Below are 57671 nucleotides of genomic sequence, written 5' to 3' on the forward strand. Positions count from 1 at the left end.
ACCACTTTTGCTCCGGCCGCTTTTGCAAGATCAGGCATGATCTCAGGAACCGGGTTTGCCATGGCAAACAGGATAGCGTCAGGATTCATGGAAGCGACCATTTCTTCCGTAACGATTCCAGGGGCGGATACTCCTACGAAAATATCACTGCCCTTCATGCATCTGCCAAAGAACCGCGTGTTCCTTCCAGATTCGTCACATCCATCATCTTTTCCTGCATCCAGTTCAAGCCTTCCATGCCCTTTGCCAGGATTCCCACGCGGTCACACATGGTGACATGGGTAAAGCCATAGGTCAGAAGAAGTTTTGTAATGGCGATTCCTGCAGAGCCTGCGCCGTTTACAACGACCTTGCATTCCTCTTTTACCTTTCCGGTTACCTTTAAGGCGTTTATAATGCCTGCAAGAACTACTATGGCCGTTCCGTGCTGGTCGTCATGGAATACAGGGATATCAAGAAGCTCTTTTAACCGTTCTTCGATTTCAAAACAGCGGGGAGCGGAGATGTCCTCCAGATTGATCCCGCCGAAAGCAGGCGCAATATTTACCACGGTCCTTATGATCTCCTCGGTGTCCTGGGTATCCAGACAGATCGGGATGGCATTGATTCCCCCGAACTCCTTAAACAGCACTGCTTTTCCTTCCATGACCGGCATGGCGGCCAGGGGACCGATGTTGCCAAGTCCAAGAACTGCGCTTCCATCAGAAACAACAGCAATGGTGTTTGACTTGATGGTATATTTGTAGGCAGCCTCTGGATTTTCGGCAATAACCTTGCAGGGTTCCGCTACGCCTGGAGTGTAAGCAAGAGCCAGATCTTCCCTGCTTTTTACCTTTGCTTTGGAAGTTATTTCCAGTTTTCCCTTCCATTTTTCGTGCAGTGATAACGCTTTTTCATTGTTTGTCATGATCGTTCATCCCTTTTTCACAGTTTTTTATTTTATCATACCAATTTTAGGGTTTTAAATCAATAGAAAATATGTTAGAATACAGTTTATCTGGACTTGCAATGCAAGTGAAGATAAAATTGAATTAAAACAAGCTAATAAGATAAGGAAATTAACGATACAGGTGGTACTATGAGAGAACGGATCAACAGGCTGGCAAAGGGCATCATTGATTCAGAGATTCCAAAGATTAAGGTGACGCCGTGGGAAATTGATGATGTGGTCCGTTCAGGCGGAGCCACCAGGCGGGAACTTGTCGTTACCAGTGAGAATAATTTACATATAAAAGGACTTGCATATTCGTCTAACTTCCGTGTCAGACTCATAAGCGGAGCGTTTGGCGGAACATATAACCATCTGGTCTATGAGATAAACAGTAGTTACCTGGAAGATGGAGATGTGATTAAGGGCTCTTTTTATCTGGTTACCAATGGCGGCGAGAGAGAAGTCCCTTATTCTTTTTGCGTGGAACTGAGCACGTCAGGGAAAGCGCTGAGTGATTTAAAGACAGCAGAAGATTTTGCAGATACTGCAAAAAAAAGGATATGGACACAGCTCTTCGTTTGTTTGAGTACCGGGATTTTGCCACGGCTCCATTTATGCAGGACCTGCATGTAAGGGCGTCTACGACGGATTAAAAGGAAGGCCTGACAGAAGAAAGGAACTGGAAGAGTTTCTGACCGCTTTAAAGGTAAAAAAAGCCTGTCCAGCTATGGGCGGAAACCGGGGAGCGGAGATTTGGAGAACTGGAGGAAGTTGTAACAGACTGGGTGGTCATAAAGCGAAGCGGCTGGGGCTATGTGAACCTGGAAGTTACAACGGATTGTGATTTTATAGAGCTGCCAAAGAAAAACATCGGAGAACAGGATTTTGAAGGAGAGGAATGCAGGGCAGCCTTTCTGGTCAATCCGGAACGCATGCATCAGGGAGAGAATTCCGGAAGAATTCTCATTACCGGAATCGAAGAACGCTTTGTTATCCCCGTTATGGCGGTCAATAACCCTGGAGGAGGGGTATCCGCAGAAAACGCTTTTGCAAAAGAAGCCTTCAGCCGGTTTTTGCGGCTTCGCCTGGAAGAAGAATACGGGCAGAAGGACATAAATATTTTATATGATGAGATGGGAAAGGCCCTTGATGAGATAGAACTGATGAAGGGTGAAAGCAGTCTTCTTAAGCTGCTCCGTACGGAGATATTCCTTGGACAGGGAAATCCTTCCAAGGCGGCGCTGCTCCTTGACGAGTGCAGGGATGAAATCCTTAGGGAACGTCAGGAAAAAAGGGAGATTTACTGTTATTACCAGTACCTGCGTTTAAAGGTACAGCCGGATGAGTATCAAAAGGAATCCCTGATCCGCCTCATGAAAAAATATCTGGAAGAAGACAGACGGCTTTTCTGGCTTTTTTTGCTGCTTATGAAACTGGATGACAAGCTTTTTGAGAATCTTCCGGCCTTGCTGTCCATGATGAAAAAGCAGTTTCATATGGCGTCAGAAGCCCGTTTTTCTATGTATGGGGCTGCAGGGTGCTGAACCGTTCACCGGAGATCATAAGGGCCATAGGTCCTATGGAGCTTCAGATCCTTTCCCACTGCGCCGGAAAAGGGATTGTGGATCAAAAGCTGGCTGTTGCCGTATCCAGGCTTACCCTGGCGGAAAAGCATTTTAACAGGCTTCAATACCGGATGCTGGTTAAGCTTTATGAGGAGTATCCCATAAAAGAGGTGCTTGAGGCGATCTGCGCCCTGTTAATCAAAGGGGAATGCCGCATGGCAGAGGCCTTTGCCTGGTACGAGAAAGGGGTAAAGGCAGGAATCAGCCTGACCCGTCTGTATGAATATTATTTGTATGCTCTGCCGGGAAATTACTGTTATCTCCTTCCAAAGGAAGTGCTTCTTTATTTTTCCTATGGAGGAAATGAGCTGGATCTCCACAGCAGGGCTGTCCTTTATAAGAATGTCCTGGTTTATTTAGAACCCATCGACCCGCTGTATCAGGCCTATGAGCGGACCATCGAGAAGTTTGCTACGGAGCAGCTGTTTGAATCAAGGATCGATAAGCAGCTGGCCGGGATTTATGAGCGGATGATACTAAAGGATGTGATCGACCTTCCCATGGCAAAGGTGCTGCCCTCTATTCTCCGGTCCTACCGGGTGGAATGCAGCAATAAAAAGATGAAGTATGTCGTTGTCTGCTATGAGGAAATGACAGAGGAGGATGCATTCCTTCTTGATAATGGCGTTGCCTATGTGCCCTTGTTTTCGGAACACAGCATATTGCTTTTCCAGGATGCTTTTGGCAACCGGTATGCTACCATTCCCTATAAAAAGGAGCCGGTCATGGACCGCCCGGAGCTGGAAGAGCGCTGCTTTGAAGTGTATCCGGAGCATTCCATGCTCCGGCTTCGGGCATGTGAAAGGATTCTGGCTGACGGAGCCTCGGATTTGGAAGAAGTAAAGATCCTGGAAGGCACATTGGATGATAAGAAGCTGCGGCCTCTTTATCAAAAGCTGCTTCTTTCCAAGGTCATTGAGTTTTACAGCAGGCAGGCTTCTGACGGTCAGGAGGGAGAGGAAGGAGCCGGGTATCTGCTTAAGCTGGATAAAAAGGTTCTTTCCATGGAAGAGCGGATAAGCGTCTGCGATACGCTCATCCATAACAACCACATGGAAGAGGCGTTTTTAATGATCCGGGAATTCGGCAGCGAAGGAACCCGGACGGAGCGGCTTTACGAGCTGTGCACGAAAATGATACTTAAGAACCTGTTTGACGAGGATCCTTTGCTTTTGCATCTGGCTTACGATGTTTTCAAAGAAGGAAAAAGTGACGGCGTGATCCTTGACTACTTGTGCGAGCATTTTAACGGATTAACGGATCAGATGTATCAGGTGCTTATGAAGGGCGTTTCCGAGCATGTGGAGACATATGACCTGGAAGAGCGTCTGACTGCACAGATGATGTTTTCCGGATGCAGCTCAAAGCTTGACAAGGTGTTTGGCCTTTACCGGAACCGCAAGGAAACCGGTGATATGATCGTAAAGGCTTATTTTACCATAAAATGTACAGAATACTTTATGGAGGATAAGGAGCCGGAGGAAAAGGTTTTTGCATATCTGGAAGGAACGGTCCAGGCAGCTTCTGTAAAAGGCCGTCTGCCCACCATTTATTTGCTGGCCATAACAAAGTATTATTCTGAACTTCCTGCGCTTGATGAAGAGCAGCAGAAGCTGTGCCGGAATACGGTTTCCTTCCTTTTGGAAGAAGGTCTTGTGTTCCCGTATTTTAAGGCCCTGTCAAAATATGTTCCCATGCCGGAGGATATTATGGATAAAGCCATGGTCCAGTACTGCGGTGACCGGGATTCCAAGGTGGAATTGCAGGTCAGGATTCTTCCTGATGAAGAAGAATTCCACAGTGAGGATATTCCCCGGATGTACCAGGGGATTTTCGTCAAGCAGAAGATATTGTTTGAAGGCGAGATCATGGAATATCAGGTGAGAGAGCTGATAGAAGAAGCATGGGTCTTAAAAAAAAGAAGGCAGCGTCAGCTGCGACACAGGGGTCTCCCGGGAGGCTTCGGACAGCAGGTTTGCCTGCTTAAATGAAATGAGTCTGTCCTTAAGCTTAAAGGATGAAAACGGGCTCAAAAATCGGATGCAGGAGTATTTAAAGAAAAATGCTGCTGCGGAAGAATTATTTCCACTGATGTAAGATAAGGGGGCTGTCAATGGACGGACTGATAATAGGGCTTGACCTTTGCGATGCCTATACCCGCATATGCTGCCATGACAGGGAAAAATCATGGTGTTTTCCTACAGTGATCTGCAGGAAAAAGGATGAAGATGCCTGGTTTGTAGGAGAAGAGGCTTATGCTTATACTCTTGTAGGCGAGGGCATCATTGTAGACAAGCTGATAAAAATGGTTAGGAAAGAAGGAACCGCTACCCTGGGCGGAACCAAATATGAAGGTCTTGACCTTTTGAAAATGTTTTTAAAGAAAATATTAAAGCTTCCTATGGAAGAATTTTTCTGCGATGAGGTGAAACAGCTGGTGATCACCTTGCAGAAGGTGGACGCAAAGCTGATGGATGCCCTTATGTATTGCGCGGATTACCTGGAGATTCCCAGGGAACGGGTGCATATCATAAGCCATACGGAAAGCTTTGTATACTATGTCCTCAGCCAGAAAAAAAGAGGTTTGGAGCAATCAGGTAGGTGCATTTGACTTATCGGAAGACTCTTTTCACTATCATGAGCTCAAGGTACAGAGAGGCCTTCGGAAGATGGTGGTGATCGCGGAGGATGAGGCTTTGGAGGAAAGCTTTAATCTGGATATTTTAGATACGCCTTCCGGAGGAAAGCTGGCGGATAAGATTTTAAGCTCCTGCGCGGACAGGCTTCTCCAGAAGAAATTATTTTCATCTGTATTTCTGACGGGAAAGGCTTTGAGCGCCACGACTGGGCGGGAGATTCCATGAAGATACTCTGCTCCCGGAGGAAGGTATATATGGAGCCGGAGCTGTTTGCCAGGGGCGCGGCTTTTAAGGGAATGGATTACCTTCAGGAAAAGACCTCCTATCCCTTTACCTGCATCTGCGAAGGGCGGCTTCATTCCACCATTTCCATGAAGGTACTTCATAAGGAACGGGAAAGCCAGCTGGTTGTAGCTGCTGCCGGGGACAGCTGGTATGAGGCAAAGAGCAGCGTGGATTTAATTGTAGATCATCAGGATTATGTGGAATTTATGGTAACTCCCATGGATCCAAAGCAGAAACGGCTGGTAAAGATCCCGCTGGAAGGATTTCCGGACCGGAAGGACAAAAACCTGAGGATAGGGATCAGCTTTGGGTTTCTGGATGAAAAAAACCATGGCAGTAGTACTAAAGGACAAGGGCTTTGGTGAAATATTCCCGGCCACGGATGCGTGATAAGGCAAGAGGTTATGCTATGAGTCTGATTCTTTGCCGGCAGGAGCCGGTCAAACACCCCTTCTATTTTGAAGGCCTGGGAATCCGCCTGTTTTCCTCCCAGGAGCTGTGCTATGTGATTTATAATAATCCCCTTTTGGTCATGGACCAATTTGTATAATAGCCTGATCCAGTTTATCAGAGAGGATCTGGATATGGCCTTTCTGGCTGCCAAGCTGGAAAAATGGCGGGAAAGCGGAGAGGAACCGGATGAGCTTCTTGTGACGATCCTTCACGAATGTGATTACTATACTGCTTCTGAGGTCAGCCGGTTCCGGCAGAGTCTGACTGCATACCGCCGGATGCCTGCCCAGGAGTTTTTTAAAGACAAAGGCGGATTACCTGTTCGCCAGAAAGCAATATGGAAAAGCAATCGCAGAATACGGTCAGATCCTGGATCTTCCAAAAGGGAACCGGGGGGATGACGCCTTTCGGGCTAAAATTTATAATAATCTGGGAGCAGCCTATGCCAGACTGTTTATGACTGACAAAGCCTGCCAGGCCTACCAGAAATCCTTTGATCTGGTGAAAAATGCTGAGGTCTTAAAAAGAATATGTCATCTGGCCCAGTGGAATCCGGGTCTGGTGTTAAATGAACGGTTCCAGGCTCTCATTACAGATGAAATGAGGCAGGAATGCGAAGAAGAAAAGGAAAAGGCAGAAGCGCTGGCAGCTGAGGCAGACAGCTTAAAAGAGCTTGAACAGCTGTTTCAAAAGGACCCGATCAAGCGTTTACAGGGAGCCGGGGAGCTTATCCAGAGATGGAAACAGGAATACCGGAATATTATGTCTTGACAAATCTGTAAAAAGCCACTATCATTACATGGTATAAGAAAACACCCTGCGGGTATAGCTTTATGCCCAAAGAGCATGGGCAATAATAAGGAAACACCCTGCGGGTATACCTCAATGCCCAAAGAGCATGGGCAATAATAAGGAAAAGGTAGAGAAGAAGAGGAGTACGCTTATAACCCTGAAAGAGAAAACCGTTCACCGGCTGAAAGACGGTTAAGGAAGTGTATGCGGAAGGTAGCTTCAGAACCGGAAGGCTGAAAATTAAGGATTCAGTAGGCTTTCACGCGTGGCTGCGTTACAGGCTATATGAGATATGGCAGAACCTGCCATATGAATAAAGGTGGTACCGCGTTGATTCGCCCTTTGCATCCCAAGGATGCAGAGGGCTTTTTTATGTCACAGGAAGGAGAATATGATGAAAGAATTAGAGAAGACTTATAATCCGGCAGGGATTGAAGGCAAGCTTTATGAGAAATGGCTGGATAAGAAGTATTTTCATGCAGAACCAAACAAGGATAAAAAGCCCTTTACCATTGTAATGCCGCCTCCCAATATTACGGGACAGCTTCACATGGGGCATGCCTTAGACAACACCATGCAGGATATTCTGATCCGCTATAAGAGGATGCAGGGCTACGAGGCCCTGTGGCAGCCGGGCACGGACCATGCAGCCATTGCGACGGAAGTAAAGGTCATTGAGAGCTTAAAGAAGCAGGGAATTGACAAAGAAGAACTGGGCAGGGAAGGCTTCCTGGAAAAATGCTGGGACTGGAGAAAGGATTATGGCGACAGGATCATCAACCAGCTTCATAAGATGGGATCCTCTGCCGACTGGGACAGAGAGCGTTTTACCATGGATGAAGGCTGTTCAGCGGCAGTACAGGAAGTTTTTATCCGGCTCTATGAAAAAGGTTATATTTATAAAGGTTCCCGTATCGTAAACTGGTGTCCGGTATGCCAGACTTCCATTTCTGATGCGGAAGTGGAGCATGAGGACCAGAATGGTTTCTTCTGGCACATCAATTATCCCATCGTAGGAGAGGAAGGCAGGTTTGTGGAGATTGCAACCACCAGGCCTGAAACCCTTCTTGGAGATACCGCGGTGGCAGTCAATCCGGAAGATGAGCGCTATCAGGACCTTATGGGCAAGATGTTAGAGCTTCCCCTTACAGGACGTGAAATACCGGTAGTAGCAGATTCCTACGTAGACAAGGAATTCGGTACCGGCTGTGTGAAGATCACCCCGGCCCACGACCCCAATGACTTTGAGGTGGGAAAGAGACACAGCCTTCCTGAAATCAACGTCATGAATGACGATGCCACCATCAACCTTCCCGGCAGCAAATACCATGGCATGGAGCGTTATGAGGCCAGAAAAGCCATTGTAAAAGACCTTGAAGAGCTGGGCCTTTTGGTAAAGGTGGCTCCCCATACCCATGCGGTAGGAACCCATGACCGCTGTAAAGCCACCGTAGAGCCTATGGTAAAGCAGCAGTGGTTTGTCAAGATGGAAGAGATGGCAAAGCCGGCAATCCGGGCGTTAAAAACAGGAGAACTGAAATTCGTTCCGGAAAGATTTGATAAGACATATCTTCACTGGCTTGAAAATATCCGTGACTGGTGTATTTCCCGACAGCTTTGGTGGGGACACCGCATTCCGGCATATTATTGTGACCAGTGTGGGGAGATTATCGTGTCAAAAGAAGCTCCCACAGTATGTCCCAAATGCGGCGGAGCCCATCTGACTCAGGATGAGGATACCCTCGACACCTGGTTTTCCTCTGCTCTCTGGCCTTTCTCTACCTTAGGCTGGCCGGAGGAAACAGAGGACTTAAAATACTTCTACCCAACCGATGTGCTGGTTACAGGCTACGACATTATTTTCTTCTGGGTAATCCGCATGGTATTTTCCGGTATCGAGCATACCGGAAAGCTTCCCTTCCACACGGTACTGATGCACGGCCTGGTAAGGGATTCCGAAGGCCGTAAAATGAGTAAATCCTTAGGAAACGGAATCGATCCTCTGGAGGTCATCGAAAAGTACGGTGCCGATGCCCTGCGTATGACCCTGATCACCGGCAATGCCCCTGGCAATGACATGCGTTTCTACTGGGAGCGTGTGGAAGCCAGCAGGAACTTTGCCAATAAGGTATGGAACGCTTCCCGTTTCATTATGATGAATATAGAGAAAGCGCCGGAGGCAAAGGCAGAGCTTTCAGAGCTTACCCTTGCGGATAAATGGATCCTGTCCAAGGTTAACTCTCTTGCAAAGGATGTAACAGAAAACCTGGATAAGTATGAACTGGGAATTGCACTTCAAAAGGTTTATGACTTTATCTGGGAGGAATTCTGCGACTGGTATATTGAAATGGTAAAGCCAAGGCTTTGGGAGACCCAGGATAAGACAAAGGCAGCGGCCATCTGGACCCTTAAAACCGTGCTTATTAACTCCTTAAAGCTTCTTCATCCTTATATGCCGTTCCTCACCGAGGAAATCTTCTGCAACCTTCAGGAGGAAGAGGAGTCCATCATGATTTCTAACTGGCCGGAGTATCAGAAAGACTGGAACTTTGAAACTGAGGAGCATGCGGTGGAGACCATTAAGGAGGCTGTAAGAGGAATCCGGAACGTACGGACTTCCATGAACGTTCCGCCAAGCAGGAAAGCCAAGGTTTATGTTGTTTCTGAGAATCAGGAGATTCTTGATATCTTTGAACGCAGCAAGGTATTTTTTTGCTACTCTGGGTTATGCAGGTGAAGTATATTTACAAAAGGATAAAAGTGGCATAGCTGACGATGCAGTATCAGCGGTCATTCATCAGGCTGTCATCTGCATGCCGTTTGCTGAACTGGTGGATATTGAAAAAGAAATAGAACGGTTAAAGAAGGAAGAAGAGCGCTTAAGCAAGGAGCTGGCCCGTGTCCGGGGCATGCTTAGCAACGAAAAGTTCGTAAGCAAGGCTCCGGCGGCCAAAATCGAAGAGGAAAAGGCAAAGCTTGAGAAATATGCTCAGATGATGGATCAGGTAAAGGAAAGGCTTTCCCAGCTCTCTTAAATCCCCCATCATGAAAAATCGACAATCTTAAATAGAATGTGAAAAACAGTCGAACATGGCAGAATATGCTGTGTCAGGCTGTTTTTGTTGCACAGCACGGGGAACGCCTCCTTTTCTATTTTTGTCCATTTGTCAGGAAGAGAGGAGGAAGGGACAAAAGGGGAACATGTGGTCTGTAAGAATCTGTCGGCAAATGCCGTGTCAGGATGGAAAAAGGCGATAAAAAAATTGGAATTATCCCCATGGTTTTGACAAATTCCGAATGGCTTACTGGCTATAATGTTCGTACAGGGCGGGAGGTGAAAGCGGCGACGGAAATAAACCTGTATATTGATGTGTTGTTCTTAACTAATTTTGCCATGGATTTTCTGGTATTATCCATTGTAAGACGGGGGATGAAATATCGTCTCATATGGTGGAGAATGATTCTTGGGGCTATTTTGGGGGCAGCCTGGGCTGTGTTTGCTGCCGCCTTTCCATTTTTACCCCTGTGGCTTGAGATGGTAATTACCTATCTGGTGGTGAGTACCCTGATGGTGATGACGGCTTTCGACGTAAAAAGACCAAAGGAAATAGGGAAAGCAGTAGGCGCACTTTATCTGGCTGCAGTTACAACGGCAGGCATTATGGATGCCCTATATCAACATACGAAGGCCGGCTATTATATAGAACAGATTCTTAGAGGAAATGGTCAGGAAGCCATGCCCTTTTACCGGTTGATTTTTTTAGCAGCGGGTACTTACTTTGGAATCCGCTGCCTTCTGCGACAGATTTCCGCCATGCTAAAGGGAAAGAACAATTTTTATGAAGTTACCATGCATTACAGAGGAAAGAAAAAGGTAGTAACGGCCCTGCTTGATACAGGAAACAGGCTGTATGAACCGGTGAGCCGCCGGGCCGTCCATGTTGTGACCTATGAGGCTGTCCGGGAGCTTTGCGAAAGCGTGTCGGAAGTCATCTACATTCCTTATGGAAGCGTAGGGAAAAGTGACGGCGTGCTGCCCGGAATCTTTTTAGACGAGATGGAGGTACGTCAAGGGGATGAAGTGAAGGTGATTGAGAGGCCGTTAGTGGCCGTGTGCAAAAAGCATTATCCAGAAGTGGAGAATATCAGATGCTTTTGCATGAAGAGTGAGTGAATGATGTAAAGGAGAGAGTATCGCATGATTATAAAAGTATCCGTACCAAACCGTTTTCAGTTTAAGGCAATTCCAACATTTAAAGCGTTGATGATGCCGTCACAGGGGGAGATCCATTACATAGGAGGAGCAGACATCCTTCCTCCGCCCTTGGACAATGAAAAAGAGGCGCAGATTATTGCACTCCTTGGCAGTGATGATGATCAGAGGGCAAAATCAGAATTGATTGAACATAATCTCCGTCTTGTAGTATACATAGCGAAGAAGTTTGATAACACCAGTGTTGGGGTGGAGGATTTAATTTCCATAGGTACCATTGGGCTCATTAAGGCCATCAATACCTTTAATCCCAATAAAAACATCAAGCTGGCCACCTATGCCTCCCGCTGCATTGAAAATGAAATACTTATGTACCTGCGCCGGAACAACAAGACCAAAATGGAGGTCTCTATTGATGAGCCTTTAAATGTGGACTGGGATGGCAACGAACTCCTTTTATCAGATATTCTCGGAACAGAGGAAGATGTCATTTATAAGGATTTGGAAACCGAGGTGGAACGGAACCTGCTTAATACCGCTATCAGCCGTTTAAGCCCAAGGGAGAGAAAAATCGTGGAACTGCGGTTTGGATTAACGGATGAGGAAGGAGAGGAAATGACCCAGAAGGAAGTGGCGGATTTATTGGGCATCTCCCAGTCCTATATATCCAGGCTGGAAAAAAAGATTATGAAGAGGTTAAAAAAAGAAATTGTACGGTTTGAGTAATGTTTATGGCTGAAAAAAGGGAAGGCTCCAGAGAGTCTTTCCTTTTTTGTAAAAAATGAAACTTTTTTTGAGTTATAATACGTCTAATAGATAGAACCCCAGAGAGGAGGAAGAAATGAAACAAAAGATTGAAGAAGAAGCAGAACGGATCCTTCTTAAAAATTATGAATCCTATTACCGGCTTGCGTACAGTTATGTAAAAAATGAGCAGGATGCTTTGGATATCGTTCAGGAGAGCGCATACCGGGTAATAAAGGAATGCAGGAAAATGAGAGAAGAAATCTATCTCTCGACCTGGATCCACCGGATTGTCATAAATGCCTCCATTGACTTTTTAAGGAAACAGAAAAAGGAAAGCGTGAGCTTTGATGAGGTGGAGATTCCCCATGAAGACAGCTATAAGGAGGATGATCCCCTGGAGCTTTTAAGTTCCTTAGAGGAAAAGGACCGTACAATCGTGATTTTAAAATATATGGAGGAATGGAAACTGGAAGAAATTGCTGAAATTCTGCAAATGAATGTGAGCACTGTCAAGGCAAGGCTCTACCGGGCATTAAAGAAGCTGAAGATTGTGCTGGAACCGGAGGTTACTTAGGATAGAAAGGAGCAGTTAATATGGAACACGATGATAAGGAAAAACTGATAAGGATGAAAGACAGATACCATAATATTCCTGTGCCGGAGGCTGCCCGTGCAGGTGTGGCGGCAGGAATTGAGAGAGCAAAAACAGAAAAGAGGAGAACGAAGATGATGAAGATGACAAAAAGAACAGGAATAACAGCGGCAGCTGCAATGGCAGCAATTGTAATTATGGCAAATGCCAGCCCGGTTACTGCAAATGCAATGGAAGAAATCCCGGTTTTAGGTGCAATCGCAAAGGTTGTCACATTCCGTACCTTTGAGGATGCCAATAACAATTATGAGGCTAAAATAGATATTCCAAAGGTTTCCATCAATGAAAAGGATAACTACAAAGTGAACCGTTCCATTGAAGATTATGCCAATCAGCTGATTGCACAATATGAAAAACAGGTGGCAGAAGACCAGGCAGGAGACGGCCACTATTCCGTAACCTCCAGCTATGATGTTGTGACAGACAACGATAAATACCTTTCCCTGCGGATCAATACAACGGTTGTGATGGCCAGCGGAGCGGAGTATGTGAAGATTTTTACCATTGATAAGGAAACGGGAAATGTGGTGTCTTTAAAGGAACTGATGAAGGATAAGGCCGACTATATTACTGCGATCAGTGATAACATCAAAAAAACAGATGGAAGAACAGATGGCCGCGGATGACTCCAAGATATACTTCTATAATACGGGTGATGATTACGTGGATGAATTCAAGCAGATCACCGGGGATGAAAGCTATTACTTTAATGAGAATGGAGAAATCGTAATTGTATTTGATGAATATGCAGTGGCGCCGGGATATATGGGCGCAGTGGAGTTCACCATACCAAAAGCCGTAACTGGATTTTAACCGAATCAAGCAGAAACGCAGAGGGTCTGACCCATTGGTCATTGCGAATATCCGCTTGCCTATCATGTGAAATAAGCCCGCCTTTTATGTGGAAAGGCGGGCTTATTCCTTTAGGAATGTCCTGGAAGGAAGACGTGGATTAACCGGGAGGTTTCTGAGAATCATTTTTATATTGCATTGAAAAGACTTTTTGTAAACAGTTGGTGAGATTTTAATAATTAAATCCGGCTGCTTATATGAAGTCTTTTTTTCATTGGTTTTTGTAACAGATTTTTATAAAGCTTTGAATATGGGTTTGATTATATAATCATAATACAGCTTATCAGAGCTTACAACGTAAGTGAAGATAAAAGGGTCGTTCTGTGCCCCGTCCATCCGATGATCGGAAGGGCTTTTGCTTCCGATCATATAAAATGATGGAACAGCACAAAAATGACTACAAGGGGATTGTAAGACAGATGATATTATAAAAAGTGTGTTTAGAAAAATGGTAAAGCATATTGAAATGGAAAATATGCACAAATAACGAGATTAAAAGTATATAAAATATACAAAAAAATTAAAACGAACATATAATATCAAAACGGTCATTTAACGCTCTTGAAAAACTTGTAATGTAATGATATTATCTAGTTGTAAAGAGAAAACGAACATAATCGATCATAAAACGATCATAAAAAGCAAGGGAGGATGTTTGGATGAGCAAAGTGGAAGAAATCACAAGGGAAAGCTGGATCATGAGTACGTTTCCTGAATGGGGAACCTGGCTGAATGAAGAGATTGAAAATGAGACAGTGGAACCTGGAACAGTGGCTATGTGGTGGCTGGGCTGTACAGGCATGTGGTTTAAGACACCGGGTGGCTGCAATATTACTGTGGATTTGTGGTGCGGCAACGGAAAGCGTACTCATGGCAACGGAAAAATGGCTGTGGGCCATCAGATGGCAAATATGTGCGGCGGAAGAAAGATGCAGCCTAATTTAAGGGCAGTTCCTTTTGTACTCGATCCGTTTGCCGTTAAACATGTAGACGCAGTACTTGCAACCCATTACCACCAGGATCATATGAGTGCGGAATATGCAGCCCATGTGATCCAAAGCAACATAACAACAGTGGATGAGAATGGAAAAGAAATACCGGTTCCTTTTATTGGTCCTAAGAAATCCGTTGAGCTGTGGCAGAAATGGGGTGTTCCGGCAGACCGCTGCATTACGGTAGTGCCTGGAGACAGCATCAGGATAAAGGACATTGAAATTGTGGCACTGGATTCCTTTGACAGGACCTGTCTTGTAACAACGGATTCCACCGGCGGACCGGGAGGAACTGACAGGAACGTGTCCTATGGATATGGATGAAAAGGCGGTAAATTATCTGATCAAAACTCCTGGCGGAAATATTTACCACAGCGGCGATTCCCATTACTCCATTTATTTTGCAAAGCATGGAAAGGATCATGACATTGATGTAGCTTTTGGTTCTTATGGAGAAAATCCGGTGGGAATGGCTGATAAGATGACTTCCTGCGATATCCTCCGCATGCTGAGGCTTTAAGATGTAAAGTAGTGATCCCTATCCACTATGATGTATGGACCAATTTTATGGCGGATGTAAATGAAATCAAAGTGCTCTATAACATGAAGAAGGACCGGTTGGGTTATAAATTCCACCCATTTTTCTGGGAAGTAGGAGGAAAATACGTTTATCCCAGGGACAAGGACAAGCTGGCTTATCATCATGAAAGAGGTTTCGAAGATTGCTTTGAAGCGCCTCAGAATATTCCGTTCCGCTCACTTTTGTAATCAGGAAAGGGGAGAAAACATGCTGAGAGATTTTGTGGAGAAGAAACATTATAAATTTGCCAGGGAAGCAAAGGATTGGGAGGATGCAGTCCGGATGAGCTGTGAATGCCTGGAGGAGGATGGGACGGTAGAAGGAAATTATAAAGAAGAAATCATTGCCTGTATTAAAAAATACGGCCCTTATATCATTATTTTACCGGACATAGCCATGCCCCATTCCCAGGAAGGAGCAGAAGGCGTACACAAGACCAGTATCGCCTTTATGAAGCTGGATAAGCCAGTCAGCTTTGACGCAGACGACCCGGAAAAGGATGCACAGCTGTTCTTTACGCTGGCCTCCTGCAATCCGGATCAGCATCTGGATAATATGACCCGGTTATCGGAGCTGCTTAGCAATGAGGAAGTACTTGCTGAACTGAAAAAAGCCAAAGATTCAGAGGATTTGCTGCGGATTCAGGAACGATATTTGGATTAAGGAAAAGGGGAGAATACAATGGATATTTTAATGAAGGTATGGACTTTTTTTTGCCACGAATGTATTACAGCAGCCGGCGTTTATGATTGGTCTCATCGTTATGATTGGCTACATCTTACTGAGAAAACCGTGGTATGATATACTTGCAGGAACTTTAAAAGCGATCGTGGGCTATTTGATCTTAATGGTTGGTTCCGGCGGACTGGTCAACAATTTCCGGCCGGTATTGGTAGGCTTAAAGGACAGGTTCCAGATGGATGCCATGGTAATTGACCCTTATTTTGGCCAGAATGCTGTAACAGCAGGCGTTGGGGAAGTGTTTGGAAAAGGCTTTGGCGATGCAATGATCCTGTTGTTCATTGCATTTATCGTCAACATTCTTCTTGTCCGTTTTTCAAAATACACCAAGCTTCGGGCGCTGTTTACCACCGGTAATGTTCAGGTCCAGCAGGCTGCCACAGCATACTGGCTGATCATGTTTGCCTGTCCCTTCCTGTTAAATGCAAGAGTTGCCATGCTTGTGGTAATGGCTCTTCTTTTAGGAGCTTACTGGGCAGTAGGTTCTAACCTGACAATCAAGCCATGCCAGGAGGTTACGGATGGAGCTGGTTTTTGTCTGGCTCATCAGCAGATGTTCGGCGTTGCAATCAGCTACTATCTTGCAGGCAGGCTGTTTGGAAAAGAAAACAAGAAAAACAGTGGGAAAGAAATTAAAAAGATTGAAGATATTGAACTGCCGGGCTTTATGTCCATCTTTAACGACAATATGGTATGTACTTCCATCTTAATGGTTATCTTTTTCGGAGCGATCCTCTGTATCCTTGGCAGGGATTACCTGATTGAAGGACAGTTTATGAAAGAGGGAGCCAGCATGTTTTTCTATGTCCTTCAAACCTGCTTATATTTTGCAGTGTACCTGGCAATTCTGCAGTTAGGTGTACGTACCTTTGTGGCGGAGCTGACAGCTTCTTTCCAGGGAATTGCAGACAGAATTCTTCCTGCTCTGTCCCGGGAGTGGACTGTGCCGTAATCTTTGGCTTTGGTGCGGCCAATGCCGTGACTCTGGGATTCTTAGCTGGTTTTGCCGGACAGATTCTGGCCATTGTGGCCCTGATTCTGTTAAAGAGTCCGGTGCTCGTAATATGCGGATTCGTTCCCGTATTCTTTGATAATGCTACCATCGGTGTTTTTGCAAATGAAAAGGGCGGATTTAAAGCTGCTCTGATCCTTCCCTTCGTATCCGGCTTATGCCAGGTATTCGGTTCTGCCTTAATTGCAGGCTGGGTAGGCATGGCAGCCTATGGCGGATACTTAGGAATGTGGGACTGGGCGGTCATATGGCCGGTATTTACCGTTATCATGAAATATTTAAGCTACATTGGTATTGGAATCGTACTGGTTGCACTGCTTGCTATTCCGCAGATCCAGTATTGGAAAGATAAAAAGGGTTATTTCCTTATGACAGAGGATTATGAAGCGTATAAAGAATTAAAAGCAGACAAGGAATAAATGTGATTAAGGAGGGTTATTGTCATGGCTGGTAAAAATTTAAGCTTTTTGGTATGTTGCGCAAATGGGGCAGGCTCAAGCCTGATGGCACAGATGACTTTAGAAAAGGTGCTGAAGAAATTTAATATCAAACCGTCAAAGGTTCATCATTGCGCCCTTTCAGAAGGAAAAGGGTCAGCACCCCAGTATGATGTGGTGCTTTGCGCACAGAACTTTAAGGATATGTTTGCAGATGCCGAGAAAAAAAGGCATTAAGGTCGTTGGGCTTAAGAATGTGATGTCTGCTCCTGAGATTGAAACCAAGTTAAAAGAGCAGGGAATCATTCAGGAAGGCTAATAAGTAATTTTCGTCTGCCGGAGGTTTTTATCCGGCAGACAGTATCTAATAAACTGTGGATCCAGGCAGTGATCAAATATTGATAAAAGTGCAGGTGAGCCGATGAAAAGAGAATATGCCCTTGTGGAGGAAAGAAGAGAGCGTATATTGGATATTGTAAGAAACAGTCCCAAGGTGTCTGTGAACAGCTTGGCAGAGCAATGCGGGATTTCTGTCATAACAGTTCGAAGAGATTTGCAGTATCTGGAAGACAGGAAGCTTTTAAAGCGCTGTCATGGCGGTGCCATTCCCATTGAAAAAGGCCCTGCGGAGGCAAATGAAATATTACTTTACAGACGGCTGATTGCCACCTATGCTGCAACGTTGGTAGAAGACAATGATACGCTGTTTATTAACACCAGCAGCACTGCCCTGCAGATACTGGAATATATCAAGAGCAGGAACGTCACAGTCATAACCAACAATGGAAAAGCGATTAGCAGTGAACATGGGCCCGGAGTAAATATCATTCTCACCGGCGGCGAGCTTCGCTATCCCAAAGAAGCTATGGTGGGGGATCTTACGGTAAGGAATCTTCAGAACATATATGCCAAAAAGGCATTTATGGGGTGTTCCGGCATTTCCGTTATGTCCGGAATGACCACTGAGATCATGAACGAGGTATGCTTAAACGAATTAATGATCGAACACACAAGGTCCGAGCTGTATATCCTGGCCGACCATACAAAAATAGGAAAGAACAGCAGCTTTTCAAGCTGCAGCATAGGTAAAGTTCAGCATTTGATTACTGATGAAAAGGCGCCTGAAGAGATTTTAAAAGAATTCAGGAAAGCTGGAGTGCAGATCCACCAGGTGAAAAAAGGAGGTTTTTAAATGAAAACCTATACCCTTGGGTTGTATGAAAAGTCAATGCCGGCTGAATTAAGCTGGAAAGAAAAGCTGGAAGCTGCAAAGAGCGCCGGTTTTGATTTCCTGGAAATGAGTATAGATGAAACAGAGGAAAAGCTGGGACGTCTTGAAATGACTTCACAGGAACGGCTGGAGCTGCTGGAACTGACAAAGGCCGCCGGCATTCCTATAGGTACCATGTGTTTAAGCGGACACCGGAAGTATCCCCTGGGAAGCCATGACCCGGCAATCAAGGAAAAAAGCATGGAAATCATGAGCAAGGCCATAGAACTGGCGTCGGATCTGGGGATCCGGATCATCCAGCTGGCCGGATATGATGTGTACTATGAAGAATCCGATGAAGAAACCAGGCGGTATTTTATCGACAACTTAAAAAAAGGCTGCTGAAATGGCCGCATCAGCCGGTGTGGTACTTGGATTTGAAACCATGGAGACCGGATTCATGAATACAGTGGAAAAAGCCATGGAATACGTGAAACAGGTTTCTTCTGTCTACTTAAATGTTTATCCTGATATAGGGAACATAACAAATGCTGCGTTTACCTATGGAACCGACGTATTGGAGGACTTAAAGCTTGGAAGCGGGCGCTGGCCGCCATGCATTTAAAAGAAACGAAACCAGGCATATTCCGTGAGGTTCCTTATGGAGAGGGCCATGTGGACTTTAAAAAAAAGCCATTGAGACAGCCTGGAAGCTTGGAGTAAGGAAATATGTGGCGGAATTCTGGTATACTGGAAACCCCTCCTGGAAGGAAGATCTGGTTACGGCAAATCTTAAAATGTCGGAAATATTGAGGGAACAGGAATGAAAGGGGTAAATCATAATGAAGATTGAAAAAAAGGTGATGGGGAATCTGACGAAGTGCTATTCCATAGCCCCGCTTCGTTACAAGGGAACCGATCACATCCTGGTTGCGGCGGAAAAAGTTGACCGCTGCCTGTTATTTGATACAGAAGGCAATTTAGAAGACACCATTTGGACAGAGCCTGGCGGAGTGATGACCATGGTTCAGGTTCCAGGTAGTGACGGACAATTTCTGGCAACTCAAAAATTCTATTCTCCCAATGATTCCAAAGAAGCAAAAATTGTCATAGTAACTCCTAATGAAGAGAAGGGCTGGGAGGTAAGGACTTTGGTGGACTTACCCTTTGTCCACAGGTTTCATATTGTGGAACGGAACGGCATCAACTATTTGATCGCATGTACCTTAAAATCAGGCCATGAGTTTAAAGATGACTGGTCTTCCCCGGGAAAGGTGTACGGAGCGGTTCTGCCTGAGGATTTAAGCGGATTTAACGAAGAGCATCAGATCCAGCTGAAAGTGATTAAGGATGACATGCTGAAAAACCATGGCTATTATAAAGTGGAAGAGGGTGGTCTCCAGACCAGTATCATATCCTCTGACAGCGGTGTATACCAATTTATCCCGCCGGAAGCCCCAGCCGGAGATTGGGAGATTTGCCGGCTGATCAAAGAGGCGGCCAGTGATGCGGTGCTGGTGGATTTTGATGAGGATGGAGAAAAGGAATTAGCTATCATTTCCCCATTTCACGGAGATAAAATCAGTATTTGGAAAAAAACAGACGGGGAATACAAAGAGGTCTATGTGAATGATAAGACGGCTGAGTTCAACCATGCCATTTTCGGTGGAATGCTTTGCGGCAGACCGGCCCTGGTAATCGGGCACCGGAAGGGAGGACGCAATCTTTTAGCCTTTACCTATAATCCGGAACAGGATTCCTATGAGGTGCAGATCATTGACCGGGATTGCGGTCCTGCCAACGTATACAAGTATACAAAAGACGGGAAAGATATCATCATATCCACCAACCATGGGATTGATGAAATTGCCATGTATACACTTACACCATAAGTGCAAGTGAGCTTAAGAGCTTGCACTTATAGTGAACAACGAATGTTGATCATGTGCTTTATTGCACATGATACCATAGGAGGTAAAACGTGTTAGAAGCCTTAAAGCAGCTTGTTTACGAAGCCAATATGGAACTTCCCAGGTACGGGCTTGTCACCTTTACCTGGGGCAATGTCAGCGCCATTGACCGTGAAAAGGGCTTGTTTGTCATTAAGCCCAGCGGCGTGGATTATAGCGGGCTTAAGCCGGAAGATATGGTGGTTATGGATATGGAAGGCAGAAAGGTGGAAGGAAGGTATAACCCTTCTTCTGATACCCCCACCCATCTGGAACTTTATAAGGCATTCCCAAAGATCGGCGATCGTGCACACCCATTCTTCCTGGGCAACCAGCTGGGCCCAGTCCGGACGGGGGATTCCCTGCTATGGAACTACCCATGCGGATTACATGTACGGAGAAATTCCCTGCCTGCGCTGCCTGACAAAGGAAGAGATTGAGGAAGGGTATGAGAAAAATACAGGACTTCTGATCGCGGACTATTTTAAGGAGAAAGAATATATGGCGGTACCAGCCTGCCTCTGCAAAAACCATGGTCCTTTTACCTGGGGAAAAGATGCTAAGGAGGCAGTGCATAACGCAGTGGTTCTGGAAGAGGTAGCCAAGATGGCTCTCCGGTGTGAACAGATCAATACGGATGTTGCTCCTGCACCTCAGGAGCTGCAGGATAAGCATTATTTAAGAAAGCATGGAGCCAATGCTTATTATGGTCAAAAGAATGAATCGCATGGATGAGCGTTGTGAAAATTTTAGGAGGAATGAGAGATGAGATTTTTTTTAGACACAGCCAATGTCACAGATATCAGGAAAGCCAATGACATGGGAGTGATCTGCGGAGTGACCACCAATCCTTCCCTGATTGCAAAAGAAGGAAGAGACTTTCATGAAGTGATCAAAGAGATCACCGGGATTGTGGACGGGCCGGTCAGCGGTGAAGTAAAGGCAACCACCACCGATGCAGAAGGCATGATAAAGGAAGGCAGGGAAATTGCTGCCATTCATCCCAACATGGTGGTTAAGATACCTATGACTGTGGAAGGGCTGAAAGCCACAAAGGTGCTGTCTTCTGAGGGGATTAAGACAAATGTAACTCTTGTATTTTCAGCCGCCCAGGCTCTTTTGGCAGCCAGGGCAGGAGCTTCTTATGTTTCTCCGTTTTTAGGGCGTCTTGATGATATTTCCATGCCGGGAATTCATTTGATCGAAGAAATTATGGATATCTTTCAGATGCACGATATTAAGGCCCAGATTATTGCAGCCAGTGTGCGCAATCCCATTCATGTCATTGACTGCGCAAAAGCAGGGGCAGACATTGCAACGGTTCCCTATAACGTTATCCTGCAGATGACAAAACACCCTTTAACAGACCAGGGGATTGAAAAATTCCAGGAGGATTACCGTAAGGTATTTGGGGAGTAAGAAACATTAGGGATGTTAAGACCTGACGGGGCTTATGAGATGAATTGTCTTTTTGATATGGTGTTATTATGTAAAAGCCTGCCTTCCTGGACGGAAAGGTGGGCTTGTATTTTATAAGAAAGTCCGTTTCGCCTGATGGCTTGCCGGTGTCTAAGAAAGGTAATTTTTCATGGTCTTTAACGCATTTTTTTCCAGACGGCTTACCTGTGCCTGGCTGATATGGATTTCTTCCGCTACTTCGGTCTGGGTCTTTCCTTCAAAAAAACGCATGTCAATGATGTGGCGTTCCCTTTCCGGAAGGCGTCTCATGGCCTCGTTTAAGGAGATGTCCTCCACCCAGTTTTCCTCCAGATTTTTTTGTCACTGATCTGGTCCATGACAAAGAGGGGATCACCTCCGTCGGAATAGACCGGCTCATAAAGGCTGACCGGGCTTTGAATGGCATCCAGGGCATAGGTGATGTCCTCTTTGCTGACTCCAATCTCATCGGCGATCTCCATAAGGGTCGGTTCCTTTAAGTTCTTCTTCATTAAATTTTCTTTGGCATAAATTGCCTTATAAGCGGTATCACGCAGGGACCGGCTGACGCGGATGGAATTATTATCCCGAAGATAACGCCGTACTTCGCCCAGAATCATGGGCACCGCATAGGTGGAGAACCGGACGTTCTGCGTAATATCGAAATTATCAATGGCTTTGATTAAACCGATGCAGCCAATCTGAAATAAATCGTCTACGTTTTCATTGCTGCCGGAAAAACGTTGTATGACACTGAGAACCAGTCTTAAGTTTCCCTTAATGTAATCTTCTCTGGCCTTTTTATCTCCGTCAAGAATCCGTTTGAACAGAACTTCCTTCTCTTCGTTGCTAAGAAGAGGAAGCTTGGAAGTATTGACACCACAAATCTCTACTTTGTATCCAGACATATCTTTCCCTCCGCATCATTCATTATTCTCATAAAGAAATGATGTACTCAATCGAGGGCTTTTATACGATAGCCGGATCAAAATTAATTTCCAGTTTTTAGGGCATTATTAATCCTGCTTATTTTTTTCATACAGAATCAGCAGTCCCTTTAATAGCAGAACGTCGTCGTAATGAATTTTATGACGGCACAGCGGGACGACGGAGGAAGCCAGGCCTCCGGTTGCCACGAGACTGGCAGAAGTTCCAAGTTCTTCCTCCATTCGGTCGATGACACCATCGATCATGGCAGCGTTGCCGTAAAGGATTCCGTTTTTCATACAGTCAATGGTATTTTTGCCGATTACCCTGGTAGGCTTGTTTAATCCGATGTATGGAAGCTGTGCTGCCCGGCTGCTTAAAGAATCCAGGGATACTCTTAAGCCTGGAAATATTATGCCGCCGGAGTAGTTTCCCTCCCGGTCAATGACGGACATGGTGGTGGCAGTTCCCATATCAATAACGATGATGGGAGCAGGATATTCCTTTAAAGCAGCAACTGCATCAACGATTAAGTCGCTTCCAACAGCCTTAGGGTTGTCCATTTTAATATTCAATCCGGTTTTCATTCCGGAGCCGACTACCATAGGTGTTTTTCCTGTTATTTTTTTAACGGCACACAGGACCACTTCCGTAAGAGGAGGAACAACAGAAGACAGGATCGCCCCTTCGATAGAAGAGAGAGGCAGGTTGTGAATTTCCATAATATCTTTTATATTAACCGCATACTCCAGCTCGGTTTTCCCCTGGTTGGTGGTAACTCGTTCTACAAAGTAGATTCCTGTATTGTCGATGCCGCCTATGACAATATTACTGTTTCCCATATCAATGGCCAAAATCATAAAGGGAACTCCTTTCCAACTTTTTTTCTTGTGCTATACTGTAGAGTATCATATTTTAAGACGAAAAACAACGGGAGGCACTTATGCTGAAAGGAAAAAAATATCATTTTGGGAGTAACAGGAAGCATAGCGGCTTATAAGATAGCCGGGCTTGCCAGCATGCTGGTTAAAAAGGGCTGCAAGGTACATGTATTAATGACCCAAAATGCCACAAATTTTATTAATCCCATTACGTTTGAAACATTGACAGGCAATAAATGTCTGGTGGATACCTTTGACCGGAATTTTTCCTTTAACGTGGAGCATGTATCCCTGGCAAAGCTTGCCGATGTTGTAATGATCGCTCCGGCCAGTGCCAATGTGATCGCAAAACTTGCCCATGGGATAGCGGATGATATGCTGACAACCACTGTTCTGGCATGCAGATGCAGGAAAATCATTTCTCCTGCCATGAATACCAATATGTATGAAAATCCAATCGTTCAGGATAATCTAAGGATTTGTGAATCCTATGGAATGGAAGTGATACGCCCTGATTTCGGATATCTGGCCTGTGGAGATATCGGGGCAGGAAAGATGCCGGATCCTGAGGTGCTTTTTGATTTCATTGAAAGAGAAGTCTGCTTTGAAAAGGACCTGGCAGGAAAGAAAATTCTGGTTACCGCCGGTCCCACCAGGGAAGCCATTGATCCGGTCCGGTTTATCACCAACCATTCCACAGGAAAAATGGGCTATGCTGTGGCAAAGGCGGCTTCTCTCCGGGGGGCGGAAGTGACGCTTGTGAGCGGAAGAACGGCTGTGCCAAAGCCTCGGTTTGTACACCTCATAGAAGTTGACAGCGCAAAGGAAATGTTTAATGCGGTTACGGCGAAAGCAGGAGAACAGGATGCTGTCATTAAGGCCGCCGCTGTGGCGGATTACCGTCCAAAACACGTAGGAACGGAAAAAAACAAAGAAAAAAAGAGGGAGAAATGGTTATAGAACTGGAACGGACGGACGATATCCTTAAATGGCTGGGAGAGCATCGGAAAAAGGGACAGTTTCTTTGCGGCTTTTCCATGGAAACCCAGAACATGCTGGAAAATTCAAGGGTAAAGCTTGATAAAAAGAAAATCGATATGATTGTTGCCAATAACTTAAAAGTGGCCGGAGCCGGTTTTGGAACAGATACTAATGTAGTCACCATCATAACAAAGGAAAAAGAGCTGCCGCTTGAGACCATGACAAAGGATGAAGTAGCGCACCGCATTCTGGATGAGATATTTACCCGTCAGAATGAGGGAAAGAAGGAGTAGGGCATTATGAGAATTGAGAAAAGACAAATGATTGTACCAGGGCAGTTGACCGGCCCAGTTTGCCTGACCGGTTATTTATTGGACAGCATAAGCGTAAATCCGGATATGCTCCGCCCTGCTGTTATCGTGCTTCCCGGAGGCGGATACAGCCGTAAGTCGGACCGGGAGAGCGAACCAATAGCCCTGCAGTTTATGTCCATGGGCTGCCACAGTTTTATTCTGGATTACAGCGTGGACCCCAACCGCTTTCCAACTTCACTAAGGGAGCTTGGGGAGGCGGTGGCTTTCATCCGGGAACACGGGGCAGAGTGGAAGGTTGATACCAATAAAATCATTGTATGCGGTTTTTCTGCCGCAGGGCATTTGGCCTGCAGCCTTGGGGTTTTCTGGGAAAAGGATTTTGTTTGGGAAGCCATAAAACGGACTCCAGGGGAAATCCGTCCGGATGGACTGATTTTAAATTATCCTGTGATCACAAGCGGAGAATTTAAGCATGCCGGTTCTATTTTAAGCCTTCTGGGAGAACATGCGACAACAGAAGAGACAGCGGCAGTATCTTTAGAAAACTTTGTAACGGAGAAGACCCCGAAAACCTTCCTATGGCATACGTATACCGATAATGCGGTTCCTCTTGAAAACAGCCTGCTCCTGGCTGCTGCCATGAGAAGGCATAACGTAAATTTTGAACTTCATGTTTATCCTGCAGGAGGCCACGGCTTATCTCTTGCCAACGAGGAAACGGCAGGCTCCAATGAGTCCCTTATAGAACCCTCCTGCCAGAGCTGGATTTCCCTTGCAAAAACCTGGATTTCTAATTTCTAATATGAAAGAAAGAATCTTGACTTGTGATTAGAATCATACTACAATAGACAAGATCTAGACGTAAATTTTGGAGGAACTATTTTTGTGAATATAGCGGAAGAAATTAAAAAGAGAAGAACATTTGCCATTATTTCCCATCCGGATGCGGGAAAAACTACTTTGACCGAGAAATTTCTGCTTTATGGAGGTGCCATTAATCTGGCCGGAACCGTAAAAGGAAGAAAAGGCGCCAAGCATGCTGTTTCCGACTGGATGGAGATAGAAAAGGAGAGAGGAATTTCCGTCACCTCCTCTGTTTTGCAGTTTAATTACGACGGGTTCTGCATCAACATTCTGGATACACCAGGCCACCAGGATTTCTCTGAGGATACCTACCGTACCCTTATGGCGGCCGATTCCGCTGTCATGGTCATTGACGGTTCCAAAGGTGTGGAGGCTCAGACCATCAAGCTGTTTAAAGTCTGCGTTATGCGTCATATCCCCATTTTTACATTTGTGAATAAGATGGACCGGGAAGCAAGGGATCCCTTTGAACTGATGGATGAGATCGAGGAAGTCCTTGGGATCAGAACCTGTCCGGTCAACTGGCCCATTGGCTGCGGAAAGGAATTTAAAGGGTTTATGACCGCTTTAAAGAAACCATAACCACATTCCGGGCCACATCAAACGGCCAGAAGGAAGTAGAGGCAACAGAAGTCCAGCTGGGAGATGCCCAGGTGGATGGCTGATCGGAGAAAGCTATCACCAGCAGCTTATGGAGGATATCGAGCTTCTTGACGGTGCCAGTGATGAGTTGGATATGGAACGGGTCGGAAGGGGAGATTTATCTCCCGTATTTTTCGGTTCAGCTCTTACAAACTTTGGGGTGGAGACATTTTTACAGCATTTTCTTCAGATGACGACCTCTCCTCTGCCAAGACTGACAACAACAGGAGTTGTGGACCCCTTTGAAGAAGATTTTTCTGCTTTTGTATTCAAAATACAGGCCAACATGAATAAGGCCCACAGAGACCGTATTGCATTCATGCGGATCGTATCCGGCAAGTTTCATGCAGGCATGGAGGTCAATCACGTGCAGGGCGGAAAAAAACTGCGCCTGTCACAGCCGCAGCAGATCATGGCCCAGGACAGGAAGATCGTGGAAGAGGCCTATGCAGGTGATATTATCGGAGTTTTTGATCCGGGCATTTTCTCCATTGGAGACACTCTTTGCAAATCAAATGAAAAATTTGAATATGAGGGAATCCCTACCTTTGCGCCGGAGCATTTCGCAAGAGTGCGGCAGATGGACACCATGAAAAGAAAGCAGTTTATCAAAGGCGTAAACCAGATCGCACAGGAAGGTGCCATTCAGATCTTCCAGGAGTTTAATACAGGAATGGAAGAGATCATTGTGGGAGTCGTGGGAGAACTGCAGTTTGAGGTATTGACCTATCGTCTGGAAAATGAGTACAATGTGGAAGTAAGACTTGAGAAGCTTCCATATGAATATATCCGATGGATCGAGAACAGGGATGAAATTGATGTGGCTAAGATTCAGGGCACGTCTGATATGAAACGGATCAAGGATTTAAAAGACAATCCACTTCTTTTATTTGTCAACAGCTGGAGCGTTGGCATGGTATTGGATCGCAATCCGGGACTAAAGCTTTCTGAATTCGGCCACAACTAAGATGCCGGGAAGCAGGTGACGGTTTAATAAGAATAAAATATAAGGAGGCAGCAGACAATGAGTAAAATTGATGAAGTAAGGGCAGCCATGGTAGAGGCGATGAAGGCAAAGGACAAGCAGAGAAAAGATTCCTTATCCATGCTTCTTTCTGCGCTTAAGAATTTTGAAATCGATAAAAAGGATCACACCCCTATTACAGAGGACGAGGCCAATGCGGTAGTAAAGAAGGAAATCAAGCAGACTCAGGAAACTCATGATCTGGCGCCTGAAGACAGGACAGACATCAGGGAAGAAGCTGCGTTTCGTATTTCCGTTTATAAGGAATTTGCTCCGGAGGATATGGGAGAGGAGCAGATTAAGGAGATCATCCGTTCTGTCCTTGCGGAACTTGGAATTGAAGCTCCCACTGGAGCGGATAAGGGAAGGATCATGAAGGTCCTGATGCCCAAGGTGAAAGGAAAAGCGGACGGCAAGGCGGTAAATGAAGCACTGGCATCTATGATGAAATAAGAAACACCCTGCGGGTGTTCCTGTATATCCAAAAAGACGGGCGGAAATTAAGAAAAAAGAGGTGTGGATCATGTATAGGAAAGAAATAGAAGAATATATAGAGTCACATAAGCAGGAAATGATAGAAGACATCTGTACGCTATGCCGCATTAACAGCGAAAAGATGCCCTACAGGGAAGGGATGCCCTATGGGCCGGGAGCGTTTGATGCGTTGAATGAAGCTCTGGCCATGGCGGAATCCTATGGTTTTTCCATTACCAATTATGATAATTATGTTGGAACGGCAGACTTAAACCATAAGGAGCACCAGCTTGATATCCTGGCCCATCTTGATGTGGTGCCGGCTGGAGAAGGCTGGAAGGAGACGGAGCCTTTTGAGCCGGTAGTAAAGGGAGATAAATTATTTGGCAGGGGAACAGCAGATGATAAGGGCCCGGCTGTTGCGGCGCTTTATGCCATGAGAGCAGTAAAAGAACTGAATATTCCCCTTAAGAAAAATGTGCGGCTGATCCTTGGAACTGACGAGGAGTGCGGAAGCTCGGACATCGAGCACTATTATGCCATAGAAAAGGAAGCTCCAATGACCTTTTCTCCTGACGGCTCCTTCCCTGTTGTGAATACGGAAAAAGGCGGCTTAAACGGCCATTTTACCGCAGAATGGACTGTCTCTGGCCAGCTTCCGAAGCTGGTGGGCTTGGAGGCAGGAGCCAAGGTAAACGTGGTACCAGGGAAGGCCAGTGCAGTTGTGGCAGGCATTGATGCAGAAGCTCTTGAACATGCCGCAGCAGAATGTGAAAAAAAGGACGGGAATCCGTTTTGAGCTGAAAATGGATGAGGATACAGCAACCATTACTGCTATCGGTGAAAGCGCTCATGCTTCTCTCCCTGAGGAAGGAAATAACGCCCTGACCGGACTTCTTTTATACTTAACAGAGCTTCCTCTGGCAGAGTGTGAGCAGATGACCATGATCCGCCGCCTTTTAGAGCTGATTCCTCACGGGGATACTTCAGGAGAGGCTTTGGGAATTGCAATGGAAGATGAGCTTTCCGGCAGCCTGACTCTGGCATTCAGCCTTTTAAAGGTGACAGAATCCGGTCTGGAGGGAACCTTTGACAGCCGGTGCCCGGTCTGTGCCACAGAGGAAAATGTTCTGGCGGTAGTAAGAAGGAACATGGCGGAAAAGGGCTTTACCCTTCATAATGATTCCATGAAGCCGCCTCATCATGTGGATGGAAATTCCGAATTTGTAAAGACCCTGCTGAGTGCTTATGAAAGCTATACAGGCCGGAAAGGTGAGTGTGTATCCATGGGTGGCGGTACCTATGTTCATGCATTAAAGAACGGCGTTGCTTTTGGCGCTTCCATGCCGGGGACTGATAACCGGATGCATGGGGCCGATGAGTACGCAGTCATTGAGGAACTGACCGTAAGTGCGAAAATATTTGCGCAGGTGATTGTTGACTTGTGTTCATAAAAATCGTGTTTTTTATTTTAAATTTATAAATTAGTATTGACAAAAACAGGAAGAGAGCGTAAAATACGCCTCATAAAGGAATTCCTAGTTTGCCTATAGGAATCAGTGGGAGGAGTAGCTGCCATGAACCAGTGGAAAACCATGCAGATGAATATGAACCAGATGAGCGGCATGTGTATGATGATGTGTCGTGTATCAGAGTGCATAAAAATACGATAATCATTTCATTTGTATGGATTGTGATTGGAATTCGCTGAGAGCAGCAAAACGCGGAAATTTTAAAGGTCGCAAGTCTGTGCAGGGCTTGCGGCCTTTTTGTACCTTAAAGAAACAACCCTTTATGCCCAGAAAGATGGGCAGGAATGAAGAAAGGAAATGGATATATGCAGTCAGCAGAACCTATTATCCAGCTGGTGGGACTTGGAAAAGAGTTTCGTACCGCTAACGGCCCGATTAAGGCCCTGGACGATATCAACCTGTCTATTGAACAGGGGGAGATATTTGGAATTATCGGTTTAAGCGGAGCCGGAAAAAGTACTTTGGTCCGCTGTATCAATTATCTTGAAATACCAACATCCGGAGATGTACTTTTTGAAAACAAGAGCCTGACCGCTATGCGGCCGAAGGAGCAGAGACTGGCCAGACAGTCCATGGGAATGATTTTTCAGCAGTTCAACCTGCTGGCCCAAAGAAACATCTTACAAAATGTCTGTTTTCCTCTGGAAATCGCCAAGGTCCCGAAAAAGGAAGGATTAAAAAGAGCTATGGAGCTTTTGGAAATCGTTGGGTTAAAGGACCGGGCCAAGGCTTATCCGGCCCAGCTGTCAGGAGGACAGAAGCAAAGAGTCGCCATTGCAAGAGCCCTGGCAACCAATCCCAAGGTTCTCCTTTGCGATGAGGCTACAAGCGCTTTGGATCCGAATACCACAAAATCCATACTTGGACTTTTAAAGGATATTAATAAGTCCATGGGGGTTACCGTAGTTGTTATCACCCATGAGATGTCGGTAATAGAAGCCATTTGTGACCGGGTCGCGATCATTGACCAGAGCCATATCGCAGAGGTGGGAAGCGTTACGGAAATATTCTCTGAGCCAAAGTCGAAGATCGGCAGACAGCTTATTTTAGGGGATGCAGCGGAACGGGTCAGCTGCTTCGGCGGCTCCAGAAGGGTCCGGATTTCCTTTGACGGACGGTCTTCCTTTGAACCGGTACTTGCCAATATGATATTGGCCTGTAAGGTCCCGGTAAACATTATGCATGCAGAGACCAGGGATATTAACGGAACCGCTATGGGACAGATGGTCATCCAGCTTCCGGAGGAGGAAGTGGATCAAACCAGGATTCTTAATTATTTGAAGACAGCGGGAATCACACATGAGGAGGTGAAGGATTATGATCTTTGATGCAACCGTTTTGCAGATGCTTAAAACAGGCATATGGGAAAGCTTGTACATGACATTTACCTCATCCTTTTTTTCATACCTGATTGGAATCCCCTTAGGCATTATACTGGTCGTTACGGATAAAGACGGGATTTACCCTATCCCCTGGTTTCAGCGGATACTGGGGCTTGTTATAAACCTGCTCCGTTCCGTGCCGTTTATCATCTTACTTATTATGGTGCTTCCTATTACAAAGGCTATTGTGGGTACTACCCTGGGAGCAACGGCTGTGATCCCGCCTTTGGTAATAGCTTCCGCACCCTATGTAGCAAGAGTCGTGGAAGCCTCCTTTAAGGAAGTGGATCCAGGTGTGATCGAAGCGGCAAAATCCATGGGTTCCTCCACCTTTCAAATCATTTGGAAGGTCCTTCTTCCGGAGGCAAAGCCTTCACTTTTAGTGGGAGCAGCCCTTTGTATTACCACCATACTGGCCTATTCCGCCATGTCAGGCTTTGTAGGCGGAGGCGGACTTGGAGATATTGCAATTAAATACGGATATTATCGCTATCAGACGGAGATGATGTTCATTACCGTAGCAATTCTTGTCATCATTGTACAGGTTATCCAGGAAGCGGGAATGAAATTTTCCAGAGTGAGCGACAAGAGAATTAAATAGTAACTGCCTAAGGCGTTACCATAAAAAAATTTAAGGAGGAAAAATTATGAAAAAAATCACTTTATGTACTTACGGCAGCACTGTTAGTAGCAGGAGCGCTGACCGCATGCTCAGGAAGTAAGGGAGCACCGGAAACAACTGGGGCAACACAGGCTGCATCATCTGAGGAAACAAATGCAGAAGAAACAACGGCAGCAGAAGCATCCGGTGAACTGGAGAAAATCGTTGCCGGCGCAACTCCTTCTCCTCATGCAGAGATTTTAAATGCTGCAAAAGATATCCTGAAAGAAAAAGGCTTTGAGCTGGTTGTCAAGGAGTATACGGATTATGTGCAGCCAAACCTGGCTCTTGAATCCGGAGACTTAGATGCGAACTATTTCCAGCACAAGCCATATATGGATCAGTTTAATGAGGAAAAAGGAACCGATCTTGTAAGTGCGGCAGCCATTCATTATGAGCCCTTCGGCATTTATGCAGGAAAGACCGATTCCATTGATAAGCTTGCTGACGGAGCCCAGATCGCAGTTCCAAATGACGTTTCCAACGAAGCAAGAGCTCTTCTTTTACTGGCAGACCAGGGCCTGATTGAATTAAAGGAAGGCGTAGAGCTTGATGCAACCAAGAATGATATTGTAAAGAATGAAAAGAATTTTAAAATCGTTGAAGTAGAAGCAGCTCAGCTTCCCCGTTCCTTAGGTGATGTGGATGTGGCTGTTATCAATGGAAACTACGCCATTGAGGCAGGCTTAAAGGTATCTGATGCTCTGGCTGTTGAGGATGCCAAGTCTGTGGCAGCAACCCGTTACAGTAATATTATTGCAGTACGTGCGGGAGAGGAAAGCAGTGAGAAGACAAAAGCCCTTGTTGAGGCTTTGACAAGCGATACCATTAAAAAAGTTTCTTGAAGATACCTACGATGGTGCAGTAGTTCCTTCTTTCTAAATAAGAGATTTTTGCAGCAATGATAAATAGCCGTTATGGAGACAGCTTTGTGCCGCTTCCATAGCGGCTTTTTGAGGCAAAAGGTTGATGGCAGAAAATATTAATTTTACAGATAATGGAAATTATTGTATAATTGTCATATTGTGGTCGCAAGGACGTGACCATAATCGGATGGACGGCAGCAGAGAATGCTGCCTTTTATCAGAAGCTGCGTTGCATCTTCTGATAAGCCCATATTATGACAAAAAAGGAGATGATAGAAATGGATCAGGATAATCAAGATGGTTCCTGGCAGGAACCCCAGGATTTGGATCGCGATGCAGGATATAAGCAGCCTGAGAGGCCAGCCCAGAACAATATGGCACTTGCTTCTCTGGTCATGGGGATTCTTGGGATTATTACCTCCTGCTGCTGTTACGGAGGCTTGATTTTTGGAAGCCTTGGGATATTGTTTGCCCTGCTTTCTAAGACGGAAGACAGGTTTGAAGGCTATGCAAAGGCAGGCCTTATTACTTCCTCCATTGCATTTGTGCTGGTTGTATTAGTTGTTATCATATTTATTGGAGCTGTGGCAATAAGTGACTTGGGATTAGGAGGTGCGCTTTCGTGAAAACTTCATCATCAGAACTTAAAATGCGTGCAAAGCGGACCTTGAAAGGCAGATACGGCCTGTGCATTGGTATCCAGTTTATTGAATTTGCCATTCTTCTGGCAATATCTCTGGTGTATATTTTAACGTCATTTTCTTTGGGCTTGGTGAGAGATCCTTTTAATGACGGCGTACGCGGCATATCAGCAGGATATGTGGTCATGAAGGCAGGAGTTTATTTATCCTTCCTGGTAATTCTCTCTGTATACGGTCTTTTAAAGCCGGGTGTACTTAAGTTTTATCTGAATATGAGCACTGGCCAAACCGCCAGACTGTCTGATCTGCTCTTTGCTTTTCAGAACAAGCCTCATAGGTTTATAGGACTTTATTTTATAAATCTTTTGATAGGATTTGCATGGGGGATTCCCTACTTTGTAGTACTCTTTGTAGCATTCATCACTGATTATATACCGGTCATGGTGGTATTGCTGGTACTTACGTACCTGCTTCTGCTCATTGGAAGTTTTATTACAATGCTGTATTTATCCCAGTCCATGTTTCTTTTAATCGAGTCTCCGGATCAGAGGGTATTTGGGAGTCTTAAGGAAAGCGCGGCCATGATGAAGGGCAATAAGGGAGGTCTTTTTTTACCTTTCTATAAGCTTCATTGGGATGATAGTCCTGGGATACTTTTCCATGGGAGTCGGCTTCCTCTGGATCAGCCCTATATTCACGCCACCCTGACAGAGTATTATCTGGATCTTAAGGAGCGGCTTTCCTATAATTCCCCTAAAACAGGCGAAGAAGTCTCCTATGAGTCCATGTGGAACCAGGAAAATCAGTGGTAGAACCGTGTCATACAAAGGGGGTACGCATAGAATATACTAAGGAGGTGTATCTATGCGAATTTGCGATCTCAAACAAAAGGAAGTAATTAATATCTGTGACTGCAGACGCCTCGGTTATGTTGGTGATGTGGATTTTGACATGGAAACAGGCTGCCTTATAGCCATTATCGTACCAGGACCAGGGTGCTTTTGCGGCTTTTTAGTCAGGGAGAGAGAATATGTGATTCCCTTCTGCGACATAAGGCAGGTAGGGCCAGACATCATCCTTGTAAACGTGGATTTGGAGAAAGCAACGGAAAGATGCGGGATATAGGGAGGATGGGCTTGCAGAACTTTGGATTGTAAGTTATGATATATACAGGTAATTCGATTCGCCTTTGGCTCATCGAACGGCTGATTTACTAAGTTCAATTTCAATTGCCTTTGCATTTATTAAGTAAATTATGCCAATAATAATACAGTCCGTAAGACAGGAGGACCAGAAACGTGAAATGCCCATTTTGCAATGAAGCAGATACAAAGGTCATTGATTCCCGGCCGGCAGACGACAACAGCTCAATCAGACGCCGCAGACAGTGTGAGAAATGCGGAAAGCGGTTTACCACCTATGAGAAGCTGGAGACCATGCCTCTCATGGTAATTAAAAAGGATAATTCCAGAGAAGTTTATGACCGTTCCAAAATAGAATCAGGAATTCTTCATTCCTGCCATAAGCGGCCGGTATCATCCCAGCAGATTGATTCCATGGTAGATGAGATAGAGACCCAGGTTTTTAACCGTGAGGAAAGGGAAGTAGAAAGCACGGTGATCGGAGAGCTTGTCATGAAAAAGCTGCAGGAAGTTGATGAGGTGGCCTATGTGCGCTTTGCTTCCGTATACAGGGAATTTAAAGACGTGAGTACCTTTATGGAAGAAATAGGAAAATTGTTAAAAAAGTAGGAGATTTATGTTTAAGGTATTTTATCCGGATGAAGATGCAGCTTCTGCATATGACATATCCTTTGAAAAATTATATAAGAACGGGATCAGAGGCGTGATTTTTGATATTGACAATACTCTGGTGCCCCATGATGCGCCTGCAGATGAAAGGGCAAAGAAGCTGTTTTTACGTCTGCATGAGCTTGGGATGGAAACCTGCCTTCTTTCTAATAACAAAGAGCCGAGAGTGGCTACCTTTGCCAGGGCTGCGGGTGGTTCCCGCTACATTTATAATGGAAACAAGCCCGGAAGAAAAGGATATCAAAGAGCGATGAAACTCATGGGAACGGATGCGAAACATACGGTTTTTGTGGGAGATCAGCTTTTTACCGATGTTTATGGGGCCAAGAGAGCCGGGATCCGCAGCATTCTGGTTAAGCCGATTCATCCGAAGGAAGAAATCCAAATCGTTTTAAAGAGATATTTAGAAGCAGTTGTACTATATTTTTACCGCAGGGATAAGAAAAGAAAAAAAAGTGAACAGCATACAGGTAAAATAAAATTCCTGGCGGGTAAAAGACAACCTGGCAGGTTATAATACGGATGAGACGGTCCGGACAAGCCGGCTGATCCGGGCATACAGGAAATTACAATAAGAGATCCATGACTTGCTGACAGGAAGAAACACCTTTGGTATTTTTATGCCCATAAAGCATGGATTGAAAGGTGGTAGAAGGAATATGAAAATTCTTGTATTAAACGGACCGAATCTGAATTTTTTGGGAATTCGTGAAAAAGGGATATACGGAACAGAGGATTATCATGCACTGGTATCCATGCTGGAAGAGAAAGCCCAGAGAGAAGGTCATGAGCTGGAAGTCTATCAGAGCAATTATGAAGGCGGAATCATTGACAAGATTCAGGAGGCGTATCACAATGGAACAGAAGATTATCATCAATCCCGGAGCATTTACCCATTACAGCTATGCCATAAGAGATGCCCTGGGTTCTGTGGAGATGCTTAAGGTTGAAGTCCATATATCCAATGTCCATAAAAGGGAGGAGTTCCGCCATACATCGGTGACTGCTCCTGTTTGTACCGGTCAGGTGGTTGGTCTGGGGCTTAAAGGATATGCCCTGGCAATGGATTTTTTTAACAGGAAAATAACCGCTCTGATTCAAAGAAAAGGGAGATATTTGTAAAAAACGGTTGAAAATGTATTTGTTATAGTATAGAATATAAAAGGTTAAGAAGAGAAATTCAAGGAGGAATATCATTTATGATATCAGCGGGTGATTTTAGAAACGGTATCACATTGGAGATCGAGGGTACTGTTTATCAGATTATGGAGTTCCAGCATGTAAAACCTGGAAAGGGTGCTGCATTCGTAAGAACTAAGATTAAAGATGTGTTAAACGGCGGCATTAACGAGCGCACATTCCGCCCGACAGAGAAGTTCCCACAGGCAAGAATCGATAGATTTGACATGCAGTATCTGTATGCTGATGGAGATCTTCATAACTTTATGGATACGAACACCTATGAGCAGATAGCGTTATCTCCAGATGTGATCGGTGATGCGTTAAAGTTTGTGAAAGAGAATGAGACGGTTAAGGTATGTTCTTATAATGGTAAGGTATACTCTATAGAGCCTCCATTATTCGTGGAGTTAGTTATTACAGATACAGAGCCGGGATTCAAGGGTGATACCGCTCAGGGAGCTACAAAGCCAGCTACGGTTGAGACTGGTGCAGTAGTATATGTTCCCTTATTTGTAGATCAGGGTGACAAGATCAAGATTGATACACGTACAGGTGAATATCTGTCCAGAGTTTAAAAAGAAAAGGACCGGGCAAACCGCAGGTCCTTTTAATTATTTGTGATATCGTGAAAACAACGTAGAAGAGATGATTCTCATATTCCTACGTTGTTTTTGTGTTATAAAGGCATTTGCCAGACGCGTTCAAAATCTTAGCAGGAGAACCTTATGATTGTGGGGATAATGTTCAAAAAAGCAACCACTGTGAATGTGGTTGCTTTTTAGTTATTTTTGCTGAGATTATCCAGCTTTGGTTTGCATATTGCACAGAAACCTGTATATCATCAATTTCAATTATACAAAATTCGGCTATCTGTTCTCTGCCAGAAATTTCCTCCATCGTGGAACACATATCAAGCTTCCCAGGATTCCCACGACCGCTACCATGCATAAAAACTTCAGGATAAAGGACCAGCCCGCGGAATCCGCCAGAGCTTCCAGCCCATAGACGGCCAGGCTGCTTCCTATATAGACCGTGGAATTGAGCAGGCCGGAGATGGTGGATACCTTGCCGAAACGGATAAAATAGGAAGGGATAAAGCTGACCAGCATCACGTTGATGCCCATCATACAGGAGGTTGTCACAGCAAAGAAAACCAGGGATAAAACCAGGGATACCCCTTCAAAAATTATCAAAAAGAGAATTGAAAAGAATGAGATCACAAACAGGATCGCCGTAGTTTCCAATTCATTTTTCTTCCCTTTCCGGTAAATCAGATTGGCAAAGTATACGCCAAACAGGTTGATAAACGGGAGAAAGGCGGTGGCAAAGATGGCAATAAAGGTTCCTACCTCATAGGTATTGGAAAGGTAGGAGGGAACCCAGCCGGTCACCCCGTCCCGCAGGGCTCCCTGGATGGTCAGAAGAAAGCCGGCCAGAGACAGGAGCAGGATCAGGCTCCCTGTAACCCGGAAGGCCTGTGTATTGGTGCCGTACTGGTCCAGAGACTTCAGGTTTAAGCTGCGTGCCTTTTTTTGATATAATCCTTCCAGCCTGGTAAATCCTAATACCCAGAGAAGGGATACTGCCAGCATAAAGCCGCCGGATACCAGAAATACCATCCTCCACCCGGAAACATAGATCAGAAAGGAACATAGGGGATAGATGAGGAATACGGCTGCCGGATAAGTGGTGGCAATATTGACACAGGCCGTTTTCTGTTCCTCTTCCGGAAGGTATTCCGAGAAGATGCGCAGCAGGGGGGACCAGGTCATGGACTGGGCGGCCCCGTTGACGCACCAGACCGCTGTCATAGCTTCCGGCGAGGTAAGAAAGCACATGGAAAGGTTGGACAGGGAGGAAAGAAAGATCCCTGTGAAAATCATCCATTTGGGAGAAAAACGGTCCCCCAGAAACCCGCTGATAATCTGCCCCAGCCCATAAGTGATGAAAAAGCCGGTGCCCACCAGTCCGCAGGTGCGGTTTAAATAGCCCTCTGCAGCAATGATTTCCGACATGGAGGCAGTGTAGTTCTGCCGTCCGATATAGGTGGAAAAATAAGCGATCCAGCATAAAAGGAATAGGATACGATGCTTTTTCATTGCTCCTCCCCGGCGGTCCTGGTACAAATCTGCTTAAAATAAAATTCCCGGCTGGTGGCAATCAGACCCAGCACAGATGCCTTTTCTCCCAGCCTTGACGGGATGACAGGAACTGGGATAGCAGCGTGATCGTCAACGATTTTTTGTATCCTTGGGATCAGCTGTTCCTCAAAAGCCAGGTAGTCGCCGCCGATGATCACCAGTTCGCAGTCAATGACGGACAAAAGGTTGCAGACTGCGCAGCCTAACTCCGTGCTGATACGGTCTACCAGGGCGGTCACCTGGGGATCCTGGACCTGGTAGCCTTTGATCATATCAGGGAAGGTGACGGACTCGCTTTGGCTGTCACTGTTAAGCTGCCTGAGTATGGAGTCAATGCAGATTCTGTTTTCCAGGGAAGTGTTATTTGAGGTAAGGCTTTCCGGGGTGATGCAAAAACCGATTTCACCTGCCGCCAGATGGTTTCCCTCGTGCAGCCTCCCGTTTAACAGGATACCCGCACCCACGCCCTGGCCGCAGCTTATAAAGCTAAATGACTGCAGTCCTGGCCTCCGCCGCAGCACCATTCCCCCAGAACGGAAGCGTTGGCGCTGTTTTTATCAGGACAGGGACAGGAAAAGCCTCTGTAAGGCGTTCCTCTATCAGCCCCACGTTAAAATCCCCGTATTTGGAACTGACAATATAATTTTTATCATTGTCATTGAGGATACCGGGAGCGGATACGGCAATAGCTGCCAGGTCCTGGTGGGTAATGCACTGGGAGGCCAACAGCATGGATACTGCATTGATGCACATGGTGATCCAGGAACTCAAATCAGCGGTGGGGGTCTGCTGGATGGTAAACTGGTTGATGATGGCACCTCTTAAGTCGCTTAAGCAGAAATATGAATGCTGATATTGAAAATCCATCACAATAATATATTTAAAATTATCGCAGAAACGAAGAAGTGTCGGTTTTCTGCCGCCTCCGCTGGAACAAGCTCCTTCGCCGATCTCTTTAATAATGCCGATTTGTAAAAGAGCTGCCACATTGTCGGCCATGGATGGCTTGCTCATGTTCAGCATGCGGGCCAATTGGGCCTTGGAAGTGTCACCTTTCTGAAAAATGGCGTCCAGGATAGCCCTTTGATTAATTGTGCGGACATGGCTGAGATTTACTGTTTTTTTCATATGCGCTCCTATTTATGAGATATGTTTGTCAGCTTAAACACCGGCTTTTTCCCCGGGATCAGGGAAATGCCGTCGGAATAGCCTTCCTCCCGGTCCTTTAAGGCTTCGATGAGACGGCTTCTCAGGCAGTCGATCCGTTCCCGGCAGCCGGGATCATGGATCAGGTCGCAAAGCTCCTTTGGGTCCTGATCCAGCCGGAAATAATGCTCTTCACCGGTCTGGCTGTACCAGATATATTTGTCCGTGGGGGTGACGATAAAGTGGTTTGATATTTCCCCGCCGCTGTGTTCGCCGTGTAAGTATTCCCTGTCAAAGCCGTTTTCTCCAAACAAAGAGGAGAAAAAGCTTTGCCCATCGGCCTCATCCGGAACAGGAAGGTTCAGGGAATCCAGGATGGTTGGCATGATGTCCCTTAATTCCACCAGGTCCCTGGAAACCGGAATCTGGGTCCTGTCTGGAAACAGGTTCTTTCCCACACGAACGATCATGGGAATCCGGATGCTGCCCTGGTAAGGCTGTACTTTCCGGAACAGGCCGTGATCAAACAGCAGCTCTCCATGATCGGAGAGGAAGATCAGAATGCTGTCCTCTAAAAGTTCTTCCCTGTAAAGAGCCTGCAAAAGCCGCCCAATCTGGTGATCCATATGAGTAATGCAGGCATAGTAGCCGATCATGGCATCCTGCTTAAGCTTATCATTTTTTTGTTCCGTAAGGAGAGTCGTAAAGCCCTTCATAATCTTTTGCTTTATGGGAAAAATCCTCCCAGGTCCCCATTGCAGGAGGCGCCAGCTCCCTGCTCCGGTAGATGTCAAAATATTCCGAGGGAGCGTCTAAGGGGGATGGGGCCTTACGAAGGAGGTCATGAGGAAAAAGGGCAAGTCAGGATCCCGCTTTTCCAGGAAACGGATACTTTCTGTAACCGTCCAGTTGGTGGGATGGGACATGCTGTCATATACCCAGGGCGAAGCAATGAAGGAATTGCATTCCAGGCCGGTATCATTGACATCCGCTGCATTCCCGTACCGGTCTTTCAGCCATTTTAAATAGCTGTCACCATAAAGCTGGTTTTGCCGGGTGGGAAGACTGGGCCTGCGGTAAAAGCCGATATATCCGTCGTGAAGGGTCAGGTTATGGAAGCCGCAGCGGCGAAGGGGCGGATGAACGTGAAGTTTTCCCACCGCTTCCGTATGATAGCCGTGGCGGGATAAAACCTGGGGAAGCATGTGGGGATAATCCCAATCAATTCCGTCCTGATAGCCCACCCGGCCGTGGCGCTCCTGGCTCATTCCTGTAAACAGGGCGGCTCTGGAAGGGATGCAGCTTGGACAGGAAGCGTAGGCATTGGGGAAATAGGTGCCCTCTGCGGCCAGGGAATCCAGATACGGCGTCTGAACATCCGGGTGTCCTGCAACTCCCATACAGTCCCCTCGCATCTGGTCGCACATAATTAGAACAATATTCGGCTGTTTCATAAGCTCCTCCTGAAAATGAAATCTTATTTAGTACATTCCATGGAAAAAGAAAGTAAGGAATAATTACTAATTTCATAAAGGTATTATACGCCATTATGAAATAAATGTAAATATATTTTTAAAGCTTTGATAGTATAGTGGTGAAATGGTACGAATAAAATCAATAATCAGAATGGAAAAGATACAAAATTTACAAAAAAACTTCAAATTTCCTATTGACTTGATAAGGAAAACTTGCTAAGATGATGCCATCTACATAAAGTCCATGAAAACCTATCACCAAAAAGGAGGAGAATCAATCATGAAGAAAAGAATTGGAGTTTTCGCGTTATCTTTAGGCCTGGTCTGTTCACTTTTGGCCGGCTGCGGTAAAAGCGAACCAGCACCTGACAAATCAACTGAGGAGACAGCCACTTCAACAGGGGAGACTGCTAAGGCAAAGGAAACCAAAGCAGAGGGGGACCAGGTCACCCTGGAGTTATATCTGCAGAAAACAAACGTAGTGGATGTTTTTCAGGAATTGACTACCCGTTTCGAAGAGCAGAACCCTGGAATCAAGATTGAGCTGACAAGTGTACCGGATCCGGAGACAGCTCTTGTTACAAGAATTGCTTCTAATGATTACCCGGACATTGTGACCATCTGGCCGGCGGAAAAATTTTACCGGGATCTGATGAGAGACGGAGCCCTGATGGATATTTCCGACCAGGCGTTCTTAAACGATGTGGCAGACGAAACAAGAGAGATTGCCAAATATGACGGCAAGGATTACGCACTTTCCATGACAATGAGCGCTTACGGCCTCATTGTTAATAATAAGCTGTTTGAGGATAACGGCATCGAGAAGCCGCAGACCTGGGAAGAGCTGATTGCAGCAGCCGAAGCATTCCAGGCAAAAGGGATCCAGCCTTTTGCATTTTACGACAAATCCACAGAGCAGCTGGGACAGATGGCAGAGAGGCTTATTGGCGTGATCAACAACGACATTACTTCTCAATTTGAGAAAGTGGGAAAAAAAGAGACAACCTGGGAAAATGAAAAGGAGATGAAGGTACTGGCCGATGCCATGCTAAAGCTTCGCCAATACGGACAGAAGGATACCCTGGGAGCAGGCTATGAGGATGCGTTCAACGATATCGCCACAGAAAAGGCAGCCATGATCTTTTATGGAAGCTGGGGCATTCAGACGATCCTTAACTTAAATCCGAATCTGGATATTGAAATGATAACCATCCCCAATCCTACGGGAGAAGCCAGCAAGATTCCTGCCAGCATTGATACGGCGCTTTCCATTACAGAAAGCTGCAAGAACAAGGAGGCAGCCCTTAAGTTCCTGGAATTCATGGGCTCCAAAGAGACCGCACAGTATTATGCAGACACGGAGAAGAATCCATCTGTTATCAAGACCGTAGATTACAAGCGCCCGCAGCTTCAGACCATGAGCGAGAAGCTGAAAGCAGGAGATATGTTCTTCAGCCCATCCGTATATTGGCCGGCAGGCTTTCGCAAGAGCTGGGAAGCTCCCCTGCAGCAGATGATCCTTTCCAAGGATGTGGATGCGTTTTTAAAGGACAGTGATTCTATCAGTATCGAGTATTTTGCAAATGAACAATAAGCAGCCGTAATCTGTATTGGTGCCGGTATGTGCTATGTGATGCGGCTGCCGTTTCCCGGTAACTCCTATTAACGGTGGCCGCACTCTGATAGAGGGAGACAGAAAATGAACAGCCAAAACAAAAGGATGACGTTTTATAAAAAAACAGTCCATTATTTTGAGCCTATTTGCAATTCCGCAGGCAATTGTCTATGTGATCTTTTTTATTGCCCCGATCATTGGCGGAATCATTTACAGCTTCACTGATTATAACGGAATCAACAAAAAGCTGAACTTTGTGGGGCTTGAGAACTACCGGGCAGTATTCAGTAATTCCCGTTTCTTGAAAACCGTAATGTTCAATGTAAAGTACAGCGCTCTCCTGGTTATATTCATCGTGTCTTTAAGCCTGATACTTGCAATTATCTTAAACAGCAGCCTACAGGGCAAGACCGTGTTCCGTTCTGTGTTCTTCTTTCCGGCAGTGCTTCCGCTGCTTACCATGGGACTGGTGTTTAACAGCATTATCACAAAGGGCCTGCCCCAGCTTGGTGCAAACCTTGGCTTTGAAAGCTGGGAGATCAGCCTTTTGTCAAAGCCGGATACCGCCATGTATGCCATCCTGTTCGTAGCCATATGGCAGGGCCTGGCCATTCCCACGGTACTGTTTCTTGCAGGGCTTCAGACCGTTCCCAGGGAGTTGGAGGAATCTGCAAGCCTGGATGGGGCTACAGCATGGAATAAATTCCGGTTTATCACCCTGCCGTTTCTGGTTCCAACCATTACCATGGTATTTGTGCTGACCTTAAAGCAGGGGCTCATGGTATTTGACCTGATTATGTCCATGACCCAGGGGGGGCCGGCAGGATCCACGGAAAGCATGGCAATGCTGATCTATAACCATGGCTTTGTGGAACGCCGCCTTAGTGTGGCCATGGCAGAGGCCCTGATACTGGCAGTGATCGTCTGCACCGTTTCATTTATCCAGATTGTCTGGTCCAACAGGAAGCGCATCTATTAGGAGGGTATGGCATGAACCAACGTAAAATACTAAATGCAGTGAAGTACGGGATCCTGGTGTCAGGCTCTGTCCTGATTTTCCTTCCGATGATCCTGGTGGTAATGACTGCTTTTAAGTCAAATCTTCAGATCGCGGAAAGCTGGTTTTCCATTCCGGTTCCGCTGTACCTGGATAATTTTAAAACCCTGTTTGCAAAAAATGAGCTGAAATATGCGTTCTTAAACTCTGTTGTGATTGCAGGCGTTTTCCTGTTTATCAGTACGGTAACATTGCCGCTGACAGCCTACGGTGTATCCCGGACCATGGCTAATAACCGTTTTCTCCGGTTTTTTTACTACTTTTTGATTATCGGTCTCTTTGTCCCCTTCCAGGCGAAAATGATTCCTTTAATCATGATCGCCAGCAAGCTGGGAATGATGAACGTGCCGGGAATTATCGTGCTGTACATCGCCGGTTCTACCTGTGAGGGCGTATTCCTGTGCGCCGGTTATCTTCAGTCTATCCCGCCGGACATGGAGGAAGCTGCCTATATAGACGGAGCAGGCTTTTTCGGAACCTACAGCAAGGTAATTCTGCCCCTTATGAAGCCAATCCTTGCCACGGTGGCAATCCAGAATGCGCTGTGGGTATGGAATGATTTCCAGTTACCCCTGCTGGTGCTCAATAAATCGTCCAGGTTTTGGACGCTGATCCTTTATGTATATAACTTTAAAACAGCATATCAGACGGATTTTGGTTTGATTTTTGCCTCATTCCTGATCTCCATGCTGCCAATCATGATATTCTATATTCTGATGCAGAAGCAGATTATCGGAGGCTTGACAGCAGGGGCTGTGAAAGGATAAAAAAGGAGTTGCGATGAAAAAAAAGAAGCTGATTTTGGTATCCTTTGATGCCTTGTCCTGTACGGATTTAGAATATGTAAAACCTTGCCTCATTTTTCCAGGATCATGAAAGAGGGAGCTTATTGCACTCATGTGCATTCCGTGTACCCATCCCTTACGTTTCCCAGCCATGCCAGCATTGCCACAGGCTGCCGTCCTTCCTCCCACGGAATCGTGAACAATTATGTGCTGGAGCCTTTTGCCCGGATTCATAAATGGAATTTTTACGCCTCCAGCTTAAAGCGCAGGGCCATATGGGACTATGCTGCAGAGAACGGAAAACGGGTGATGAGCATGTCCTGGCCGGTCAGTGCAGGAGCGAAAATGTCCTATTCCATGCCGGAAATGTCTCCGGTCAAGCCCAAGGTCTGGAATATGGACAGCTTTATGAGCCAGATGAAAGTGCTCTGCAAGTACGGGACTCCACGCTTTGCCATGAGGACGCTTTTGTCAGACAGGGAACTTCCCAAGGCATGGTTTCTTGGAAAACAGCCCAATCTGGATATGTCCATGATGGACCGATTCCTGGACGCTGTGAACCGGTATGATTTTGATATTGCCATGCTTCATATTTATGGCCTGGACGATGCCAAGCATACCTACGGGATCTATTCCAGAAAATGCCAGTATTATCTGAAGGAGTACGACAGATTTGTGGGGCAGCTCATGGATTATGCAAAGCAGTGCAGTGATGAGGATGTGACGCTCCTGTTCACAGGTGACCATTCCCAAAAGCAGGTGTCCTATGCCATTCACGGTAACATGGTTCTGGAACGTCTGGGCTGCTGCACTTATGAAAATCAAAGACTTACCAGCTACAGGGCTTACTTAGACTCCGGCGACGGAATGGCTTATATCTACATAAAGGGCGGCGACAGAGAGGCTGTAACCGCCAGGATAAAGGAAGCCTTTGCCGCAAACAGGGGGGTAAGCCGGGTAATGGAGAAAAAGGATTTTGAGAATCTGGGCTGCGGCAAAGAAGCGGATCTGGTTCTTGAAGCAAAGGATGGCTATTACTTTGAGTCCGGATATGAAGAAGCTGCGGATGAGGAAGGGATCGTGGACAGCCATTACCAGGGGGTACACGGGTATCTTCCCGATGGAGCCGATTACCAGACCATGATGTTTGCATGGGGAGAAGACGTGGCACCTGTCCGGGTGGAGACCATGGGAATCATTGATATTCTGCCTTCGGTCTGCCAATGGCTGGATATGAAAACTGATCCGGTGGATGGAACCGCCAGGACGCAGATGTGGAAAAAAAGAACGGGGGGAGATTCCTGATGGAGATCCGGTATTTAGGTACAGGAGCGGCGGAAGGGATTCCCGCCGTTTTCTGCCAGTGCGAAACCTGCAGGAGGGCATCAAAGCAGAAAGGGAAGGACATCCGTACCAGGTCCAGCGCCCTTATTAATGGCAAGCTTCTCCTGGATATTTCTCCTGACCTGTATTTCCACAAGCTTCGTTATGAGCTGGATTTGTGGAAGGTAAAAGCAGTCTGCGTCACTCACTCCCACAGCGACCATTTTGACGGCGAAGAACTGACACGCCGCAGCAGCGCCAATTACTGCTGCATCCGTGATGAGAAACCATTGGCAGTCTATGGAAACTCCAAGGTCCGCCGCATGGGCAGGGAAAGCTTTAAGGAGGAATTCGGAAAGGAGGAGGATCCGTCCGTGGTATTTCTTCCTGCCCAGCCGTTTACGGAAATCAGGGTTGAGGAACTGACGGTCATTCCCATTCCGGCAAACCATGATCCCAGGGAAATGTGCTTTATTTATCTGATAGAAGAGGGAGAAACCAGGATCCTCTATGCCAATGACACAGGTCTTTTGGGACCAGAAGCTTATGATTTCCTGAAAGGAAAGAGGCTTTCTCTTGTCAGCCTGGATTGTACCTTCGGTGACAGCAAATATCACGGCGGTTTTCATATGGGAATAGAAGAAAATCTTGCTGTTGTAAAATCTTTGGAGGAAGCAGGCTGTCTGGCCCCCTCCACCGTGATCGCTGCAACCCATTTTTCCCATAACTGCAATATGAGCCATCAGGAGCTGGAACAAAGGCTTGGGGAAGCGGGAATCCGGGCGGCCTGGGACGGGATGGAGCTTAAATGGGAATAATCGTAAATATATGATTTCATATATAGGAAGGGGGAATATTGATGCCTAACGGGGATATATTTGAAAGCATAAATCTGGTATCTGTGCTGACGCGTCTGACCCTTGCGGTAATGCTGGGAGGAATTCTTGGATTTGAGCGGGGAAGAAAGCGCAGGCCCGCAGGCCTGCGTACCTATATGATCGTCTGCCTGGCATCGGCCTGGTGATGATCACGGGAGAGTACCTGGTGGAGCGCTACCAGACCGGCGATCCGGCTCGTCTGGGCGCCCAGGTGATCAGCGGGATCGGCTTTCTGGGTGCAGGCACCATCATCATTACCTCCAAGCAGGTCAAGGGACTGACCACCGCTGCAGGACTTTGGGCGTCAGCCTGCCTTGGCCTTGCAGTAGGGGCCGGCTTTTATATGGGTTCTGTGCTGACCGGTATATTCCTGCTGCTCATCATGTCCCTGATGCAAAAAATCGACCGTTACTTATGCCTGCGCTCCAACCACATCCATTTCTTTGCAGAGTTTAAAACTATGGAGTCCATGGGGAATTTTATCCAGCAGCTCCGGGAAATGGGCTGCCAGCTGGATGATCTGGAAGTTAACTCCAGAGAAGGCTATACGGACTATGTGGGCGCCACCTTTTGGGTGAAGATGGATATGCCGGTGAATCATATAGAAGCGATTCAGAAAATGAGCGGAATAAAAGGGGTGAAATATCTGGAGGAGCTGGAATATATGTGAGATGGGAAGCTCTGGCCCGCCATTGCCAGAAATGCTGCGGGGAATGCAATAAGAGAATATTGCAAGCGTAAAAGGTAAATATTATAAAATAGTAAAAAGAAAGCACCTTTTTGGGAAAAGATAAGGATTGTGCGATCCTCTTAACTTAAAAAGGCGCTTATTTTATTACCGGATCCCCCTTTCCTGGCCAGGTGGCTAAAGATCATGGAGCAGTACAGTTTTGGAAAAGAAAAGGGAAAAGAATTTGATTTTTAAGATTACTTGTAATATAATTAATATTTAGCGTAGAAATATCTGGAATAAAAAAAGGAGACCAGGAACTGATGAAGAAGATTCTTGATTTGATTACAGCAGAGATGAAGGCAGCATTTGCGGACTGCGGATATGATGAGGCTTATGCAAAGGTAACCTTATCCAATCGTCCGGACCTTTGCGAATACCAGTGTAACGGAGCCATGGCAGCAGCTAAGGCTTATAAAAAGAAACCTTTTGACATTGCAGCCGAAGTGGTGGCAAAGCTTACGGGAAGTCAGGTATTTTCTGCAGTGGATGCAGTGATGCCGGGATTTATCAATTTAAAGCTTGACTCCGATTATCTGGCAGAATATATGAACGGCATGTCTGACGAAGAACAGTGCGGCTGTGAAAGAGCAGAAAATCCCATGACAATTGTGGTGGATTACGGCGGAGCCAATGTGGCAAAGCCTTTGCACGTGGGCCATCTCCGTTCCGCCATTATCGGGGAAAGCATTAAGAGAATGGGCCGTTTTCTTGGCCATCAGGTCATTGGAGATGTTCACCTGGGAGACTGGGGCCTTCAGATGGGGCTGATTATTGAGGAGCTTAAGGACAGAAAGCCGGAGCTTCCTTATTTTGACCAATCCTATAAAGGGGAGTATCCAAAGGAAGCACCTTTTACCATCAGTGAGCTGGAAGAGATATACCCGGCGGCCAGTTCAAAAGCCAAATCAAATGAAGAATTCAGCGCAAGAGCGCATGACGCCACTTTAAAGCTGCAAAATGGTTTCCGGCCTTACCGTGCCATCTGGCAGCATATAATAGAAGTTTCTGTTTCCGATTTAAAGAAAAATTACGGAAATCTCAATGTTTCCTTTGATTTATGGAAAGGAGAAAGCGATGCAGAACCTTATATTGCCGGTTTGATTAAGGAACTGGAAGACAAGGGCCTTGCTTATGAAAGCCAGGGAGCTCTTGTTGTGGATATAGGGGAAGAGGGGGATACCAAAGAGCTTCCTCCCTGTATTGTAAGAAAGTCGGACGGTGCGGCCCTTTATTCCACTTCCGATCTTGGAACCATCATTGAGCGTGAGAAAGAGATAAAACCTGACTGGTATATCTATATTACGGATAAACGTCAGGAACTGCACTTTATCCAGGTGTTCCGTGTGGCAAAAAAGGCCGGCTTTGTATCACTGGATAAGAAAATGTCCCATCTTTGCTTCGGAACCATGAACGGAAAAGACGGAAAGCCTTTTAAGACAAGGGATGGGGGAGTCATGCGTCTGGAGACCCTGATATCGGATATCAGCCAGGCAGCTTACGAAAAGATCATGGAGAACCGTACCGTTTCTGAGAAAGAGGCGGAAGAAACATCTAAGATCGTAGGAATGGCAGCCTTAAAGTATGGGGATCTTTCCAATCAGGCATCCAAGGACTATGTGTTTGACATGGACCGTTTCGTATCCTTTGAAGGAAATACCGGCCCTTACATCCTTTATACCATCGTAAGAATTAAGTCCATTCTTGCAAAATATCAGGGCCTTGAGGACAAATATCAGGGTGAGGAACGGATTCTTGCAGCCGCATCAGAGGCGGAAAAAGATCTGATGCTCCAGCTTTCCAGATACAATGAAATCATGGAAACAGGCTTTACGGAGCTTGCACCCCATAAAATATGCCAGTACATTTATGAACTTGCCAATGCATTTAACCGCTTTTACCATGATACCAAGATCATATCCGAAGAGGATAAAAAAACGGCAGGCATCCTGGATCCGCTTAATCAGGCTTACCAAGGATGTATTAAATGCATGCATTGGCGTACTTGGAATTGAGGCGCCGGAACGAATGTAAATGGTGAACGGATGTGAGAAACTATGAAAGTATCACACTTGACGACAAATACCTTCTGGAAAGGCGAATCAGGTGTCAGTGCCTGGTGGAGGATCAGGGAAAGGAATATAAGGCAAATCTGCATATCAAGGGTAGTCAGGTCTTTGACTACTCTTGTTCCTGTGCCCAGGGAAATTCCTACCTTGGCATATGTCCTCATTGTAAAGTTCTGTTTGATGCGTATAAAGAACAGGAATCAAACCATGGAAGGCCGGTGACCACTTCCCAGCAGGCAAGAGCCATGATCCGGGAATATACCAATCGGGAGGTGTCCCGGATCATGAGCGAGGGAGAAGAGGAGCAGGTAAAGCTTTCGGTATCCCTCCTGGTCAGCCGAAGGGAAGTGAAGCTGGAGTTTAAGCTGGGAAGGGACCGGCTTTACATGGTGAAGGATCTGGCTGCTTTTGCAAATGCGGTGGAAAATGGCACCTATGTGGAATACGGCAAAAATCTGGCATTCCATCACACACCTTCTGCCTTTGCCAAAGAAAGCCGTCCCCTTCTGGAATTTGTACAGGAGATTGTGAATGCGTATTGTGAGCATTATGAACAGTTCCAGAAAAGTTCCTTTTCCACAAAGCCAGTTCTGCGGTTTTTAAATTTAAGCCGTGCAAACCGGGACCGTTTTTTTGGAATCATGATGGGAGAAACCCTGGAATTTGAGGATTACAAGGGCAAAAAGCGGCAGCTTGCGATCGTGGACCGCAACCCGGACTTAAAGGTTACGGTAAAGCGCCAGGGCCGGGATGGAGTATTGGTGTCCATTGACCAGGAGCTTTTGGCCTTTGAAGGGGAACACCGTTTATATCTTGCAGACACGAAACACTTATACTGCTGTGACCAGTCCTGCAGCGAGGCTCTTTCCGTATTTCTGGGGCAGATGATGGAAGGTTTAAACTCCTATGAAACGGAAATCAATAACAAGGATATGCCTCTTTTTTATGAACGGGTTTTAAAGAGGATTGCAGCTTACTGCACCATTGATTCCAAAGAAGTGGATCTGGAATCTTATAAGCCGGAAGAGCTGAAGGCAAGGTTTGATTTTGATTCTGACGGCCAGGGCGGGCTGATTTTAAAACCGACCCTTTCCTATGGGGATTATTCTTTTCAGCCCGTAGAGGACGAGCGCCTGCCCCGTACCGTGTGCCGGGATATACCGGGAGAGTTCCGAATCAGCCGCCTGATCACCCGGTATTTTAAATATAAGGAATATGAATCAGAATATCCGGCCATTCGGGATGACGAGGAAGCGGTATACCGGTTACTTACGTCAGGGATGAGTGAGTTCATGGCATTGGGCGAGGTTTATTTTTCTGAATCCTTTAAAAAGATAAAAATTCTTCCTCCCCCAAGGTATCCATTGGGGTCAGGAGCGTGGGGAACTGGCTGGAACTGGACGTGGATACGGACGGGCTGTCAGGAGAGGACTTAAGCAGGCTTTTGGAGGTGTACAGCCAGAAAAAGAAATATTACCGTTTAAAAAGCGGAGAATTTATAAGTCTTGATGACAACGGTCTTATGACCGTTGCAAAGCTGATAGAAGGGTTGTCCGCTGACCCTGATATGTTAAACAAGTCTTTCCGCCTTCCCAAATACAGGGCTCTTTATCTGGACAGCATCCTGAAAGAGGGAAATGGCATAACCCTTTACCGGGACCAGCTTTATAAAGCGGTGGTCCGGGGGATGAAGTCTGTAGAGGACAGTGATTTTGAGATTCCCCAGTCTCTCCGCCACGTGCTGAGAGGATATCAAAAGACAGGATACCGCTGGCTTAAGACCTTGGACAGCTACGGCTTTGGTGGAATCCTGGCCGACGATATGGGTCTTGGAAAGACCCTTCAGGTCATAACCCTGCTCCTTGACGAAGCAGGAAAAAAAGGAACATACCACCTCCCTTGTGGTTTGCCCGGCATCCCTTGTATACAACTGGGAGAATGAATTTCATATCTTTGCCCCTTCTCTTAAAGTCATGACAATCACTGGCCAGGCAGGAGAACGGGAAGAGCTGTTAATGCATACGGATGAAAAAGATGTGCTGATTACTTCCTATGATTTATTAAAACGGGATATAGATTTTTATAAGGACAAGTCTTTCCGCTTTCAGATCATTGATGAGGCCCAGTACATCAAAAATGCGTCCACCCAGAGTGCAAGAGCGGTAAAGAGCATTGATGCAGGGAACCGGTTTGCCTTAACCGGTACTCCTATTGAAAACCGTCTGTCAGAGCTGTGGAGCATTTTCGATTTTCTGATGCCGGGATTTCTCTTCACCTACCGGAAGTTTAAAAAGGAGTATGAACTGCCCATTGTCAGGGACCAGGAAAAAATGGCGCTGGAGGGACTTCAACGCCTGATCGGCCCCTTCCTTTTAAGGCGGCTTAAGAAAGACGTTTTAAAAGAACTGCCTGATAAGCTGGAAACGATTGTTTATTCCGCTTTTGATAAGGAACAGAGGGAGTTGTATACGGCAAACGCATTCCGCTTAAAGCAGGAGCTTGAAAGTCTGGGAGACAAGTCTGGAAGGGATAACATCCAGATTCTTGCGGCCCTTACCAGACTCCGGCAGATCTGCTGCGATCCTCAGTTATGTTATGAAAATTACAAAGGTGGATCGGCAAAGCTGGAAACCTGCATTGACCTGATCCGGAACGGAGTAGAGGGAGGACATAAAATCCTGCTCTTTTCCCAATTTACTTCCATGCTGGATGTAATTGCAAAAAGGCTGAAAAAAAGAAGCGGTTCCTTACTACATGCTGACCGGAGCAACTCCCAAAGAGGATAGGCTCCATATGGTAAATTCTTTTAAAGATGATGGGATCCCCCTGTTCCTTATTTCCTTAAAGGCAGGCGGAACAGGACTTAACCTGACTGCGGCAGACGTGGTCATACACTTTGATCCATGGTGGAATGTGGCAGCTCAGAACCAGGCTACGGACCGGGCCCACCGGATCGGCCAGGAAAAGCAGGTAAGCGTATTCAAGCTGATCACAAAAGGTACGATTGAGGAAAATATTTTAAAGCTTCAGGAATCCAAGAAGGATTTGGCAGAACAGATTATTACAGAGGGAACCGTGTCCTTAAGCAATCTGACCAAAGAGGATCTGTTGGGGCTTTTGGATATTTAGAGAATTTAAATGAAAGGATGGATGAGTGATGAAAGTATTAATGTTAAATGGAAGCCCTCATGAGAGAGGCTGTACCAACCGCGCCCTTCTTGAGGTGGAATGGGCTTTGAATGAGGAAGGCATAGAAACAGAAATTCTTCATGTCGGGAGCCAGTCTGTCCATGGCTGTATTGCCTGCCAGAAATGCTCGGAAACTGGAAGGTGCGTATTTACTTATGACATGGTTAATCAGGTGCTGGAGAAGATGGAAACAGCGTCAGGGCTGGTTGTAGGTTCCCCGGTTCACTATGCTTCCCCCAACGGCACAGTGCTTTCCTTCCTGGACCGCTTATTTTACGCGGGAAGAAACTTTGCTTATAAGCCGGGTGCGGCGGTTGTTTCCGCCCGCAGGGCAGGAACCACAGCTTCTCTCGATGTTTTGAACAAATATTTTACCATTGCCCAGATGCCGGTGGTTTCATCCTCTTACTGGAACATGGTTCACGGATTTACGCCTCAGGATGTGGAGCAGGATTTGGAGGGACTTCACACCATGAGAACTCTCGGAAAAAATATGGCATGGCTTTTAAAATGTCTGGAAGTGGGAAAAGCCGCAGGAATCAGCCTTCCTGCCCGGGAAGAAATTCCCAGGACAAATTTTATCCGCTAAGGTGGAAAAAAATCCCCTTTACTTTTTTTATTTGTAGTGTATAATGAGATAGGCACTATATATAGTGATTCAAATTTCAAAGGTACAAAATATAGAAGAGGTTAAGGTGACAGGGATGATTAAAGTTCAAAAACGTGATGGCAGAGTTGTGGAGTATGACAGGGAAAAAAATCATTACAGCCATTCGGAAAGCCAATGCAGAGGTGGAAGTTTCTGAACGGGCCGGGGAGGAAATGATTGATGCAATCCTGGATCATGTGGAGAGAGAATACGATGGCGTGATCAGTGTGGAAGCCATTCAGGACATGATCGAAAGCAGTCTGGTAAATAAGAACAAATATACGCTTTCCAAAAAAATACATCATTTACCGTTACCAGAGGGCCTTGCTTCGGAAGGCAAACACAACTGATGAGTCCATCTTAAAGCTGATTAAGAATGAGAACAAGGAGCTGGCAGAGGAAAACTCCAACAAGAATACCATTCTGGCATCTACTCAGAGAGATTACATCGCAGGAGAGGTGTCCAGAGACTTAACCAGAAGGATGCTGCTTCCGGAACGGATTTCTCTTGCCCATGACCAGGGATCCATTCATTTCCATGATGCGGATTATTTCGTTCAGCCGATTTTCAACTGCTGTCTGATCAATATCGGTGATATGCTGGATAACGGCACCGTAATGAACGAAAAGATGATTGAGAGTCCTAAGAGCTTTCAGGTGGCATGTACTGTCATGACCCAGATCATCGCTGCTGTTGCCAGCAATCAGTATGGCGGCCAGTCCGTAGATATCCGGCATTTGGGAAAATATTTAAGAAAAAGCAATGATAAATTCCACAAACAGATCCGTGAAGAATTCGGGGATACGGTTACTCCTGAGATGGTGGAAAAAATGGCTGCCGTCCGTCTGAGGGATGAGCTGAAATCCGGGGTGCAGACCATTCAGTATCAGATCAACACCTTAATGACGACCAACGGCCAGGCCCCATTTGTGACCCTGTTCTTATGCCTTGATGATAACGACGAATACTTAAAGGAAAATGCCCTGATCGTGGAGGAAGTCCTCCGCCAGAGGCTTGAGGGGATCAAGAACGAAGCTGGTGTCTATGTTACTCCTGCATTTCCTAAACTGATTTATGTTTTAGATGAGAATAACTGCTTAAAGGGCGGAAGATATGATTACATAACAAAGCTGGCAGTGAAATGCTCTTCAAAACGCATGTATCCGGATTATATTTCTGCTAAGAAAATGAGGGAAAATTACGAAGGGAATGTATTCAGCTGCATGGGCTGCCGGAGCTTCCTGTCTACATGGAAGGATGAGAATGGCAACTACAAGTTTGAGGGAAGATTTAATCAGGGAGTGGTAAGTCTTAACCTGCCGCAGATCGGTATCCTTGCAAAGGGAGATGAAGATACCTTCTGGAAGATTTTGGAAGAACGTCTGAATCTGTGCTATGAGGCCCTGATGTGCAGGCATAAGTCCCTGGAAGGCACCCTTTCTGATGTAAGCCCGATTCACTGGCAGTATGGCGCCATTGCAAGGCTTAAAAAGGGAGAAAAGATCGACCCGCTGCTTCACAACGGCTATTCTACCATATCCCTGGGATACATCGGCCTTTATGAGATGACAAAGCTCATGAAGGGGGTAAGCCAGACAACTCCGGAAGGAGAGGAGTTTGCTCTTCGTGTCATGAATCACATGCGGGAGGTTGTGGATCAGTGGAAAAAGCAGACCGGCCTTGGCTTTGGCTTATACGGAACACCGGCAGAATCTCTCTGCTACCGGTTTGCCAAAATTGACAGGGAGCGATTCGGAAACATACCTGATGTGACGGACAAGGGATATTACACCAACTCTTATCACGTTGATGTACGGGAGTCCATTGATGCGTTCAGCAAATTTTCCTTTGAAAGCCAGTTCCAGAAAATATCCTCCGGCGGATCCATATCTTATGTAGAGGTTCCAAACATGCAGAACAATCTGGAGGCAATGGAAGAAGTGGTGAGATTTATTTACGATAACATCCAGTATGCGGAGTTTAATACCAAATCAGACTATTGCCAGGAATGTGGTTTTGACGGTGAGATCATCATCAATGACGACATGGAATGGGAATGCCCTCAGTGTCATAACAAGGATAAGAGGCGGATGAATGTGACCAGAAGAACCTGCGGCTATCTGGGAGAGAATTTCTGGAATACCGGAAAGACAAAAGAGATAAAATCCAGGGTCCTTCATCTGTAGGAGGTGTGCCATGAATTATGCGACCATAAAACCTACGGATGTAGCCAATGGCCCGGGAGTCAGGGTATCTTTGTTTGTCAGCGGATGCACCCACCGCTGCAGGGAGTGCTTTAATTTCGAGGCCTGGGATTTTCATTACGGCCAGGAATATGGGCCGGAAACCCAATCAAAGATATTGGAATATTTAGACCATGCCTACATTGCCGGCTTAAGTCTTCTGGGCGGAGAGCCCATGGATCCGAAAAATCAGAGGGGCATCCTGTCTTTGGTGGAGAAGGTAAAGGAACGTTTTCCGGAAAAGACAATCTGGTGCTACACCGGTTACGATTTTGAAAAGGATATCCTGGCTGACATGGCTGGAAAGCTTTCAGAGACAAGGCGGATTTTAGACTGTCTGGATGTTCTGGTAGACGGTAAGTTTGAAGTGGAAAAAAAGGATTTAAAGCTGCGTTTTAGAGGGTCAGCCAATCAGAGAATCATTAAAGTACAGGAATCCCTTGCTTTGGGTGAGGTTGTGCTTTGGGAATAGAAAAACAGGGTATTTTGCTGCATGCCGCAAGGGCGGAAGCAAAATACCCTGTTTTTTGATTCAAGGGAAATTGCGTCCTATGAATCAAGCCCAATGCTTCTTACCGTTTAAAACCGGCCGCTTACCCATAAACCCTGTGAATACGGATTTAAATGTGATATGATGAATTTGCAGACAGGAGGAAACAGTATGAAAGTCAATATTAAAACAATCATCCGTGAGTCGGAAGAATCTGCGGATCTGTACATTCATGAGCGGGATGATACAGTGGACCGTCTTGTGGAATATCTGGAACAGGATTTATTCCGGTCGGTAATGCTCATGTGTCAGAAGGGAGAAAAGATCTGCCGGGTTCCAAGTCTTGAAATTTATTTAATTGAAACGGTAAATGAAAAGCAGGTGGTTCATACAGAACAGGAAACTTATGAGCTGAATAAGAGGCTTTATGAGCTGGAACGGCTTCTTCCGTCTAATTTTATCCGGATATCCAAGTCTGTGATCATGAACATAGATAAGGTAAGGAACTATACCCCCATGCTGAATGGCTTATGAAGGTTTCCCTGTTAAATTCCCAGGTAACTTATATTTCCAGGAAATATTTAAAAGAGGTAAAAGACAGGATTTTGGAGGTGAGGCATTATGAATAAAAATGAGGGGAAACGAGAAGCTTTTTGGGAAATTCTGATTTCCGGGGCCGATCTGGGAACGATCTTGTTTGCCGGTGCATTAGTGGGACTTTGGCTCTGTTCCGGAAAACAAGGGCTGGAGATCGTCATGGACCGCCTGGGCCTTATATTTCTTATCTATCTTGCAGCAGGCTGCCTGCTGCAGCTCTTTAAACGGCTTCCGGAAATGGATTTAAGCTGGCTTAGGGGAATGGCTTTTGTATACTGGTATGAAATTTTGATGATCCTCTTATTGGTCCTTGCTCAATTTCTTCCGGATTATTTAAGATACATGATTTTATCGGATGCTGCTGTTCTTTTTGGAAGGTGGGCGCTTAATTACCTTTACGCAAAGCTCACTGCCAACCAGTTGAATATGACAAAGGGAGGGCGTACCCTGGTCATTGACTTAAATGAAAAGCCCCGCACAAAAGAAGAGTTTTTCTCTCACCTGGAAGATTACTGCATCAGGAACCGTATGTGTCTGGAGTATATAAAACGGGATATTCCGGCTGAGGTGAAGATTGACGGAGTTCTTCATGAAGTGGATCTGAAAAGCTATTATACTTATGGGGGAGCGGTATACACCATGGATATCACAAAGCTTTAACAGACAGTTTAATGGGGCGCTCTTAGGATGTGCAGTTCCTGGCAGAATCCGCGGCAGCAGATGCCTGCGCTCCAGAGGATTCTTCTATGCATCGATATCTATGGAAAAAGAACTTGAAATATGACTCAGATCGGTTATCCTGAAAGTAATAGGAATGGATAAGGAGAAGACTCATATGAATGATCGAATGGAAAAGGCTGAATCCGTTTTAGAACTGCTTCCCGGATTTCAGTATCTCTATAAAGGGGAAGTGAATACAGACACTGTAAAGTATCTGATAAAGAAGGGCTGGGCATTGGAGGCGGAAGACTGCGGAACGGTCCGTCTGGCCTCTCTGGCCGGAATGGATAAGAACGACATTTATTTCCCGGCTCCTAATAAAGAGCCGGAGGCCATAAAAGCGGCCATTGGAACATGCAGGTTCGTTGTCTCCAGTTTAAAAGAAATGGAGCTTATCAATGAAGCGGCAGCCGGATATCTGGCTCCGGGACATCTGGAAGTGGTAGGAATTGCCGTGATTCCAGAAGCATATGACAATGGAAAACTGCCGGGGTTCCCGGTAGAGGAATTATCCCAATTATCCGCAGAAGCCAGAAAATTGCGATTCCTATCCATACGTGGCTGCTTCATCCAGGGAAATACAAAAGGACTGTCCGGAGAAAGTCTTGGACGATATTTGAGGGACTGCTATGAAACCGCCAAACTGGTTACCACAACCATACCCTGCGGCATGTCCTATATAAATGCAGGCAATTCCATGGAACCTGCTGTTCAAACCATGAAATCAGGCCAGGAAGCGTTGGAAAAGCTTCAGACCGCTGCTAAGATCATGGTCAACCAGAATCAGACCGCTTTTTATGCGAAACTGCTGCTTCAATAGTAAAAAACGCAATA

Annotated in this window: 46 protein-coding genes, 18 pseudogenes and 1 other annotated feature (1 of these 65 only partly in view); of the genes and pseudogenes, 56 read left to right on the forward strand and 8 right to left on the reverse strand. The window is 45.9% G+C overall.

What is annotated here, in order from left to right:
* Positions 1-907 (reverse strand): annotated as a pseudogene (locus tag JCM10519_RS09025) (NADP-dependent malic enzyme); it reaches 247 nt to the left of the window's first position.
* Positions 908-1078: 171 nt separating this feature from the next.
* On the opposite strand from JCM10519_RS09025, the gene JCM10519_RS28220 reads away from it, so the two are divergent.
* The 24 genes and pseudogenes from JCM10519_RS28220 (at position 1079) to fsa (ending at position 21529) form a co-directional block, all read left to right on the forward strand.
* Positions 1079-1564: a DUF5717 family protein gene (locus tag JCM10519_RS28220; protein ID WP_347843645.1), complete on the forward strand. Its 486-nt coding sequence runs from the start codon at positions 1079-1081 to the stop codon at positions 1562-1564.
* A 128-nt stretch (positions 1565-1692) separates the two neighbouring features.
* Positions 1693-3650: pseudogene (locus tag JCM10519_RS28225) on the forward strand (DUF5717 family protein); the annotation flags it as partial.
* 39 nt (positions 3651-3689) lie between these two features.
* On the forward strand, positions 3690-4547 hold the full coding sequence (locus JCM10519_RS28230) for a DUF5717 family protein (protein WP_347843698.1): 858 nt from the start codon (positions 3690-3692) through the stop codon (positions 4545-4547).
* Positions 4537-4653, forward strand: a pseudogene (locus JCM10519_RS28235) (DUF5717 family protein); the annotation flags it as partial. The gene JCM10519_RS28230 and the pseudogene JCM10519_RS28235, both read left to right, overlap by 11 nt.
* 16 nt (positions 4654-4669) lie before the next feature.
* On the forward strand, positions 4670-5167 hold the full coding sequence (locus tag JCM10519_RS28240) for a DUF5716 family protein (protein ID WP_347843646.1): 498 nt from the start codon (positions 4670-4672) through the stop codon (positions 5165-5167).
* Positions 5115-5845: pseudogene (locus tag JCM10519_RS28245) on the forward strand (DUF5716 family protein). Before JCM10519_RS28240 ends, JCM10519_RS28245 begins: the two are co-directional and overlap by 53 nt.
* Before the next feature lie 44 nt (positions 5846-5889).
* Positions 5890-6030, forward strand: coding sequence for a hypothetical protein (locus tag JCM10519_RS28250; protein ID WP_347843647.1), 141 nt, complete (start codon positions 5890-5892; stop codon positions 6028-6030).
* Positions 6031-6064: 34 nt separating this feature from the next.
* On the forward strand, positions 6065-6334 hold the full coding sequence (locus JCM10519_RS28255; protein WP_347843648.1) for a hypothetical protein: 270 nt from the start codon (positions 6065-6067) through the stop codon (positions 6332-6334).
* Positions 6335-6389: 55 nt separating this feature from the next.
* Positions 6390-6704: a hypothetical protein gene (locus JCM10519_RS28260; protein WP_347843649.1), complete on the forward strand. Its 315-nt coding sequence runs from the start codon at positions 6390-6392 to the stop codon at positions 6702-6704.
* Positions 6705-6846: 142 nt separating this feature from the next.
* Positions 6847-7071: a binding site (T-box leader), on the forward strand.
* A gap of 48 nt (positions 7072-7119) precedes the next feature.
* A pseudogene (locus JCM10519_RS09045) lies at positions 7120-9760 on the forward strand (valine--tRNA ligase).
* A 206-nt stretch (positions 9761-9966) separates the two neighbouring features.
* On the forward strand, positions 9967-10899 hold the full coding sequence (locus tag JCM10519_RS09050; RefSeq protein ID WP_347843650.1) for a sigma-E processing peptidase SpoIIGA: 933 nt from the start codon (positions 9967-9969) through the stop codon (positions 10897-10899).
* A gap of 24 nt (positions 10900-10923) precedes the next feature.
* On the forward strand, positions 10924-11664 hold the full coding sequence (sigE, locus tag JCM10519_RS09055) for an RNA polymerase sporulation sigma factor SigE (RefSeq protein WP_054738697.1): 741 nt from the start codon (positions 10924-10926) through the stop codon (positions 11662-11664).
* Positions 11665-11779: 115 nt separating this feature from the next.
* Positions 11780-12259 (forward strand): sigma-70 family RNA polymerase sigma factor, encoded by a 480-nt coding sequence (locus JCM10519_RS09060; RefSeq protein ID WP_054738699.1) that lies wholly within the window; start codon positions 11780-11782, stop codon positions 12257-12259.
* 20 nt (positions 12260-12279) lie between these two features.
* The gene (locus JCM10519_RS09065) at positions 12280-12963 is read left to right on the forward strand and encodes a DUF4163 domain-containing protein (protein ID WP_347843651.1); all 684 of its coding nucleotides are present in this window, start codon (positions 12280-12282) and stop codon (positions 12961-12963) included.
* On the forward strand, positions 12950-13150 hold the full coding sequence (locus JCM10519_RS28265) for an RsiV family protein (protein ID WP_347843652.1): 201 nt from the start codon (positions 12950-12952) through the stop codon (positions 13148-13150). Before JCM10519_RS09065 ends, JCM10519_RS28265 begins: the two co-directional genes overlap by 14 nt.
* A 698-nt stretch (positions 13151-13848) precedes the next feature.
* Positions 13849-14949 (forward strand): annotated as a pseudogene (gene ulaG, locus JCM10519_RS09070) (L-ascorbate 6-phosphate lactonase).
* A 19-nt stretch (positions 14950-14968) separates the two neighbouring features.
* Positions 14969-15424 carry a PTS sugar transporter subunit IIA gene (locus JCM10519_RS09075; RefSeq protein ID WP_054738700.1) on the forward strand — a complete coding sequence of 152 codons (456 nt, stop codon included), beginning with the start codon at positions 14969-14971 and terminating at the stop codon, positions 15422-15424.
* Between the two features lie 18 nt (positions 15425-15442).
* A pseudogene (locus tag JCM10519_RS09080) lies at positions 15443-16933 on the forward strand (PTS ascorbate transporter subunit IIC).
* A 24-nt stretch (positions 16934-16957) separates the two neighbouring features.
* Positions 16958-17188: a PTS sugar transporter subunit IIB gene (locus tag JCM10519_RS09085; protein WP_347843653.1), complete on the forward strand. Its 231-nt coding sequence runs from the start codon at positions 16958-16960 to the stop codon at positions 17186-17188.
* Between the two features lie 184 nt (positions 17189-17372).
* Positions 17373-18143: a DeoR family transcriptional regulator gene (locus JCM10519_RS09090; protein WP_054738702.1), complete on the forward strand. Its 771-nt coding sequence runs from the start codon at positions 17373-17375 to the stop codon at positions 18141-18143.
* Positions 18144-18988, forward strand: a pseudogene (locus tag JCM10519_RS28270) (L-ribulose-5-phosphate 3-epimerase).
* Positions 18989-19003: 15 nt separating this feature from the next.
* A complete protein-coding gene (locus JCM10519_RS09105) occupies positions 19004-20053 on the forward strand; it encodes a hypothetical protein (protein ID WP_054738708.1) in 1050 nt (349 codons plus the stop codon).
* An 89-nt stretch (positions 20054-20142) separates the two neighbouring features.
* A pseudogene (locus JCM10519_RS09110) lies at positions 20143-20845 on the forward strand (L-ribulose-5-phosphate 4-epimerase).
* Positions 20846-20875: 30 nt separating this feature from the next.
* Positions 20876-21529 (forward strand): fructose-6-phosphate aldolase, encoded by a 654-nt coding sequence (gene fsa / locus JCM10519_RS09115; protein ID WP_054738709.1) that lies wholly within the window; start codon positions 20876-20878, stop codon positions 21527-21529.
* Positions 21530-21679: 150 nt separating this feature from the next.
* Here the strand turns inward: fsa and sigG are convergent.
* Positions 21680-22455, reverse strand: a pseudogene (gene sigG, locus JCM10519_RS09120) (RNA polymerase sporulation sigma factor SigG).
* 108 nt (positions 22456-22563) lie between these two features.
* Positions 22564-23334, reverse strand: coding sequence for a type III pantothenate kinase (locus tag JCM10519_RS09125; RefSeq protein WP_054738711.1), 771 nt, complete (start codon positions 23332-23334; stop codon positions 22564-22566).
* A 108-nt stretch (positions 23335-23442) separates the two neighbouring features.
* Here JCM10519_RS09125 and coaBC point away from each other — a divergent pair.
* The 15 genes and pseudogenes from coaBC to efp all read left to right on the forward strand — a co-directional run bounded on the left by coaBC (position 23443) and on the right by efp (position 36304).
* Positions 23443-24629 (forward strand): annotated as a pseudogene (gene coaBC / locus JCM10519_RS09130) (bifunctional phosphopantothenoylcysteine decarboxylase/phosphopantothenate--cysteine ligase CoaBC).
* A 6-nt stretch (positions 24630-24635) separates the two neighbouring features.
* Positions 24636-25451 carry an alpha/beta hydrolase fold domain-containing protein gene (locus tag JCM10519_RS09135; RefSeq protein WP_054738713.1) on the forward strand — a complete coding sequence of 272 codons (816 nt, stop codon included), beginning with the start codon at positions 24636-24638 and terminating at the stop codon, positions 25449-25451.
* Positions 25452-25535: 84 nt separating this feature from the next.
* Positions 25536-27123 (forward strand): annotated as a pseudogene (locus JCM10519_RS09140) (peptide chain release factor 3).
* Positions 27124-27180: 57 nt separating this feature from the next.
* Positions 27181-27633, forward strand: coding sequence for a GatB/YqeY domain-containing protein (locus JCM10519_RS09145; protein ID WP_054738715.1), 453 nt, complete (start codon positions 27181-27183; stop codon positions 27631-27633).
* A 70-nt stretch (positions 27634-27703) separates the two neighbouring features.
* Positions 27704-29108, forward strand: a pseudogene (gene pepV / locus JCM10519_RS09150) (dipeptidase PepV).
* Positions 29109-29491: 383 nt separating this feature from the next.
* Positions 29492-30514 (forward strand): ATP-binding cassette domain-containing protein, encoded by a 1023-nt coding sequence (locus JCM10519_RS09155; protein ID WP_054738808.1) that lies wholly within the window; start codon positions 29492-29494, stop codon positions 30512-30514.
* Entirely contained in the window at positions 30504-31169 is a 666-nt protein-coding gene (locus JCM10519_RS09160; protein ID WP_054738717.1) for an ABC transporter permease subunit, read from the forward strand. Before JCM10519_RS09155 ends, JCM10519_RS09160 begins: the two co-directional genes overlap by 11 nt.
* A 281-nt stretch (positions 31170-31450) precedes the next feature.
* Positions 31451-32074 carry a MetQ/NlpA family ABC transporter substrate-binding protein gene (locus JCM10519_RS09165; protein ID WP_347843699.1) on the forward strand — a complete coding sequence of 208 codons (624 nt, stop codon included), beginning with the start codon at positions 31451-31453 and terminating at the stop codon, positions 32072-32074.
* A gap of 299 nt (positions 32075-32373) precedes the next feature.
* Entirely contained in the window at positions 32374-32721 is a 348-nt protein-coding gene (locus JCM10519_RS09175; protein WP_054738721.1) for a hypothetical protein, read from the forward strand.
* A complete protein-coding gene (locus tag JCM10519_RS09180; RefSeq protein ID WP_054738723.1) occupies positions 32718-33548 on the forward strand; it encodes a DUF975 family protein in 831 nt (276 codons plus the stop codon). Before JCM10519_RS09175 ends, JCM10519_RS09180 begins: the two co-directional genes overlap by 4 nt.
* Before the next feature lie 52 nt (positions 33549-33600).
* On the forward strand, positions 33601-33861 hold the full coding sequence (locus tag JCM10519_RS09185; RefSeq protein ID WP_054738725.1) for a YlmC/YmxH family sporulation protein: 261 nt from the start codon (positions 33601-33603) through the stop codon (positions 33859-33861).
* 173 nt (positions 33862-34034) lie between these two features.
* Positions 34035-34487, forward strand: coding sequence for a transcriptional regulator NrdR (gene nrdR / locus JCM10519_RS09190; protein ID WP_054738727.1), 453 nt, complete (start codon positions 34035-34037; stop codon positions 34485-34487).
* 7 nt (positions 34488-34494) lie between these two features.
* Complete coding sequence (locus JCM10519_RS09195) at positions 34495-35064, forward strand: YqeG family HAD IIIA-type phosphatase (RefSeq protein WP_054738728.1); 570 nt, start codon at positions 34495-34497, stop codon at positions 35062-35064.
* A gap of 142 nt (positions 35065-35206) precedes the next feature.
* A pseudogene (gene aroQ / locus JCM10519_RS09200) lies at positions 35207-35669 on the forward strand (type II 3-dehydroquinate dehydratase).
* Positions 35670-35746: 77 nt separating this feature from the next.
* Complete coding sequence (efp, locus tag JCM10519_RS09205) at positions 35747-36304, forward strand: elongation factor P (protein ID WP_054738730.1); 558 nt, start codon at positions 35747-35749, stop codon at positions 36302-36304.
* Positions 36305-36595: 291 nt separating this feature from the next.
* On the opposite strand, the gene JCM10519_RS09210 is transcribed toward efp, so the two are convergent.
* The 5 genes from JCM10519_RS09210 to JCM10519_RS28280 all read right to left on the reverse strand — a co-directional run bounded on the left by JCM10519_RS09210 (position 36596) and on the right by JCM10519_RS28280 (position 40470).
* The gene (locus tag JCM10519_RS09210; RefSeq protein ID WP_054738732.1) at positions 36596-37828 is read right to left on the reverse strand and encodes an MFS transporter; all 1233 of its coding nucleotides are present in this window, start codon (positions 37826-37828) and stop codon (positions 36596-36598) included.
* Positions 37825-38394, reverse strand: a complete 570-nt coding sequence (locus JCM10519_RS09215; protein WP_054738733.1) for an ROK family protein — start codon at positions 38392-38394, stop codon at positions 37825-37827. The genes JCM10519_RS09210 and JCM10519_RS09215 overlap by 4 nt, the downstream gene beginning before the upstream one ends.
* Positions 38357-38998 carry a winged helix-turn-helix transcriptional regulator gene (locus JCM10519_RS09220; protein WP_054738735.1) on the reverse strand — a complete coding sequence of 214 codons (642 nt, stop codon included), beginning with the start codon at positions 38996-38998 and terminating at the stop codon, positions 38357-38359. Before JCM10519_RS09220 ends, JCM10519_RS09215 begins: the two co-directional genes overlap by 38 nt.
* An 8-nt stretch (positions 38999-39006) precedes the next feature.
* Positions 39007-39732 carry a sulfatase-like hydrolase/transferase gene (locus tag JCM10519_RS28275; protein ID WP_347843654.1) on the reverse strand — a complete coding sequence of 242 codons (726 nt, stop codon included), beginning with the start codon at positions 39730-39732 and terminating at the stop codon, positions 39007-39009.
* A gap of 96 nt (positions 39733-39828) precedes the next feature.
* Entirely contained in the window at positions 39829-40470 is a 642-nt protein-coding gene (locus tag JCM10519_RS28280; protein WP_347843655.1) for a sulfatase-like hydrolase/transferase, read from the reverse strand.
* Between the two features lie 301 nt (positions 40471-40771).
* On the opposite strand from JCM10519_RS28280, the gene JCM10519_RS09230 reads away from it, so the two are divergent.
* From JCM10519_RS09230 to JCM10519_RS09295, 17 genes and pseudogenes are all read left to right on the forward strand, one after another.
* Complete coding sequence (locus JCM10519_RS09230) at positions 40772-42085, forward strand: extracellular solute-binding protein (RefSeq protein WP_054738737.1); 1314 nt, start codon at positions 40772-40774, stop codon at positions 42083-42085.
* Between the two features lie 193 nt (positions 42086-42278).
* A complete protein-coding gene (locus JCM10519_RS09235) occupies positions 42279-43085 on the forward strand; it encodes a sugar ABC transporter permease (RefSeq protein ID WP_347843656.1) in 807 nt (268 codons plus the stop codon).
* Between the two features lie 11 nt (positions 43086-43096).
* Positions 43097-43930 carry an ABC transporter permease subunit gene (locus JCM10519_RS09240; RefSeq protein WP_054738741.1) on the forward strand — a complete coding sequence of 278 codons (834 nt, stop codon included), beginning with the start codon at positions 43097-43099 and terminating at the stop codon, positions 43928-43930.
* A gap of 72 nt (positions 43931-44002) precedes the next feature.
* On the forward strand, positions 44003-45253 hold the full coding sequence (locus tag JCM10519_RS09245) for an ectonucleotide pyrophosphatase/phosphodiesterase (protein WP_347843700.1): 1251 nt from the start codon (positions 44003-44005) through the stop codon (positions 45251-45253).
* Entirely contained in the window at positions 45223-46089 is an 867-nt protein-coding gene (locus JCM10519_RS09250) for an MBL fold metallo-hydrolase (RefSeq protein WP_347843657.1), read from the forward strand. The genes JCM10519_RS09245 and JCM10519_RS09250 overlap by 31 nt, the downstream gene beginning before the upstream one ends.
* A 110-nt stretch (positions 46090-46199) precedes the next feature.
* Positions 46200-46819: pseudogene (locus tag JCM10519_RS09255) on the forward strand (MgtC/SapB family protein).
* Positions 46820-47142: 323 nt separating this feature from the next.
* Positions 47143-48913 (forward strand): annotated as a pseudogene (gene argS, locus JCM10519_RS09260) (arginine--tRNA ligase).
* Positions 48914-49592: 679 nt separating this feature from the next.
* A pseudogene (locus tag JCM10519_RS28285) lies at positions 49593-50611 on the forward strand (SNF2 helicase associated domain-containing protein); the annotation flags it as partial.
* A 24-nt stretch (positions 50612-50635) separates the two neighbouring features.
* A complete protein-coding gene (locus tag JCM10519_RS28290) occupies positions 50636-50890 on the forward strand; it encodes an SNF2-related protein (protein WP_347843701.1) in 255 nt (84 codons plus the stop codon).
* On the forward strand, positions 50850-51734 hold the full coding sequence (locus JCM10519_RS28295) for an SNF2-related protein (RefSeq protein ID WP_347843658.1): 885 nt from the start codon (positions 50850-50852) through the stop codon (positions 51732-51734). Before JCM10519_RS28290 ends, JCM10519_RS28295 begins: the two co-directional genes overlap by 41 nt.
* A 7-nt stretch (positions 51735-51741) precedes the next feature.
* Complete coding sequence (locus JCM10519_RS28300; RefSeq protein ID WP_347843659.1) at positions 51742-52077, forward strand: C-terminal helicase domain-containing protein; 336 nt, start codon at positions 51742-51744, stop codon at positions 52075-52077.
* Positions 52078-52105: 28 nt separating this feature from the next.
* The gene (locus JCM10519_RS09270) at positions 52106-52726 is read left to right on the forward strand and encodes an NAD(P)H-dependent oxidoreductase (RefSeq protein ID WP_054738747.1); all 621 of its coding nucleotides are present in this window, start codon (positions 52106-52108) and stop codon (positions 52724-52726) included.
* A gap of 115 nt (positions 52727-52841) precedes the next feature.
* Positions 52842-54973: pseudogene (gene nrdD, locus JCM10519_RS09275) on the forward strand (anaerobic ribonucleoside-triphosphate reductase).
* Between the two features lie 10 nt (positions 54974-54983).
* The gene (gene nrdG / locus JCM10519_RS09280; protein ID WP_054738749.1) at positions 54984-55502 is read left to right on the forward strand and encodes an anaerobic ribonucleoside-triphosphate reductase activating protein; all 519 of its coding nucleotides are present in this window, start codon (positions 54984-54986) and stop codon (positions 55500-55502) included.
* A 189-nt stretch (positions 55503-55691) separates the two neighbouring features.
* Positions 55692-56054, forward strand: coding sequence for a LytTR family DNA-binding domain-containing protein (locus JCM10519_RS09285; protein WP_347843660.1), 363 nt, complete (start codon positions 55692-55694; stop codon positions 56052-56054).
* An 87-nt stretch (positions 56055-56141) separates the two neighbouring features.
* Complete coding sequence (locus JCM10519_RS09290) at positions 56142-56777, forward strand: DUF4318 domain-containing protein (RefSeq protein WP_054738751.1); 636 nt, start codon at positions 56142-56144, stop codon at positions 56775-56777.
* Between the two features lie 175 nt (positions 56778-56952).
* Positions 56953-57657, forward strand: coding sequence for a hypothetical protein (locus JCM10519_RS09295; protein WP_054738753.1), 705 nt, complete (start codon positions 56953-56955; stop codon positions 57655-57657).
* Positions 57658-57671: the final 14 nt, after the last annotated feature.

The organism is Clostridium sp. NkU-1, assembly GCA_001312405.1.

Bases quoted from the DNA above. Each gene is read 5' to 3' on its own strand.
- JCM10519_RS28220 (WP_347843645.1), top strand. From the start codon at position 1,079: ATGAGAGAACGGATCAACAGGCTGGCAAAGGGCATCATTGATTCAGAG.
- JCM10519_RS28230 (WP_347843698.1), top strand. From the start codon at position 3,690: ATGATACTTAAGAACCTGTTTGACGAGGATCCTTTGCTTTTGCATCTG.
- JCM10519_RS28240 (WP_347843646.1), top strand. From the start codon at position 4,670: ATGGACGGACTGATAATAGGGCTTGACCTTTGCGATGCCTATACCCGC.
- JCM10519_RS28250 (WP_347843647.1), top strand. From the start codon at position 5,890: ATGAGTCTGATTCTTTGCCGGCAGGAGCCGGTCAAACACCCCTTCTAT.
- JCM10519_RS28255 (WP_347843648.1), top strand. From the start codon at position 6,065: ATGGCCTTTCTGGCTGCCAAGCTGGAAAAATGGCGGGAAAGCGGAGAG.
- JCM10519_RS28260 (WP_347843649.1), top strand. From the start codon at position 6,390: ATGACTGACAAAGCCTGCCAGGCCTACCAGAAATCCTTTGATCTGGTG.
- JCM10519_RS09050 (WP_347843650.1), top strand. From the start codon at position 9,967: ATGGAAAAAGGCGATAAAAAAATTGGAATTATCCCCATGGTTTTGACA.
- sigE (WP_054738697.1), top strand. From the start codon at position 10,924: ATGATTATAAAAGTATCCGTACCAAACCGTTTTCAGTTTAAGGCAATT.
- JCM10519_RS09060 (WP_054738699.1), top strand. From the start codon at position 11,780: ATGAAACAAAAGATTGAAGAAGAAGCAGAACGGATCCTTCTTAAAAAT.
- JCM10519_RS09065 (WP_347843651.1), top strand. From the start codon at position 12,280: ATGGAACACGATGATAAGGAAAAACTGATAAGGATGAAAGACAGATAC.
- JCM10519_RS28265 (WP_347843652.1), top strand. From the start codon at position 12,950: ATGGCCGCGGATGACTCCAAGATATACTTCTATAATACGGGTGATGAT.
- JCM10519_RS09075 (WP_054738700.1), top strand. From the start codon at position 14,969: ATGCTGAGAGATTTTGTGGAGAAGAAACATTATAAATTTGCCAGGGAA.
- JCM10519_RS09085 (WP_347843653.1), top strand. From the start codon at position 16,958: ATGGCTGGTAAAAATTTAAGCTTTTTGGTATGTTGCGCAAATGGGGCA.
- JCM10519_RS09090 (WP_054738702.1), top strand. From the start codon at position 17,373: ATGAAAAGAGAATATGCCCTTGTGGAGGAAAGAAGAGAGCGTATATTG.
- JCM10519_RS09105 (WP_054738708.1), top strand. From the start codon at position 19,004: ATGAAGATTGAAAAAAAGGTGATGGGGAATCTGACGAAGTGCTATTCC.
- fsa (WP_054738709.1), top strand. From the start codon at position 20,876: ATGAGATTTTTTTTAGACACAGCCAATGTCACAGATATCAGGAAAGCC.
- JCM10519_RS09125 (WP_054738711.1), bottom strand. From the start codon at position 23,334: ATGATTTTGGCCATTGATATGGGAAACAGTAATATTGTCATAGGCGGC.
- JCM10519_RS09135 (WP_054738713.1), top strand. From the start codon at position 24,636: ATGAGAATTGAGAAAAGACAAATGATTGTACCAGGGCAGTTGACCGGC.
- JCM10519_RS09145 (WP_054738715.1), top strand. From the start codon at position 27,181: ATGAGTAAAATTGATGAAGTAAGGGCAGCCATGGTAGAGGCGATGAAG.
- JCM10519_RS09155 (WP_054738808.1), top strand. From the start codon at position 29,492: ATGCAGTCAGCAGAACCTATTATCCAGCTGGTGGGACTTGGAAAAGAG.
- JCM10519_RS09160 (WP_054738717.1), top strand. From the start codon at position 30,504: ATGATCTTTGATGCAACCGTTTTGCAGATGCTTAAAACAGGCATATGG.
- JCM10519_RS09175 (WP_054738721.1), top strand. From the start codon at position 32,374: ATGGATCAGGATAATCAAGATGGTTCCTGGCAGGAACCCCAGGATTTG.
- JCM10519_RS09185 (WP_054738725.1), top strand. From the start codon at position 33,601: ATGCGAATTTGCGATCTCAAACAAAAGGAAGTAATTAATATCTGTGAC.
- JCM10519_RS09195 (WP_054738728.1), top strand. From the start codon at position 34,495: ATGTTTAAGGTATTTTATCCGGATGAAGATGCAGCTTCTGCATATGAC.
- efp (WP_054738730.1), top strand. From the start codon at position 35,747: ATGATATCAGCGGGTGATTTTAGAAACGGTATCACATTGGAGATCGAG.
- JCM10519_RS09210 (WP_054738732.1), bottom strand. From the start codon at position 37,828: ATGAAAAAGCATCGTATCCTATTCCTTTTATGCTGGATCGCTTATTTT.
- JCM10519_RS09215 (WP_054738733.1), bottom strand. From the start codon at position 38,394: ATGGTGCTGCGGCGGAGGCCAGGACTGCAGTCATTTAGCTTTATAAGC.
- JCM10519_RS09220 (WP_054738735.1), bottom strand. From the start codon at position 38,998: ATGAAAAAAACAGTAAATCTCAGCCATGTCCGCACAATTAATCAAAGG.
- JCM10519_RS28275 (WP_347843654.1), bottom strand. From the start codon at position 39,732: ATGAAGGGCTTTACGACTCTCCTTACGGAACAAAAAAATGATAAGCTT.
- JCM10519_RS28280 (WP_347843655.1), bottom strand. From the start codon at position 40,470: ATGAAACAGCCGAATATTGTTCTAATTATGTGCGACCAGATGCGAGGG.
- JCM10519_RS09230 (WP_054738737.1), top strand. From the start codon at position 40,772: ATGAAGAAAAGAATTGGAGTTTTCGCGTTATCTTTAGGCCTGGTCTGT.
- JCM10519_RS09240 (WP_054738741.1), top strand. From the start codon at position 43,097: ATGAACCAACGTAAAATACTAAATGCAGTGAAGTACGGGATCCTGGTG.
- JCM10519_RS28290 (WP_347843701.1), top strand. From the start codon at position 50,636: ATGAAGTCTGTAGAGGACAGTGATTTTGAGATTCCCCAGTCTCTCCGC.
- JCM10519_RS28300 (WP_347843659.1), top strand. From the start codon at position 51,742: ATGGTAAATTCTTTTAAAGATGATGGGATCCCCCTGTTCCTTATTTCC.
- JCM10519_RS09270 (WP_054738747.1), top strand. From the start codon at position 52,106: ATGAAAGTATTAATGTTAAATGGAAGCCCTCATGAGAGAGGCTGTACC.
- nrdG (WP_054738749.1), top strand. From the start codon at position 54,984: ATGAATTATGCGACCATAAAACCTACGGATGTAGCCAATGGCCCGGGA.
- JCM10519_RS09285 (WP_347843660.1), top strand. From the start codon at position 55,692: ATGAAAGTCAATATTAAAACAATCATCCGTGAGTCGGAAGAATCTGCG.
- JCM10519_RS09290 (WP_054738751.1), top strand. From the start codon at position 56,142: ATGAATAAAAATGAGGGGAAACGAGAAGCTTTTTGGGAAATTCTGATT.
- JCM10519_RS09295 (WP_054738753.1), top strand. From the start codon at position 56,953: ATGAATGATCGAATGGAAAAGGCTGAATCCGTTTTAGAACTGCTTCCC.